The sequence below is a fragment of the Streptomyces sp. Je 1-4 4N24 genome (genome assembly GCF_026239515.1).
In the GTDB taxonomy this organism is placed as follows: domain Bacteria; phylum Actinomycetota; class Actinomycetes; order Streptomycetales; family Streptomycetaceae; genus Streptomyces; species Streptomyces nigrescens.
The window spans coordinates 574,538-632,208 of sequence record NZ_CP110836.1 but is presented as its reverse complement, the minus strand read 5'-3'; the positions used below and the strand labels follow the sequence as shown (position 1 = coordinate 632,208).

General features: G+C 71.5%; 5 protein-coding genes (2 of these 5 running past the window's edge). All 5 read left to right on the top strand.

The window, feature by feature from the left end; translation table 11 throughout:
- Positions 1-8,287, top strand: the 3' portion of a protein-coding gene (locus tag SLV14N_RS02415) for a type I polyketide synthase (RefSeq protein ID WP_263267811.1). It extends 4,355 nt beyond the left edge of the window; the window shows 8,287 of its 12,642 coding nt (coding positions 4,356-12,642); the start codon falls outside the window, past its left edge; its stop codon occupies positions 8,285-8,287.
- A 46-nt stretch (positions 8,288-8,333) separates the two neighbouring features.
- Positions 8,334-23,198, top strand: a complete 14,865-nt coding sequence (locus SLV14N_RS02410; protein WP_263267809.1) for a type I polyketide synthase — start codon at positions 8,334-8,336, stop codon at positions 23,196-23,198.
- Between the two features lie 326 nt (positions 23,199-23,524).
- Complete coding sequence (locus SLV14N_RS02405) at positions 23,525-35,398, top strand: type I polyketide synthase (protein ID WP_263267807.1); 11,874 nt, start codon at positions 23,525-23,527, stop codon at positions 35,396-35,398.
- A 58-nt stretch (positions 35,399-35,456) separates the two neighbouring features.
- The gene (locus SLV14N_RS02400; RefSeq protein ID WP_263267806.1) at positions 35,457-51,224 is read left to right on the top strand and encodes a type I polyketide synthase; all 15,768 of its coding nucleotides are present in this window, start codon (positions 35,457-35,459) and stop codon (positions 51,222-51,224) included.
- 49 nt (positions 51,225-51,273) lie between these two features.
- Positions 51,274-57,671, top strand: the 5' end (the start) of a protein-coding gene (locus tag SLV14N_RS02395) for a type I polyketide synthase (protein WP_265872753.1). 19,039 nt of this gene lie beyond the right edge of the window; the window shows 6,398 of its 25,437 coding nt (coding positions 1-6,398); its start codon is at positions 51,274-51,276; its stop codon lies beyond the right edge, outside the window.

Sequence of the window (57,671 nt, the reverse complement as noted above, 5' to 3'; positions counted from 1 at the left end):
GCCGGGCGGCGACGAGGAGCAGGGCGGCGACGAAGCGGGCGACGGCGTCATCGAGCGTCCGGTCGTGCCATGGGTCGTGCACGGCCGCACCCCGGACGCACTGCGCGCACAGGCAGCCGCGCTCGCCACCCATCTCGATTCCCTCCCCGACGCCGCACCGTACGACGTGGCGCACTCCCTGCTCACGACCCGCGCGGCACTGGAACACCGAGCGGTGCTCATCGGCGACGCCCGTGCTGTGCTGCTCGCGACCCTGCACGCCGTGGCCGAGGGCGACACCGGCCCCCACACCGCCACCGGCTCCGTAGCCGCCGCTCCCGGGCCAGGAGCGGTGTTCGTCTTCCCGGGGCAGGGGTCGCAGTGGGTGGGGATGGCGGTGGAGTTGTTGGATTCTTCGCCGGTGTTTGCGGGCCGGTTGGCGGAGTGTGGGGCGGCGTTGGAGCCGTTCGTCGACTGGTCGTTGAGTGGTGTGTTGCGTGGGGTGGAGGGTGCGCCGGGTCTGGACCGGGTGGATGTGGTGCAGCCGGTGTTGTGGGCGGTGATGGTGTCGTTGGCGGAGGTGTGGCGCGCCCATGGTGTGGAGCCTGCGGCGGTCGTCGGTCACAGTCAGGGGGAGATTGCCGCGGCCTGTGTGGCCGGGGCGTTGAGTTTGGCGGATGGCGCTCGGGTGGTGGCGTTGCGGAGCAAGGCGATCCGTGCGTTGTCGGGGCGTGGCGGGATGGTGTCGGTGGCGCTGTCCTCGTCGGAGACGTCGGAGTTGATCGAGCCGTGGGGTGGTCGGGTTTCGGTTGCGGCGGTCAATGGTCCGTCGTCCGTGGTGGTCTCCGGTGATGCGGACGCGCTGGATGAGTTGATGGCGCAGTGCGGGGAGCGCGAGGTGCGGGCTCGTCGGATTGAGGTGGATTACGCGTCGCATTCGGTTCATGTGGAGTCGATCCGCGCGGAGTTGCCTGAGGCCTTGGCGCCGATCGTGCCCCGGACGTCCGCCGTGCCGCTGTTTTCGACGGTGACGGGGGACTGGCTGGACACGGCGGCGATGGACGCCGGCTATTGGTTCACCAACCTGCGGCAGACCGTGGAGTTCGCGCCCGCCATAGAAGCCCTCATCGCGGCCGGCCACCGCACATTCGTGGAGGTCAGCCCGCACCCCGTGCTCACCGTGCCACTTCAGGAAACCGTCGAGGCCGTGGGCGGGGATGCGGTGGTGACGGGCACGCTGCGTCGTGACGAAGGTGGTCTGTCCCGGCTCTACACCTCACTCGCTGAGCTGTATGTGAACGGTGTCGACGTCGACTGGTCCCCCGTGTTCGCCGACCGGCGCCCGCACCGGGTGGAGCTGCCGACGTATGCATTCCAGCGGCAGCGCTTCTGGCTGGAGCCGGATGCTCCGGCCGTGGCCGCATCCCCTGAGGAAGAGGCGTTCTGGACGGCCGTCGGGGACCAGGACGCAGAAGCGCTGGTGGGCACACTCGGGCTGCCCGGTGTCGAGACCCTGAACGAGGTGCTTCCGGCGCTGTCGTCGTGGCACCGGAGCCGGCGGCAGCGCGACACGGCGGACGGCTGGCGCTATCGCATCGTGTGGCGGCCGCTCACCGAGCCGGCCGCCCGGCAACTTGACGGCAGCTGGCTCGTGGTGGTTCCGGACGGGTACGAGGACGACGCGCTGGTGCAGGGCGCCCGGGAGGCGTTGGAGGAAGCGGGCGCACGCACACACTCACTGACGGTGGACGACGGCGCCGAGCTCGCGGAGCTGCTGCGCGCCGAGTCCGCTCCGTACGCCGGAGTGCTGTCACTACTGGCCCTGGATGAACGGCCGGACCGTACTCACCCCTGTGTTCCCACCGGTCTTTCGCTCACCCTCGCACTGCTCCAGGCACTCGGAGACGCCGGGATCGGCGCCCCGCTGTGGTGCGTTACCCGAGGTGCGGTCGCCACCGGTGGCGCCACCGCCGAGGACGGTGCGCCGGTGAATCCCGACCAGGCCGGGATCTGGGGGCTCGGCCGGGTCGCCGCGCTGGAGCACCCGGAGCGCTGGGGCGGCCTCATCGACATGCCCGGCCGGGCCGGTGGTCAGCGGGCGGCGGACGGCCGGTCAGCGGCGCTGATGGCGCGGATCCTGGCAGCCGGTGACGACGAGGACCAGCTTGCTGTCCGCGGGGCCGCCCTGTTCGGGCGGCGGCTGATTCCCGCACCGGTCGCCGGTGTGACGCCGCGACGCTCCTGGCGGCCGCGCGGCACCGTCCTCGTCACCGGCGGCACCGGAGCGCTGGGCGCCCGTATCGCCCGCTGGCTCGCCGCCCATGGCGCTGAACATCTCGTCCTCACCGGCCGTCGTGGCGCCGATGTCCCCGGTGTGGCCGCACTGTGCTCCGAGCTCCGTGACCTGGGCGTCCAGGTCACCGTGGCGGGCTGCGACATCGGCGATCAGCAGGCGGTGGCGGACCTCGTGCGGCAGATCGAGCAGGACGGGGAACCGGTGCGGGCCGTGGTGCACGCCGCCGGTGTCAGCGCCCTCGGCCCGCTGTCCGGAGCCGGACCGGAAGACCTCGCGGCGGCGCTCGTGGGCAAGGTCGCCGGAGCCGGCCATCTGTCCTCCGTACTCGACCCCGCACAACTCGACGCCGTCATCTACTTCTCTTCCATATCCGGCACCTGGGGAGTGGCCGACCACGGCGCATACGCCGCGGCCAACGCGCTCCTCGACGCCCGTGCCGAACGCGGCCGGGCCGACGGGCTGCCGGTACTGTCGGTCGCCTGGGGCCCCTGGGCCGGTGGCGGCATGATCGCCGACTCGATTCACGAGGTACTGCGGCGCCGCGGAGTGCCCGTCATCGACCCGGACACCGCGCTCATCGCGCTCCAGCAGGCGCTTGACCACGGGGACACCTCGATCGCGGTCGCCGAGGTGGACTGGCAGCGCTTCAGCAGCGTCTTCACCTCGGTACGGCCGAGCCGACTGCTCACGGAGATCCCGCAACTCGCTGCGGAGGAGAACGGAGACGGGGACGGCGACGGGGACGGCGACGGGGACGGGGACGGGGACGGTGGCGGCGACGGCACGGCGCGCGGGTCCGCCCGGTCGCCGCTCGCCGGGCGGCTCGCCGGACTCGATGTCCGGCACCGCACCGCCGCACTGCTGGATCTCGTCCGCGAACAGGTCGCCTCCGTGCTCGGTCACGACAAGACGGCCCCCGTGGACCCCGAACGCCCCTTCAAGGAGCTGGGTTTTGACTCCCTGACCGCCGTCGAACTGCGCAACCGCCTGAGTCGCGCCACCGGGCTGCGGCTGCCACGGACTGTCGTGTTCGACCACCCCAGCCCGGCCGCGCTCGCCGGCTACGTCGGCGCTGAGATGACAGGCGAGGAGGAACCCGCCGCGAAGCCGTCCGTGGCGCCCGCGCCCGTCCCCGCGGACGACGACCCGATCGCGATCGTGTCCATGGCCTGCCGTTACCCCGGGGGCGTCCAGTCACCCGAGGACCTGTGGCGGCTGGTGCGGGAGGGCATCGATGCGATGTCCGCCTTCCCCACCGACCGCGGATGGGACCTGGACGGCCTCTACGACCCCGATGCCGACCAGCCGGGCAGCAGCTACGTCCGGGAATCCGGATTCCTGCGCGACGCCGGTGACTTCGACGCCGGGTTCTTCGGGATCTCGCCGCGTGAGGCGCTGGCGATGGACCCACAGCAGAGGCTTCTCCTGGAGACCTCCTGGGAGGTGTTCGAGCGTGCGGGCATCGACCCCAAGTCCCTGCGGGGCAGCGGGACCGGTGTCTATATGGGCGTCACCGACCAGGAGTACGGGAACCGCCTTCGCGCGGCGGACCCTGGGAAGTTCGAGGGATATCTCGCGACCGGGGCGGCCACCAGCGTCGCATCCGGCCGGGTCGCCTACACACTGGGACTGGAAGGCCCGGCCGTAACGGTCGACACGGCATGCTCGTCGTCACTGGTCGCCCTGCACACGGCAGTGCGAGCACTCCGCTCGGGGGAGTGCTCGCTCGCCGTCGCAGGAGCCGCGATGATCATGGCTGATCCCGGGCCGTTCATCGGTTTCAGCCGACAGCGGGGGCTGGCGAGGGACGGGCGGTGCAAGCCGTTCTCGGCGGCGGCCGACGGCTTTGCACTCTCCGAGGGCGTCGGGGTCCTGCTGGTGGAACGCCTGTCGGACGCCCGCCGCAACGGGCACCCGGTGCTGGCGGTCGTCCGCGGAACGGCGATCAACCAGGACGGTGCGTCGAACGGCTTGACCGCGCCGAACGGGCCTTCGCAGCAGCGGGTGATCCGGGCCGCGCTGGCCGATGCCGGTCTGTCGGCCGGTGAGGTGGATGCGGTGGAGGCGCACGGTACGGGCACGACGCTGGGTGATCCGATCGAGGCGCAGGCGTTGCTGGCCACCTACGGGCAGGAGCGGGAGGCGGACCGGCCGCTGTGGCTCGGCTCGGTCAAGTCGAACATCGGGCACACCCAGACCGCTGCCGGGATGGCCGGTCTCATGAAGACGGTGCTCGCCATGCGGCATGCCGAATTGCCGGCGACCTTGCATGTGGACGAGCCGTCGCCACATGTGGAGTGGTCGTCAGGCGCGGTGGAGCTGCTGACCGGGGCCCGACCGTGGACGGTGGAGGACGACCGTCCGCGCCGCGCCGGAATCTCCGCCTTCGGGATCAGCGGGACCAATGCGCATGTGATCGTCGAGCAGGCGGAGGAGCCTGAGCAGGAAGGGGAGTCGGCTTCGTCTACGTCTACGCCTACGCCTACGTCTTCGCCTTCGGCCTCCGGTGGCGTGCTCGTGCCGTGGGTGGTGTCCGGGCGTTCTGCTGATGCGTTGGTGGCTCAGGCGGAGCGGTTGGCGTTGCGGGTGGCGGGGTCTGGTCTGTCGCCGGTGGAGGTGGGTTGGTCGTTGGTGGCGTCGCGGTCGTCGTTCGAGCACCGGGCGGTGGTCGTGGGCTCGGATACCGATGAACTGGCCGCAAAGTTGAGGGAGTTGGATCCCGCCGCTGTGGTGGGTGATCCGGGCAGGACGGTGTTCGTCTTCCCGGGGCAGGGGTCGCAGTGGGTGGGGATGGCGGTGGAGTTGTTGGACTCTTCGCCGGTGTTTGCGGGCCGGTTGGCGGAGTGTGGGGCGGCGTTGGAGCCGTTCACCGACTGGTCGTTGGCTTCGGTGTTGCGTGGGGTGGAGGGTGCGCCGGGTCTGGACCGGGTGGATGTGGTGCAGCCGGTGTTGTGGGCGGTGATGGTGTCGTTGGCGGAGGTGTGGCGGGTTCATGGTGTGGAGCCGGCCGCGGTGGTGGGGCACAGCCAGGGGGAGATCGCCGCGGCCTGTGTGGCCGGGGCGTTGAGTTTGGCGGATGGCGCTCGGGTGGTGGCGCTGCGGAGCAAGGCGATCCGTGCGCTGTCCGGTCGGGGTGGGATGGTGTCGGTGGCGCTGTCGTCGTCCGAGGCGTCGGAGTTGATAGAGTCGTGGGACGGTCGGGTTTCGATCGCGGCGGTCAACGGCCCGTCGTCCGTCGTGGTCTCCGGTGATGCGGACGCGCTGGATGAGCTGATGGACGGGTGCCGGGAGCGCGGGGTCCGGGCTCGTCGCATCGAGGTGGATTACGCGTCGCATTCGGCGCATGTGGAGTCGATCGAGGAGACGCTGAGGGAGGTCCTGGCGCCAGTCGCGCCCCGGGCGTCCGCCGTGCCGCTGTTTTCGACGGTGACGGGGGAGTGGCTGGACACGGCGGCGATGGACGCCGGCTATTGGTTCACCAACCTGCGGCAGACCGTGGAGTTCGCGTCCGCCATCGAATCTCTCATCGCGGCCGGCCACCGCACGTTCGTGGAGGTCAGCCCGCACCCCGTGCTCACCGTGCCACTTCAGGAAACCGTCGAGGCCGTGGGCGGGGATGCGGTGGTGACGGGGACCCTGCGCCGGGATGACGGTGGTCTGTCGCGCCTCTACACCTCCCTCGGTGAGCTGTATGTGAACGGTGTGGACGTGGACTGGTCCCCGGCGTTCGCCGCGCATCGTCCGCAGCTCGTGGATCTGCCCACGTACGCCTTTCAGCGCCGGCGTTACTGGCTGGAGTCGGGTCAGCCGTCGGTGGCCGGTGTGGTGGATCCGGTGGATGCGCGGTTCTGGGAGACGGTGGAGCGTGCGGATGTGGAGGGGCTGGCGGCGACGTTGGAGTTGGCGGATCCGGGGGCCTTGCGTGAGGTGTTGCTGGCGTTGTCGTCGTGGCGGCAGGGCCGGCAGCGGCGGAGCACGGTCGACGGGTGGCGCTACCGGATCGTCTGGCGACCCCAACCCGAGCCGGAGGAGGCCGAGTTGGCCGGGCGCTGGCTGATCGTGGTTCCCGCCGACCACCTGGACGATGACCTCGTGCAGGTGACCTCTCATGGTCTCGGCGACCGGGCCCGCATCATGCCCGTATCGGCCACTGCCGACCGTGCGGAACTGGTGGCACAGCTGGCGGCGCTGCGTGGTGATGCAGATACCCCGCTGCACGTGCTGTCGCTGCTCGCGCTGGACGACCGGGATGCCGGCGGCCACCGGGGAGTGCCCAGCAGTCTGCTCAGCACCCTGGCCCTCACCCAGGCACTCGCCGACCCGGAGATGAAAGCCCGTCTGTGGGCGGTCACCCAGGGTGCCGTCTCCACCGATGCCTTCACCCGGGTGCCGGAAACCCACCGGGCGCCCGACCCGATACGCAACCCCGGCCAGGCTGCCATCTGGGGTCTGGCCCGGGTCTTCGGCCTCGACCACCGTGATCGCTGGGGTGGCCTGATCGATCTGCCGGGGGCCCTGGACGAGCACGCGCTGCGCCGCTTCCTGGCCCTGCTCGGCGATGACGGCGGCAGCCAGGACGAGTATGCCGTCCGCCCTTCCGGCGTCCACGTCCGGCGTATGGTGCGCGCGCCCCTCGCCCCGTCGGCTGCGGCCGAGCCGTGGCAGCCGCGCGGCACGGTTCTCATCACCGGGGGCACCGGAGCCCTCGGCGCTCATGTGGCGCGGGCGCTCGCGGCCGGCGGTGCGGAGCACCTGGTACTCGCCGGCAGGCGCGGCCCGGACGCCCCCGGTGCATCCGAGTTGTCCGCCGAGCTGACCGCCCTCGGTACCCGCGTCACCGTGGCCGCATGCGATGTGACCGACCGGGCCGCGGTGGCCAAGCTGCTGGACTCGTTCACCGACGAGGCTCCGCTGACCGCCGTTGTGCACACCGCGGGCGTCGTCGGCGAGGCCCGTCCACTGGGCGAGACCTCCCTCGACGACGCCATGGCCGCCGTACACGCCAAGGTTTCCGGTGCCTGTCACCTCGACGAGTTGCTGGCGGATCACCCGCTGGACGCCTTCGTGCTGTTCTCCTCCGGCGCCGGAGTGTGGGGCAACGGCGGCCAGGGACCCTACGCGGCAGCCAACGCCGCTCTTGACGCACTCGCCGAATGGCGCCGGGCACAGGGCCGCCCCGCCACCTCCATCGCCTGGGGTGCCTGGGCCGGAGGCGGCATGGTCGACGAGGCCGTGGCCGAGCAGCTGCGTCGCCGCGGGGTCCCCGCAATGGATCCCGGCCTGGCCGTACATGCGCTGCGGGAAGCCGTCGACCACGGGGAGACCACCCTCGTCGTCGCCGACATCCGATGGGACCGTTTCCTCCCCGCCTACACGGTGAGCGGGCGCCGTCCGCTTCTGGACGAGCTGCCGGACGTACGGCAACTGCTCGCCGGCCAGAAGGAGGAGCAGGCGGACGAGGCCGGCGAGAAGGGTTCGGACCTGCCGGGCAGGCTGGCCGCGCTTCCGGAGGCCAAGCGCAAGCGGATGCTCCTGGACCTCGTCCGCACCCATGCGTCCGCCGTACTGGGGCACTCCTCGACCGACGCGGTCCGGCCCGCGCGGGCCTTCCGTGAGTTGGGCTTCGACTCACTGACCGGAGTGGAGCTGCGCAACCGGCTCAATGCGGTCACCGCGCTCATGCTCCCCGCCACCCTGGTCTTCGACCACCCCACACCGACCGCGCTCGCCGAGTATCTGCGGGACGAACTCCTGCCCCCGGAACCGGAACCGGAGCCGGCACCGGAAGCAGGGAGCGGCACTCCCGTGCTCCGTGAGCTGCAACAGGTCGCGAGCGCACTGCAAGCGGCCACCGACGACGACACCCGGCGGGCGCTCACCGATGGGCTGCGCGGCCTGCTCGCCCAATGGGAAGGCCAGGCGCCGCCGCCGGCGACCGTCGACGAGGAACTCGTGGAAGCGAGCGATGAGGACATGTTCGACCTGATCGACAGGGAACTCGGGACCGGCTGATCCGGAACGTATACCGACCGCCGGTTTCTTGAAGGGCTGACGCTACATGGACAACGAGGACAAGCTCCGCGACTACCTCAAGCGGGTCACCACGGACCTGCGGCAGACCCGCCGCAGGCTGCAGGAGGTGGAGTCGCGGGAGCACGATCCCATCGCGATCGTCGCCATGGCCTGCCGCCTTCCGGGAGGAGTCCGCTCCCCCGAGGAACTGTGGCGGCTGGTGGCCGAAGGCACCGACGCCATCGGGCCCATGCCGACCGATCGCGGCTGGGACGTGGACAAGCTGTACGACCCGGACCCCGACCGTGCGGGCAGCAGCTATGTCCGCCAGGGCGGCTTCCTCTACGACGCCCCGGAGTTCGACGCCGGCTTCTTCGAGATCTCCCCGCGCGAGGCCCTCGCCATGGACCCGCAGCAGCGGCTTCTTCTGGAGACCTCCTGGGAGGTCTTCGAGCGTGCGGGCATCGACCCGACATCGGTACGCGGCAGCGAAGCCGGTGTCTTCGTCGGGTCGAGCAACCAGGGCTATGCCGCTTCCGCCGACGGGAGCACCGCCCCGGAGGGCGTCGAGGGCCATCTGCTGACCGGAGGATCCGCAGCCGTCCTCTCCGGACGGCTCGCCTACAGCTTCGGACTGCAGGGGCCGGCGGTCACCGTCGACACCATGTGCTCGTCCTCGCTGGTCGCCTTGCACCTGGCCGTCCAGGCGCTGCGGCACGGAGAGTGCGAGATGGCGCTCGCGTGCGGAGCAACCGTGATGTCCTCGGCACGGAACTTCGTGGAGTTCAGCCGTCAGCGAGGGCTCGCGCGGGACGGGCGGTGCAAGCCGTTCGCCGCGGCCGCCGACGGCACCGCGTGGGGCGAAGGTGTCGGCGTCCTGCTGCTGGAGCGCCTGTCGGAGGCCCGCCGCGGCGGCCATCCGGTGCTGGCGGTGATTCGCGGCAGTGCCACCAACCAGGACGGTGCGTCGAACGGCCTGACCGCGCCGAACGGGCCTTCGCAGCAGCGGGTGATCCGGGCCGCGCTGGCCGATGCCGGTCTGACGCCCACCGAGGTGGACGCGGTGGAGGCGCACGGTACCGGGACGGCGCTCGGCGACCCGATCGAGGCACAGGCCTTGCTCGCCACGTATGGCAAGGACCGGGACGAGGACCGGCCGCTCTGGCTCGGCGCGTTCAAGTCGAACATCGGGCATACGCAAGCCGCCTCCGGCATCGCCGGAGTGATGAAGATGGTGCAGTCGATACGCCATGGCGTACTGCCGGCGACGCTCCATGTCGACGTGCCGTCACCGCATGTGGACTGGTCGAAGGGGAACGTCCGTCTGCTCACCGACGAGACGGCGTGGCCCGAGACGGACGCGCCCCGGCGGGCCGGTGTGTCGTCATTCGGCGGCAGCGGCACCAACGCCCATGTCCTGCTCGAACAGGCGCCGGCGGAGGAACCCGCCGACGAACAGCCCGCAGCCTCCCCCGCTCGGGACGCGGCGCCCACCACGCTGCCCTGGGTGGTTTCCGGGCGTTCCGCGACGGCCCTGCGGGCGCAGGCAGACCGACTGGCGTCGTGGGCGGAGATCACCGGACAGTCGCCGGCGGACACGGGACATGCGCTGGTGGCTTCGCGTGCGGCCCTGGAGCACCGGGCCGTGGTGGTGGGATCCGACCAGGACACACTGGTCGCCGGACTGCGTGCCGTGGCGGAGGGCGAGACACCCGCCGGTGCGGTGGTGGGCGACGCGGCAGCCTTGGAGGGCGACGCCGATGTGGTGTTCGTCTTTCCGGGGCAGGGGTCGCAGTGGGTGGGGATGGCGGTGGAGTTGTTGGACTCCTCGCCGCTGTTCGCGGCCCGGTTGGCGGAGTGTGAGGCGGCGTTGGAGCCGTTCACCGACTGGTCGCCACGCGAGGTGCTGCGTGCGGCCGAGGGATCCCCGGGCCTGGACCGGGTCGATGTGGTCCAGCCGGTGTTGTGGGCCGTGATGGTCTCGTTGGCGGAGGTGTGGCGGGCTCATGGTGTGGAGCCCGCTGCGGTGGTGGGGCACAGCCAGGGGGAGATCGCCGCGGCCTGTGTCGCCGGGGCGTTGACTCTGGAGGACGGCGCGCGGGTCGTAGCACTGCGCAGCAAGGCGATCCGTGCGCTGTCGGGTGGTGGCGGGATGGTATCCGTGGCCCTGCCCTCGTCCGAGGTCGCGGAGCTGATCGAGCCGTGGGGTGGTCGGGTTTCGGTTGCGGCGGTCAACGGTCCCACGTCCGTGGTGGTCTCCGGTGACGCGGACGCGCTCGATGAGCTGAGGGATGTGTGCCGGGAGCGCGGGGTTCGTGCGCGTCGAATCGATGTGGATTACGCCTCGCATTCGGCTCATGTGGAGTCGATCCGCGAGGAGTTGCTTGAGGTTTTGGCGCCCTTGGCGCCCAGGGCGTCCGAGGTGCCGTTCTTTTCGACGGTGACGGCGGAGTGGCTGGACACGGCGGAGATGGACGCCGGGTACTGGTTCCGTAATCTGCGGCAGACGGTGCGGCTGGAGCCTGCGGTGCGTGAGCTGCTGGCGCTGGATCATCGGGTGTTCGTGGAGGTCAGCCCGCATCCCGTCCTGACGATGCCGGTGCAGGAGACCGCTGAGGCGGCGGGTGCGGATGCCGTGGTGACGGGGACCCTGCGCCGTGATGACGGTGGTCTGTCGCGCCTCTACACCTCCCTCGGTGAGCTGTATGTCAACGGCGTGGAGGTGGACTGGTCCCCGGCGTTCGCCGCTTCCCGGCCCGGGGTCGTCGAGCTGCCCACGTATGCCTTCCAGCGTCGGCGTTACTGGCTGGAGTCGGGTCAGCCGTCGGTGACCGGTGTGGTGGATCCGGTGGATGTGCGGTTCTGGGACACGGTGGAGCGTGCGGATGTGGAGGGTCTGGCGGCGACGTTGGGGTTGGCGGATCCGGGGGCGTTGCGTGAGGTGTTGCCGGCGCTGTCGTCGTGGCGGCAGGGCCGGCAGCGGCGGAGCACGGTCGACAGCTGGCGCTACCGGATCGCCTGGCGGCCCCAACCCGAGCCGCAACAGGCCAAGTTGGAGGGCAGCTGGCTCGTCGTCGTGCCCGCCGACCACCTGGACAACGACCTCGTACGGGCCACTCTCCAGGGCATGGGGGACTGCGGCGCCGAGACCGTGCTCCTCGTCCTGGAGGAGTCGACCACCGACCGCCAAGGTGTGGCCGACCAGCTGCGCAACTCCCTCACGACTGGTGCCCCCAGCGGCGTTGTCTCCTTCCTCGCCCTGGACGAGCGGCCACTGGCCGGGCACCCCGAGGTCACCGTGGGGCTGGTCCAGTCCGTGGCCCTGATGCAGGCACTCCTCGATACCGAAGTCGAGGCTCCGCTGTGGCTGCTCACGACCGAGTCCGCCGCCACCGGTTACTCCGACGACGAGGTCAGGCATCCGCTCCAGGCGGCCGTCTGGGGCCTGGCCCGGGTGTTCGCCCTGGAGCACCCGAAGCAGTGGGGCGGCCTGGTCGACCTTCCTGCGGAGCTGAACGACCGTGGTGCCGCTCTGCTGTCCGGGGTCCTCGCCGCGGGAGGGGAAGAGGATCAGCTTGCCCTCCGCGACTCCGTACTCCTCACCCGCCGGCTGACCCGCGCCCCTCTGGACGGCGGCGAGTCGGCCACCCCCTGGCGTACCAGCGGAACAGCCCTGGTCACCGGCGGTACCGGTGGTCTCGGTGCGCACACCGCCCGGCTGCTCGCCCGTAACGGCGCCGAGCATCTGGTGCTGACCAGCCGGCGTGGCCCGGACGCACCGGGCGCGGACGAACTGCGCGACGAACTCGCCGAGTTGGGGGCGCGAGTCACCATCGCCGCCTGCGATGTGACGGACGCCGACGCGCTGGCCGAGCTGGTCACCCAGGTCGAGGCCGACGGCCCGGCCATCCGTTCCGTCGTGCACACGGCCGGAGTAGGTCTGCTCGTGCCGCTGGCCGACACCACGCTGGAGCAGTTCGCCGAGGGCGCTCGCGCCAAGCTGCTCGGTGCCCGCAACCTCGACGCGCTCTTCGACCGCGACGAACTGGACGCCTTCGTGCTGTACTCGTCCGTCGCCGGCACCTGGGGCAGCGGAGACCACGGGGCCTACGCCGCGTCGAACGCCTATGTCGACGCGCTCGCGGCGCACCGCCGCGCCCGCGGTCTGACGGGTACCTCGATCGCCTGGGGCATCTGGAGCCCGGAAGGCGGCGGGATGGCCGTGGACGTGGTCCAGGAACAGCTGCGCTGGCGCGGTATCCCGTTCATGCCGGCGCACCTGGCCGTGCTGGGGCTCCAGCAGGCGCTCGACCACGATGAGACCTTCCTCGCCGTGGCGGACATCGACTGGGAACGCTTCGTCCCCGTCTTCACCGCCGCGCACCGCCGCCCGCTGCTGCACGAGGTCCCCGAGGTGCTGCGGGCGCTGGAGGCCGGCGAGGCCGACACGGACGCCGCCGAGAGCACCTCCGAGGTGCTCCGCTCCCAGCTTGCCGGGCTGGTACCCGCCGAACGCGAGCGGCAGCTCTCCGACCTCGTACGCAAGCAGGTCGCGGCCGTGCTCGGATACGCGGACACGTCCGAGGTCGAGGTCGGCCGCGCCTTCCGTGAGCTGGGCTTCGATTCCCTCACTGCGGTGGAGCTGCGCAACCGGCTCAACACAGCCACCGGACAGAAACTCCCCGCCACCGTGGTCTTCGACCATCCGAACGTGAAGGCGCTCGCCGGGCATCTGGAGACCACCCTGGTCGGTGCCGGCGGTCCGCTGTCCGTACCGTCCGCCGCCCCGGACACCGCGGCCCCCGTCGCTCCCCCAGACGACGACCCGATCGCGATCGTGTCCATGGCTTGCCGCTATCCGGGAGGCGTACGGTCGCCCGAGGACCTGTGGCAGCTGGTGCGGGACCGGACGGATGCGATCTCGGAGTTCCCTGCCGACCGAGGCTGGGACCTCGATGGGCTCTACGACCCGGACCCGGACCGCACCGGTACCTGCTACGTCCGCGAAGGCGGATTCCTCGACGCAGCCGGTGACTTCGACGCCGAGTTCTTCGGGATCTCGCCGCGCGAGGCCCTCGCCATGGACCCGCAGCAGCGGCTTCTCCTGGAGACGTCCTGGGAGGCGATCGAGCGCGGTGGCATCGACCCCGGATCCCTGCGCGGCACCCCGACCGGCGTCTTCTTCGGGGCCGCCTACCAGGGATACGGCAACGGCGAGGCCCCGGAAGGGTTGGAGGGGCACCTCATCACCGGAACGGTGACAAGCATCGCCTCCGGCCGTATCTCCTACACGCTCGGACTGGAAGGCCCCGCGATAACGCTGGACACGGGCTGTTCGTCCTCGCTGGTGTCGCTGCATCTGGCCGTCCAGGCGCTTCGCTCGGGTGAGTGCTCCCTGGCGATCGCCGGCGCCGCGGCGGTGATGAGCGAACCGATCGGTCTCGTGGGCTTCAGCCGTCAGCGGGGGCTGGCGAGGGACGGGCGGTGCAAGCCGTTCTCGGCGGCGGCCGACGGTATGGGCATGGCCGAGGGCGTCGGCGTGCTGCTGGTGGAACGCCTGTCGGACGCCCGCCGCAACGGCCACCGGGTGCTGGCGGTCGTCCGCGGCACGGCGATCAACCAGGACGGTGCGTCGAACGGCTTGACCGCGCCGAACGGGCCTTCGCAGCAGCGGGTGATCCGGGCCGCGCTGGCCGATGCCGGTCTGTCGGCCGGTGAGGTGGATGCGGTGGAGGCGCACGGTACGGGCACGTCGCTGGGTGATCCGATCGAGGCGCAGGCGTTGCTGGCCACCTACGGGCAGGAGCGGGAGGCGGACCGGCCACTGTGGCTCGGCTCGGTCAAGTCGAACATCGGGCACAGTCAGGCAGCCTCCGGCATGGCCGGGATCATGAAGATGGTGCAGGCGCTACGCCACGGCGAGATGCCGGCGACGCTCCACGCCGATGAGCCGTCGCCACACGTGGAGTGGCTGTCGGGCGCCGTGGAGCTGCTGACCGAGGCCCGGCCATGGACGGTGGAACAGGGCCGTCCGCGCCGCGCCGGTGTCTCGTCCTTCGGCGTGAGTGGGACCAATGCGCATGTGATCGTCGAGCAGGTGGAGGAGCCTGAGCAGGAAGGGGAGTCGGCTTCGTCTACGTCTACGCCTACGTCTTCGCCTTCGGCCTCCGGTGGCGTAGTCGTGCCGTGGGTGGTGTCCGGGCGTTCTGCTGATGCGTTGGTGGCTCAGGCGGAGCGGTTGGTGTCGCGGGTGGCGGGTGCCGGCTGGTCGCCGGTGGAGGTGGGTTGGTCGTTGGTGGCGTCGCGGTCGTCGTTCGAGCACCGGGCGGTTGTCGTCGGATCGGAGACCACTGAACTGGCGTCAAAATTGGGGGAGTTGAGTCCGACTGCTGCGGTGGGTGATCCGGGCAGGACGGTGTTTGTCTTTCCTGGTCAGGGGGCGCAGTGGCTGGGGATGGCGGTGGAGTTGCTGGATTCTTCGCCGGTGTTTGCTGAGCGGTTGGCGGAGTGTGGGGCGGCGTTGGAGCCGTTCACCGACTGGTCGTTGAGTGCTGTGTTGCGTGGGGCTGAAGGCGCGCCGGGTCTGGACCGGGTGGATGTGGTGCAGCCGGTGTTGTGGGCGGTGATGGTGTCGTTGGCGGAGGTGTGGCGGGTTCATGGTGTGGAGCCGGCCGCGGTGGTCGGCCACAGTCAAGGCGAGATTGCCGCGGCTTGCGTCGCCGGAGCGTTGGGTCTGGACGACGGCGCCCGGGTGGTGGCGCTGCGCAGCAAGGCGATCCGTGCGCTGTCCGGTCGGGGCGGGATGGTGTCGGTGGCACTGTCCTCCTCCGAGATATCGGAGTTGATCGAGCCGTGGGGTGGTCGGGTTTCGGTTGCGGCGGTCAATGGTCCGTCGTCGGTGGTGGTCTCCGGTGATGCGGATGCGCTGGATGAGCTGGTGACGCAGTGCGGGGAGCGCGAGGTGCGGGCTCGTCGGATCGAGGTGGATTACGCGTCGCATTCGGTTCATGTGGAGTCGATCCGCGCGGAGTTGCTTGAGCTCTTGGCGCCGATCGTGCCCCGGGCGTCTTCCGTTCCGTTCTTTTCGACGGTGACGGGTGACTGGCTGGACACGGCGGAGATGGACGCCGGGTACTGGTTCCGCAATCTGCGGCAGACGGTGCGGCTGGAGCCTGCGGTGCGTGAGCTGCTGGCGCTGGATCATCGGGTGTTCGTGGAGGTCAGCCCGCATCCCGTCCTGACGATGCCGGTGCAGGAGACCGCCGAGGCTGCCGGTGCGGAGGCGGTGGTGACGGGGACGCTGCGCCGTGATGACGGTGGTCTGTCGCGGCTCTACACCTCGCTCGGTGAGCTGTATGTGAACGGTGTGGACGTGGACTGGTCCCCGGCGTTCGCCGCGCATCGTCCGCAGCTCGTGGACCTGCCCACCTACGCCTTCCAGCACCGCCGCTACTGGCTCGCATCGCACAAGCCCGCAGCAGGGTCGGCCGCTTCGGGACTCGTCGACGCCGGATTCTGGGAGACCATCGAGCGCGAGGACGCGGACGCGCTCGGCGAGACGCTCGGGCTGTCCGACAACGGTGCGCTGCGTGAGGTCCTTCCCGCGCTCTCGCTGTGGCACAAGCAACGGCAGCAGCGGAGCACGGTCGACGGGTGGCGCTACCGGATCGTCTGGCGACCCCGGGCGGAGCCCGAGCGCACCGGCCTGGACGGTACGTGGGTGGTCGTCGTCCCCGCCGGTCATCAGGAAGACCCGCTGGTCGAGGGCGTTGTCCGCGCGCTCCGGTCGGGCGGCGCGGACATCAGGACCCTGACCGTCGGTGCGGAGGACCGTGACCGGGAACGACTGGTGGGCCGACTGCGCGACGAGGCTGGTACGGCGGCCGGCCCGATCGCCGGGGTGCTCTCCCTCGTGGCCCTGGACGAGCAGCCGTGGGCCGCCACGGAGACCCTGCCGGCCGGGCTGGTCCTGATGACGTCGCTACTGCAGGCGCTCGGTGACGCCGGGATCGACGCTCCGCTGTGGTGTGCGACCCGCGGCGCGGTGTCGGTGAACCGTGCCGATGCCCTTGACCACCCGATGCAGGCCATGGCGTGGGGGCTGGGCCGGATCGCCGCCTTCGAATATCCGCAGCGGTGGGGCGGACTCATCGACCTGCCGGGCGAGTGGGACGACCGGGCCGGCCGACGGCTGGTCGCGCTGCTGGCGCAGGGCCCCGGCGAGGACCAGCTGGCATTGCGTGGGTCCGGAGTCTTCACCCGCCGGATGCTGCGGTCGCTCCCGGGGGACCGGCCGGCCGGGGAGGGCTGGCGGCCGCGTGGCACCGTCCTGGTCACCGGTGGGACGGGCGCATTGGGCGGGCGCCTCGCCCGCTGGCTCGCCCGCAACGGCGCGGAGCATCTCGTACTCGTCAGCCGCAGGGGCCCCGAGGCGCCGGGCGCCGCCGACCTCGTCAAGGAGCTGGCCGCGCTCGGAGCGCGGGCAACCGTGCGGGCGTGTGATGTCAGCGACCGGGCGGCGGTGACGGCACTCCTCGCGAGCCTGCCGGAGGAGCAGCCGCTGACCGCGGTGGTGCACACGGCAGGAGTCCTCGACGACGGGGTGATCGACCAGCTCACCCCGGACCGCGCGGAGACCGTGTGGGAGCCGAAGGCGGGGGCCGCACTCGTCCTCCACGAGGCGACCCGGCACCTGGACCTGTCGGCGTTCATCCTGTTCTCCTCCATGGCGGGCACACTCGGCGGGCCCGGCCAGGGCAGCTACGCGGCGGCAAACGCGTGTCTGGACGCGCTCGCCCTGCAGCGCCGCGCCGAGGGACTTCCCGCGACGTCGATCGCCTGGGGAGCGTGGGGCGGCGGCGGTCTGGTGGGAGAGGAACTGGCGCAGCGGCTCCGCCGTGACGGAGTGCCGCCGATGGATCCCGACCTGGCCGTCTCCGCCCTGCAGACGGCCCTGGACCAGGGTGAGACGTTCCTGGTCGTCGCGGACGTCGACTGGCGCAGGGCCACGGCCCGGCGGGTCGCCGCGGTGAGTGAGCTGCCCGAGGTCCAGGCGTCGGTCGGCGACGGCACCGAGGAGGCCGCGGTGCGCGGCGACGCCGCGCCGCTCGTCGTACGGCTGCGGGAACTCGCGCCGGGGGAGCGGCGTGCGGCGCTGCTGGACGGCGTACGGGCCGCGGCCGCCGCCGTCCTCGGCCACGACCGACCCGACGCGATCCCCGCCGACCGGGCGTTCCGTGAGCTGGGCTATGACTCGCTGACCGCTGTCGAGCTGCGCAACCGGCTTGCCGAGGCGACCGGCCTGCGGCTGCCGGTCACCCTGGTGTTCGATCATCCGACGGCGGCCGGGCTCACGGCGTTCCTCCACGACGGGCTCTTCGGCGCGGTGCCGGAGAGCGCGGCCCCGGCCGCGGCTGCCGTTCCGGTGGACGACGATCCGGTCGTCATCGTCGGGATGAGCTGCCGCTACCCGGGCGGGGCCGACTCACCCGAGGAGCTGTGGCGGCTGCTCGAAGAGGGCACCGACGCCGTCTCGGGCTTCCCCACCAACCGCGGCTGGGACATCGAGCGGCTCTACGACCCGGACCCCGACAAGCCGGGCACGTTCTACGCCCGCGACGGCGGGTTCCTCTACGACGCCGACCACTTCGACCCGGCATTCTTCGGGATCTCGCCGCGTGAGGCGGTCGCCATCGACCCCCAGCACCGGCTCCTCCTGGAGACTTCCTGGGAAGCGGTCGAACGGGCGGGCATCGACCCGGAGATGCTCCGTGGCACGGCGGCCGGCGTCTTCGTCGGTTCGAACTACCAGGACTACGGCTCCCGTGCGCGCACCGCCCCTGAGGGCATGGAAGGACATCTGGCGACGGGCAGCGCGAGCAGTGTCGCCTCCGGCCGTATCGCCTACACCTTCGGTCTGGAGGGGCCGGCCGTCACGGTGGATACGGCGTGTTCGTCGTCGCTGGTCGCCCTGCATCTGGCGACCCAGGCCCTGCGGTCCGGGGAATGCACGCTCGCCCTGGCCGCCGGTGTGACGGTGATCTCGACCCCGCAGACCTTCATCGAGTTCAGCAGGCAGCGGGCACTCGCTCCCGACGGCCGCTGCAAGGCGTTCTCGGCGGATGCCGACGGCGCCGGGTGGGCCGAGGGCGTCGGTGTCGTCCTGCTGGAGCGGCTGTCCGAAGCCCGTCGGCGTGGACATCCGGTGCTGGCCGTCGTCAAGGGCACGGCCGTCAACCAGGACGGCGCCTCCAACGGGCTGACCGCACCCAACGGGCCCTCCCAGCAGCGCGTCATCCGGCAGGCGTTGGCCAACGCGGGACTGTCCACGGGCGACATCGACGCCGTCGAGGCCCATGGGACCGGCACCCGGCTCGGCGACCCGATCGAGGCGCAGGCGCTCCTCGCCACCTACGGCCAGGAACGTCCCGCGGAACGCCCGTTGTGGCTCGGCTCGATCAAGTCGAACATCGGCCACACCCAGGCCGCGGCCGGTGTCGCCGGAGTCATCAAGATGGTGCAGGCGATGCGGCACGGAGTGCTGCCGCGCACCCTCCACGCCGAGCGGCCGTCGCCGCACATCGACTGGTCGGCGGGGAACGTGCGGCTGCTGGGCGAGCCGCAGGAGTGGACACCGGGCGCCGGTCCGCGCCGGGCCGGTGTCTCCGCCTTCGGCATCAGCGGGACCAACGCACATGTGATCCTGGAGGAGCCCCAGCCGGTGGTGGTCGTCGAGTCGGGCGTCACCCCACAGGGCCGTCAGCCGGAGACCGCGGGCGCGCCGACGGGCGTTGTCCCCTGGCTGCTGTCCGCCCGGGGCGCCCCGGCCCTGCGGGCCCAGGCCCGGCGGCTGGCGGAACACCTCGCCCGCAACCCCGGGCTCACCCCTGCCGATATCGCGCTGTCCCTGGCCACCTCGCGCACCGGATTCGAGGACCGGGCAGCCTTCCTCGGCCAGGACACCGGTGAACTGACCGCGGCACTCCGGGCGTTCGCCGACGGCCGGGAGCACCCACGGGTCGCTGTGGGCCGCGCCCGCCCCGGAAAGCTGGCCTTCCTCTTCCCGGGGCAGGGATCACAGCGCGCCGGGACCGGACGGAGCCTCTACGCGACCCATGACGCCTTCGCCGACGCCCTGGACGCGGTCTGCGCACACCTGGACGGCCACCTCGACCGGCCCCTGCGCGAGGTGCTGTTCGCCCGGCCCGGCACACCCGAGGCGGACCTCCTCGACCGGACCGTCTACACCCAGGCCGGCCTTTTCGCCCTGGAAGTCGCCCTGTTCCGGCTGCTCGAAAGCTACGGGGTGCATCCGGACCTGCTGCTCGGCCACTCGATCGGTGAACTGGCCGCCGCACATGTCGCCGGGGTGTTCTCCCTGGCGGACGCCTGCCGTCTGGTCGCCGCACGCGGCCGGCTGATGCAGGCCCTGCCCGCCGGCGGAGCCATGGTGTCCGTCCATGCGGCCGAGGAGGACGTACTGCCGCTGCTCGCACCGTACGAGGGCAGGGTCGCGGTCGCCGCGGTCAACGGACCGGCCGCCACCGTCCTGAGCGGCGACGAGCACGCCGTCACCGAGGTCGCCGGACACCTGGCCGCCGCGGGACACCGGACCAAGCGGCTGCGGGTCAGCCATGCCTTCCACTCGGCCCGCATGGACGCGATGCTCGACGAATTCGCTTCCGTGGCGGCGGAGTTGAGCTATCAGCCGCCGGCCGTGCCCGTCGTGTCGAACGTCACGGGCCGTCCGGCCACGGCCGAGGAGCTGTGCAGCCCCGACTACTGGGTGCGCCACGTCCGGCAGGCGGTCCGCTTCCACGACGGGACCCGCACCCTGGAAGAGCTGGGCGCGCGCACCCTTCTCGACCTCGGGTCCGGGGTGCTGACCGCCATGGCGGACGAGTGCCTGACCACGACGGACGGCATCTTCCTTGGTGCGCTGCTGCGCCGGGACACCGAGGAACCGGAGTCGCTCACCACCGCCCTGGCCCAGCTGCATCTGCGGGGCCACGGCCCGGACTGGGAGCGCTGCCTCGCGTCCTCGGGCGCCCGGCGGGTGCCGCTGCCGACCTACCCGTTCCAGCGGCAGCGGTACTGGCTGGAGGCTGCCACGGACCCGACCGACGTCTTTGACGTGGGGCTGGAGGCGGCCGGGCATCCGCTGCTCGGTGCGGCGGTGCCGCTCGCCGGTTCCGGCGGTGCCCTGTACACCGGGCTGCTCTCGGCGGGGCGTCAGCCGTGGCTGGCCGACCACGCCCTGGACGGCACGCTGCTGTTCCCCGGCACCGGAATCCTGGAACTGGCACTCCAGGCCTGCGAACGCACCGGCGCCGGCCACGTGGAGGAACTCACCCTGCAGGCCCCGCTGGTGGTCCCGGAGGACGGCACGGTGCAGCTTCAGGTCACCGTGGGGGAGGCGGACGAGTCGGGCCGTCGCCCGCTGTCCGTGCACGCGCGCCCGGCGACCCGCACGGACGGCGAGGAGCAGCCCTGGACCCGGCACGCCGAGGGCACCCTCGCCGACGGCCCGCCCGAGACCGGGACGCCCGCCGACCTCACCGCCTGGCCCCCGCCGGGTGCCGACCCGGTCGATGTCTCCGACCTGTACGAGCGCACCGCCGCGAACGGCTTCGCCTACGGACCGGCCTTCCGCGGTCTGCACACCGCCTGGCGCCGGGGCGACGAAGTGTTCGCCGAGGTCACCCTGCCCGAGCAGTACCGCGACACCGGCTTCGTCCTGCATCCGGCGCTGCTGGACGCCGCGCTGCACACGGTCGCCCTGGCCGCACCCGACACCGAACGGGCCGTGCTGCCCTTCAGCTTCCGGGCGGTCACCGCGGCAGACGCGGCCTGCCCGGACACCGTGCGGGTCCGTCTCGTCCGACAGTCCGACGACACCTATGGAGTGCAGCTGGCGGACGCATCGGGCACCCCGCTCGCCGCGATACCGGCCTGCGTTCTGCGGCCGGTCGACCCCGCACGGCTGGCCGCCGCCGGACCGAAGCCGGCCGATCTGTACCGGATGGACTGGGCGGACCTGGCGTTGAGCGAATCTCCGGCCGAGCCGTATGCGGTCATCGGCACGGAGGTACCCCAGGTCCCCGGTGACCACAACGCCCGGTACCCGGATCTGTCCGCGCTGACCGCGGCCGTCGACGCCGGGGCCGAGGTACCCGCCACGGTCCTCATCGGCTGCCTGCCGGCCGAGGGCGATCCGGCCGAGGCCACCCGCCGGGCCGTGCACCACGCACTGGACCTGGCACAGGCCTGGCTCCGCGACGAGAGGTTCAGCGCCTCGCGGCTGGTCCTGTGCACCCGTAACGCCGTGGCGGACCGGGCCGGCGCGGCGGTTCCCGGACTGGCGCAGTCCGCCGTCTGGGGCCTCGTCCGCACCGCCAAGGCCGAGAACCCGGGACGCTTCGCCCTGCTCGACCACGACGGCACGGCACGGTCAGCAGCAGCGCTGCCCGCTGCCCTGGCGACCGGCGAACCCGAGATCGCCCTGCGCGAGGGCGGTGCCCGGGTGCCGCGACTGGTGCGGGCCCGGGCGGCCGAGCCGTTCCGGGGCCTCGGCGGCGACGGCACGGTGCTGATCACCGGGGGCGGCGGCATGCTCGGCCGGCTCGTCGCCCGTCATCTGGTGGCGGCTCATGGCGTACGCAGTCTGCTGCTCGCCGGCCGTCGTGGGCGGACGGCGGAAGGGATGCCCGAACTGGAGAAGGAGCTGCGCGAGTTGGGAGCCGAGGTCGAGATCGCTGCCTGCGATCTCACCGACCGGGCCGACACCGCCCGGCTGCTGGCCTCCGTATCCGCCGAACGTCCGCTCAGCGCGGTGATCCACACCGCGGGCGTCCTCGACGACGGGGTGCTCGGTTCCCTGACCGCGGACCGTATGGACACCGTGCTGCGGGCCAAGACTGATGCCGTACTCCACCTCGACGAGCTGACCCGCGACCTCGACCTGACGGCGTTCGTGCTGTTCTCCTCGCTCGCCGGGACCTTCGGCGGGGTCGGACAGGGCAACTATGCGGCGGCCAACGCGTTCCTCGATGCCTTCGCCCACGCCCGGCGGGCCGCGGGCCGTCCCGCCGTCTCCCTCGCCTGGGGCCTGTGGGCCGAACGCAGCGGGATGACCACCAAGCTGGACGAGACCGACCTCCACCGGATGGCCAGGGGCGGGGTGCGCCCCATGCCGTCGGACCAGGCACTGGCGCTGCTCGATGCCGCACTCGCCACGGGCGAGCCGTTCCTCGTCCCGGCCCGGCTCGATATGGCGGCGCTGCAGACCGCGGCCGGCGAAGTTCCCCCGCTGCTGCGGTCGTTGGCCGGTCCGCGGCCCCGGCCTTCGGCCGGCCGGCCGGGCCCCGCGCCGTCCGCCGAAGCCGATCAGCTCGGCACCCGCCTCGCCGCGCTGCCGGAGACGGACCGGCGTCAGGCGGTGCTCGATGCCGTCCTGGGCCAGGCCGCGCTGGTGCTGGGCCATACCTCGGCCGACGCGATCGACCCCGAACGCGGCTTCCTGGAGCTGGGCTTCGACTCGCTGACCGCCGTCGAGCTGCGCAACCGTCTGACCACCGTGACCGGGACCAGGCTGCCCGCGACCCTGCTGTTCGACTACCCGGAACCGGGCGGCCTCGCCGACCATCTGCTCGGCAGGCTGGGCCCCGCGGTGGAGCAGCGGTCGGCCCACGGGGACTCCGCATCCGGCCCGCTCGACGCCTGGGAGGCACAGACCGAGCGGCTCATGGACGACACTGCCGCCAGGCCCTCGCTGCGCGGTCGGCTGCAGGGACTCATGGACCGGCTCGACAACCTCTCCGAGGATCCGGACGCCATGCTGGAGAACCGGCTGGACCAGGCATCGGACGACGAACTGTTCGACTTCATCGAGCAGGAACTCGGCGGGTCATGACGGGCTGACCGCCCGCACACCGGCTCCGGCTGCCCGCTGAGGTGCTGCCGGAGCCGGTGCGGTCCGGCAGCACCTCAGCGGGCGGCCTCAAGCCGGGCCACCCCTTCCCACAGGACACCCTGAGCCGGTGCCGGCGGGCTCCCGGGCCTGCCGTCGAGGCCGCCGGAGCACGTCCTAGGGGTTCTCTTAGAGTCACCGGCCGACGCGCTGATCGGCCGATCCACGCCCACAGAATGTGATCAGCGAGAAGAGGATTCCAGCGTGGCGGTCGCCGGTGTGCGGCAGGCCGCCGGTCCGCCGAGCGGTCCGGGGAAGGGAGCTGAACTGTGAGCGAGGGAAAGCTCCGCGACTATCTGAAACGGGTGACAGCGGATCTCCACCGCACCGGCAAGCGTCTGCGGGAAATGGAGACCCGCGAACGCGAGCCCATCGCGATCGTGGCCATGAGCTGCCGCTACCCCGGCGGAGTGCGCTCGCCGGAAGACCTCTGGCAGCTGGTCGCCGACGGCACCGACGGCATCACGCCGTTCCCGGAGGACCGCGGCTGGCACGTGGACTCCCTCTACCACCCGGACCCCGCCCACCCCGGCACCTGCTACACCCGGGAAGGCGGCTTCCTCCACGACGCCGCCGACTTCGACCCGGACTTCTTCGCCATGTCGCCCCGCGAGGCGCTGGCGACCGACCCGCAGCAGCGCCTGCTCCTCGAAACGTCCTGGGAGGCGTTCGAACGGGCCGGTCTGCGGCGGCAGACGCTCAAGGGCAGCCCCACCGGGGTCTTCGTCGGCGTCATGTACAACGACTACGGCTCGCGGTTCACCGAACCGCCCGCCGGGCTCGAAGGACACCTGGGCAACGGCAGCGCCGCCAGCATCGCCTCCGGCCGGATCGCCTACACCTTCGGCCTCGAAGGCCCGGCGGTGACCGTCGACACCGCCTGCTCCTCCTCACTGGTCGCCCTGCATCTGGCCTGCAACGCGCTGCGCCAGGGAGAGTGCTCCCTCGCCCTCGCCGGCGGCGTGACGGTGATGTCCACCCCCGTCACCTTCCTGGAGTTCAGCCGCCAGCGCGGGCTGTCCGCCGACGGCCGCTGCAAGGCCTTCTCCGACGACTCCGACGGCACGGGCTGGGGCGAGGGCACCGGACTGCTCCTGCTCGAACGGCTCTCCGACGCCCGCCGCAACGGCCGTCGCATCCTCGGACTCGTACGGGGCACCGCCGTGAACCAGGACGGGGCGAGCAGCGGACTGACCGCCCCCAACGGACCGTCCCAGCAGCGGGTCATCCGCGCCGCGCTCACCGCCGCCGGGCTGACCGCTTCCGACGTGGACGCCGTGGAGGCGCACGGCACCGGCACCACCCTCGGCGACCCCATAGAGGCGCAGGCGCTGCTGGCCACCTACGGCCAGGAACGGGAAGCGGGCCACCCGCTGTGGCTCGGCACGGTCAAATCCAACATCGGCCACACCCAGGCCGCGGCCGGTGTCGCCGGAGTCATCAAGATGGTGCAGGCGATGCGGCACGGTGTGCTGCCCCGCACCCTGCACGCCGAGCGGCCCTCCTCCCACGTCGAATGGAGCGACGGCGACGTCCGGCTGCTCACCGGCGCCGTGGACTGGCCGGACACCGGCCGGCCGCGGCGCGCCGGGGTCTCGGCCTTCGGGGTCAGCGGGACCAACGCCCACGCCGTGCTCGAACAGGCCCCGCCCGCCGGAACGGAGCCGCAGGCACCCGGCACCGACGCGGCGGAGCCCGAACGGCCCGGGGAGCATCCCGGCCGGGCGCCGTGGCCCGCTGCGCCGCTTCCGGTGGTGCCCTGGGTGCTCTCCGCCCGCAGTGAACCGGCACTCAGGGCCCAGGCGGAACAACTGCTCGCCCACGCGGGCGAGTTGCCCGAGACCGTCGGCACCGTGGAGATCGGTGCTTCGCTGGCCACCACCCGTACCGCCTTCGAGGAACGCGCGGTGGTGCTGGGCGGGAACCGCGAGGAACTGCTGCGGCGACTCGCCCGGTTCGCGCAGGGCGACGACACCGCGGCCGTCCGGGGAACGGCCGGTCGCGGCAGGACGGCTTTCCTCTTCGCGGGCCAGGGAGCCCAGCGACTCGGGATGGGCCGTGACCTTCACGCGGCGTTCCCCGTCTTCGCGGAGGCCTTCGACGAGATCTGTGCCCATCTCGACCCGGAGTTGCCGCATCCGCTCGGGGACATCGTCTTCGGCCGGGACGCAGCGGCGCTGGACCGGACCGGCGTCACCCAGCCCGCTCTGTTCGCCTTCGAGGTGGCACTCTTCCGGCTCATCGAATCCTGGGGCCTTGCGCCCGATTTCCTGCTCGGCCACTCCATCGGGGAGCTGGCCGCCGCGCACGTCGCCGGAGTTCTCTCGCTGCCGGACGCCTGCCGGCTCGTGGCCGCCCGCGGCCGCCTGATGCAGGAACTGCCGCCCGGGGGTGCGATGTTCTCCCTCCGGGCCGCCGAGGCCGAGGTGCTGCCGCTGCTGGCCGACGCCGGCGAACGGCTGAGCATCGCCGCCGTCAACGGGCCCCGGACGACCGTCGTGGCCGGCGACGAGAACGCGCTCGCCCGGCTCGTCCGGCACTTCGAGCAGCAGGGCGGCAAGGCGAAACGACTCCGGGTCAGCCATGCCTTCCACTCCCCGCTGATGGACCCCATGCTCGCTGAATTCCGTGTGGTGGCAGCGGATGTGACGTTCCGTCAGCCAACTCTCCCGATCATCTCCAATGTGACCGGGGAGCCGGCCACCGACCTGGGGACCGCCGACTACTGGGTACGGCACGTACGAGAGGCCGTACGGTTCGCGGACGGCATCCGGGCACTGGAGCGGCGCGGCGTCACCCGCTTCCTCGAAATCGGTCCCGACGCCACCCTCACCGCCCTGGCCCAGGGCTGTCTCGACGCGGACAGCGGCCACCTTCTCGTACCCGCCCTGCGCAAGGAGCGGGCCGAAACCCACAGCGTCCTCACTGCCCTGAGCGCACTGCACACCCGCGGCGCGAGCCCCGACTGGGACCGGCTCTTCCCCGCCGCTGACCGTGTCGACCTGCCCACCTATGCCTTCCAGCGCGAGCGCTACTGGCTGGCCCCTGAGGCGGCCACCGCGCACCGCAAGGGCGAACACCCACTGCTCCCGACGGCCATCACGCTGGCGGACCGCGGCGCCGTCGTCTCCACCGGACGCCTCACACCCTCCGCACACCCCTGGCTCGCCGACCGGGCGGCCGACGGCCGTGTCCAGCTCCCCACGAGCGCCTACCTCGACCTCGCCCTGCACCTCGGCGCGGTCGCCGGCTGCGAGCACCTCGCCGAACTCAGGGTGGACACCCCCCTCGTCCTGCCCGAGCAGTCCGCCGTCGACATCCAGGTGGTACTCGGCGCCGCCGGCGAACCGGACGGACAGCGGACCCTCACGGTGCACTCCCGGCCCGCCGACCGGCAGGACGAAGAGACACCGTGGACCCGGCACGCCCACGGTGTGCTCACCCCACAGCCGCCGCGGCGGCCCGGCCCTGACCTCCGGGCCTGGCCCCCCGCCGACGCCCGGACCGTGGACCCGGACACAGGGCACCCGGCGCGGGAAGACGACGCCTCCCCGCACGGTCAGCCGTCCGACGGGCTGCGCGGCGTATGGCGGCACGGTGACACGGTGTTCGCCGAGGCCGCGCTGCCCGAGGCGTACCTCGGCGACGCGGCCCGGTTCGCCCTGCACCCGGCGCTGCTCGACGCGGTGCTGCGGGCGCTACCTGCCGCGGGGCACCCCGAAGCCGTCGCCGTGTCCTGGCGCGACTGTGTGCTGCACGCGGTGGCCGCGGAGTCGGTGCGGGCCCGCCTCACCCCCGCCGACGGCGGCGGCGTGGACATCCACCTCACCGACGAACTCGGCGAGCCCGTTGCCTCGTTCGGCTCCGTCACCCCGGTGCCCTCCGCCGAGGTCGCACTGCCGCAGACGCCCTCCGGCCGCGACGATCTCTTCACCGTCGAATGGACCGAACTGCGGCCGCCCACCCCCCAGCAGCCGCCCTACCGGGTCGCCGTCCTCGGCGCGGACAGCCCCGGGACCGACGCGGAAGCACCCCGGCTCCCCAGCGAACTGGACGCGCTCGCCACGGCCGTGGAACAGGGCGTCGACGCCCCCGACCTCGTCGTCGTCCCCTGGCGGACCGCCGAAGTGGCCCCGGTCGCCGAGTCCGGTGAACCGGCTGACGCCGCCCACACCTCGGTCGTGCACGCCCTGACGCTGCTCCAGACCTGGCTCGCCCGGCCGTGCCTCGCCGACGCACGCCTGGTCTTCCTCACCCGGGGCGCCATCGCCACCTCCCCGGACGAGACCGTCACGGACCTGCCCGCCGCCGCGGTATGGGGCCTGGTGCGCTCGGCGCAGTCGGAGAACCCCGACCGCTTCCTGCTCGTGGACGCCGACGGCGACACCGAGGGTGATGCCGACACCGACACCGACACCGACGGCGATGCCCTGCCCACCGCAGCGGTCAGCGCGGCCGTGGGGTCCGGGGAGACACAGCTCGCCGTCCGCGCCGCGTGCCTCCTGGCACCTCGTCTGACCCGGCTTCCCCAGCCCTCCCGGACCACTGAGCACCCCACAGCCGCAGCCCGTTTCGATGCGTTCCGCACCGTTCTGGTGACCGGAGCCACCGGGACCGTGGGCGCCGCCGTGACCCGACACCTGGTGACCGGACACGGTGTACGGCATCTGCTGCTCGTCGGACGGCGCGGCGCGGCCGCACCCGGCGCCGAACAACTGGCCGCGGAGCTTCGCGAGCTCGGCGCCCGGGTGACCCTCGCCGCCTGCGATGTCGCCGATCGCGCGGCCCTGGCCGACCTGCTGGCCACCCTCCCCGAAGCACACCCCCTGGGGGCGGTCGTGCACGCCGCCGGTGTGCTCGACGACGGGGTGATCTCCTCCCTCACCCCCGAGCGGATGGCCACCGTCCTGCGTCCCAAGGCCGATGCCGCGGTCAACCTCGACCGGCTCACCCGGGACCTCGATCTGTCGGCCTTCGTCCTGTTCTCCTCGGCGGCCGCCACCTTCGGCGGTCCCGGCCAGGGCAACTACGCCGCCGGCAATGCCTTCCTGGAAGCGCTCGCCCACCGCCGCCGCGCCGAGGGCCGCCCGGCCCTCGCCCTCGGCTGGGGAATGTGGGCGGAGCGCAGCGAGATGAGCGCCCGCCTGGACGAGACGGACCGGCGGCGGATGGACCGGGGCGGCGTCGGTGCGCTGTCCACCGAGGCGGCACTCGCCCTCTTCGACCGCTGTCTGTCCCAGGATCGGACGGTACCCATCCCGGTGCCGCTCGATGTCGCCGCGATCCGCAGGAGCGGCCCTACGGTTGCCCCCCTGCTCCGGGAACTCGCCGGCCGTCCCGCCAAGCGGACCGCGGCCCCGGCGCGCGGACCGGGCGCGGGCGCCGGAGCCTCGGCGGCGCAGGCACTGGCCGCCCTGGCACCGGAAGAGCGCCACGCCCAGGTTCTCGACCTCGTACGCACCGAGATCGCCGCCGTCCTCGGCCACAGCTCGGCGGGCCGGGTCGACGCCGACCGGGCCTTCGAGGACCTCGGTCTGGACTCCCTGACCGCCCTCGAACTGCGCAATGCGCTCGGCCACAGGACCGGACTCCGGTTGCCGGCCACCCTGGTCTTCGACCACCCCACGCCCTCGGCCGTCGCCACCTACCTAATAGCCGAACTGCTCGGCAGTGACCAGGAGTTGACCGCAGTCGGGGCCGACGCCACGAGCGCCGGTGAGCCCGTCGCCATCGTGGCGATGAGCTGCCGCTTCCCGGGCGGCATCCGGACACCGGACGCATTCTGGGAGTTCCTGGCCGCCGACGGCGACGCCATCGGGGAGTTCCCCGATGACCGTGGCTGGGACACCGCGGCACTGTATGACCCCGATCCGGAGCACGAGGGAACGACCTACACCCGCCGGGGCGGCTTTCTCACCGAAGTCGACCGCTTCGACGCCGGATTCTTCGGCGTCTCGCCCCGCGAGGCCCTCGCCATGGACCCGCAGCAGCGGATCCTGCTGGAGGTCTGCTGGGAGGCGTTCGAGCGGGCCGGCATCGACCCGCTGTCCCTGCGCGGCAGCCGTACGGGCGTCTACGCCGGCACCAACGGGCAGGACTACACCACCGTCCTGGGCAACGCCGCCGAAGCCGTGGGCGGATACCTGGGAACGGGCAACGCGGCGAGCGTGGTCTCCGGCCGGATCGCCTACTCCTTCGGCCTCGAAGGCCCGGCCGTCACCGTCGACACGGCATGCTCCTCCTCTCTCGTCGCCCTGCACTGGGCCGTACGCGCCCTCCAGTCGGGGGAGTGCTCGCTCGCCCTGGCGGGCGGGGTCACGGTGATGTCGACCCCTGCCGCGTTCCTGGAGTTCAGCCGCCAGCGCGGGCTGTCCGCCGACGGCCGCTGCAAGGCCTTCGCCGACGGTGCCGATGGCACCGGCTGGGGCGAGGGCGCCGGCATGCTGCTGGTCGAGCGGCTGTCCGACGCCCGGCGCAACGGGCACCCGGTACTGGCCGTCGTCCGTGGCAGCGCCATCAACTCCGACGGCGCGAGCAACGGCCTCACGGCGCCCAACGGCCCTTCCCAGCAACGGGTGATCAGGGCGGCGCTCGCCGACGCCCGGCTCACGGCCGGTGAGGTCGACGCCGTCGAAGCACATGGCACCGGCACCACCCTCGGCGACCCGATCGAGGCCCAGGCGCTCCTCGCCACCTACGGTCAGGAGCGCCCCGCGGACCGGCCGCTCCGGCTCGGGTCGGTGAAGTCCAACATCGGGCACACCCAGGCCGCGTCCGGCGTGGCCGGAGTGATCAAAATGGTGCAGGCCATGCGCCATGGCCTGCTGCCGCGGACGCTGCACCTCGATGCGCCCTCGTCCCACGTGGACTGGGCCGAAGGCGCCGTGGAACTGCTGGCCGCTCCCCTCACGTGGCCCGATCACGGGCGCCCCCGCAGAGCCGGGGTCTCCTCCTTCGGCTTCAGCGGCACCAACGCGCACCTCATCCTCGAACAGGCCACCCCGGAACCGTCCGAGCCCGCCGAACCTGCGGACGGCGCGCAGCCCGACACACAGGACGCCGCCGACGCCACCCCGCTGCCGGTCGTATGGCCGCTGTCCGCCCGCAGCCCCGAGGCGCTCCGCGCCCTGGCCACGGCCCTGCACACACACGCCGAACGCCACCAGGACCTGTCCGTCGCAGCCGTCGGCCACGCCCTGGCCACCACCCGCGCGTCCTTCGAGCACCGCGCGGTCGCCCACGGCACCGACCGTGCCACCCTGCTGTCCGCCCTGGGCGGACTGGCCTCCGGCGAGGAACCGGCAACCGGAGCCGCCCACGGCATGGTCCGTCCCGGCGCATGCACCGCCTTCCTGTTTCCCGGGCAGGGCGCACAACGGGCCGGAATGGGACGGGAGTTGTACGAGGGCTTCCCGGTGTTCGCCCAGGCCCTCGACGAGGTCTGCGAGCACTTCGCCGACGCTCTCGACCGTCCGCTGCGCGACGTCATGTTCCACGACCCCGAGGGTCTGCTCCACCGGACGGAGTACACCCAGCCCGCACTGTTCGCCATGGAGACCGCCCTCCACCGCCTCGTCGAAAGCACCGGTCTGCGCGCCGACTACCTGCTGGGCCATTCCATCGGCGAGGTGACCGCCGCGCATAGCGCCGGGGTGTTCTCCCTGCCCGACGCCTGTGCCCTGGTCGCCGCCCGCGGCCGGCTCATGCAGGAGCTCCCGGAGACCGGCGCCATGGTCGCGCTCCAGGCGACGGAGGCCGAGGTGCTGCCGCTGCTCGACGGACTCGGCCGGCAGGTGTGCACCGCCGCCGTCAACGGCCCCGACTCCGTCGTGATCTCCGGCGACCGCCCCACGGTGACCCGGATCGCCGAACGGCTGGCCGCCGATGGCCGCCGGACCAAGCAGCTCCGGGTCAGCCATGCATTCCACTCACCGCACATGGACCCGATGCTCGCCGCGTTCCGCACGGTCGCCGAGGCGCTCACCTACCACGAGCCGCGCATCCCCGTGGTGTCCAACCTGACCGGCGAGGTCGCCACCGAACTGCACTGCCCCGACTACTGGGTGCGTCAGGTCCGGCAAGCCGTCCGGTTCCACGACGGCGTCCGCGGACTCGCCGAGCAGGGCGTCCGGCGCTATGTCGAACTCGGCCCCGACGGCACGCTCTCCGCCATGGCAGCCGGCTGTCTGCCCGCCGACTCCACCGGCACGGCAGTCATCCCGCTGCTCCGCGACCGGACCTCCGAGTCCCGCTCGCTGCTGGACGGCCTCGCCCGCGCCCATGTCCACGGCGCGGACCTCGACTGGTCCGCCGTCGCCAACGCCCGCCCCGGACGCACGGCCGTCACCGACCTGCCCACCTACCCCTTCCAGCGGCAGCGCTACTGGCCGACCCCGCGCGCCCTCGCCACCGCGGGAATCAGCCCGGCCGGGCACCCGCTGCTGAGCGCGGCCGTCGAACTCGCCGACGGCAGCCGCCTGTTCACCAGCCGGCTCTCGGTACGCGACCAGCCGTGGCTCGCCGACCACGCCCTCGCGGGCACCGCCGTCGTCCCCGGCACGGCCTTCCTCGAACTCGCGCTCCTGGCGGGCGACCGGGCCGACTGCCCCCACGTCGAGGACCTGACCCTGGTCAGCCCCCTCATCCTCCCCGAGCGGGACACGGTGGACCTGCAGGCGGTCCTCGGCGCCGACGACGGCCAGGGCCGCCGGCCGTTCACCGTCCACGCCCGCCACGTCGACCCGGCTCCCGGAGAGCCCTGGACGCTGCACGCCACCGGTACCCTCTCCGCCGCCCGCCCGCAGCCCATGGCACCGGCCCCGTCGGCATGGCCGCCCGTCGGCTCCGAGCCACTCCCGGTCGAGGACCTCTATGAGCAACTGAGCGCGGGCGGGTTCGACTACGGACCGCTCTTCCAAGGACTGCGTGCCGCCTGGCGCCACGGCGACCAGGTACTCGCCGAGGTGGCCCTGCCCCAGCCCGCACACCAGGACGCGGACCGCTTCGCGCTCCACCCGGCGCTGCTCGACGCCGCTCTGCATGCGTCCGCATTCCTGCCGACGGAGGACACCGAGAGGGGACGGCTGCCCTTCTCCTGGCGCGGAGTGCAGCTCCACGCCACCGGGGCGAGGCACCTGCGGGTCCGCTGCGACCTGTCCGCACCCGGCACCGTGGCCCTCACCCTCGCCGACGCCGAAGGCCGGCCCGTCGCCGACATCGAGGCACTGACGCTGCGCGAGATGTCCACCGCCCGGATCGCGCCCTCCGCCCGGCCCTCCGGTCCCCTCTACCACCTCGACTGGCCCGTGGCCCCTCTGCCCACGACGCCGTCCGAGGAGCCGGCCCGCCTCCTCGTCCTGGACAGCGAGGCCCTCGCCGCCGGCCTGGACGGCGCGGGCCTGACCGTGACCCGGCTGACGAGTACGGCCGATCTCCACGAGACCGCCGGCACCGTCCTCGTGGAGCTCCCCGCCGCCGACCCGCACGAGGCGGCGACCGGCGCCCTGGCACTCGTCCAGCGCTGGCTGGCGGACCCACCCGCCGCGGCCCGGCTCGTCTTCGTCACCCGGGCAGCCGTCGACGCACCCGGCACCACCCATCACGATGCCGCCGCCGCCCCCGTCTGGGGGCTGGTGCGCTCGGCGCAGTCCGAGCACCCCGGCCGGTTCGTCCTCGCCGACCTCGACGGCCAGGACACCTCGTACGCCGCGCTGCCCGCCGCGCTGGCCACCCACGAGCCCCAATTCGCCGTCCGCGGCGGCACCGTGCATCTGCCGAGGGTCGCCCCGGTCCACGCCGGTACCGCATTGCGCGAGCCCGCCGACGGCACCCGCTGGCGCCTCGGCATGACCGGCAAGGGAACTCTCGATCACCTCACCCTCATGCCCCACGACGACGCCGCACGACCACTGGGACGGGGCGAAGTGCGCATCGCGGTGCGGGCGGCCGGGGTGAATTTCCGCGATGTGCTGAACGTCCTCGGGATGTACCCGGGCGACGCGGGAGCCTTCGGCCTGGAGGGCGCGGGCGTGGTGACCGAGGCCGGCCCCGGTGTCCTCGGACTGGCGCCGGGTGACCGGGTGATGGGGTTGTTCCCGTCCGCGTTCGGTCCGGTGGCGGTGGCTGATGAGCGGGTGGTGGTCCGGGTTCCGGAGGGCTGGTCGTTCGCGCAGGCGGCGTCGGTTCCGGTGGTGTTCCTGACGGCGTATTACGCGCTGGTGGAGCTGGGCGGTCTCCAGGCGGGTGAATCCGTGCTGGTGCACGCTGGTGCGGGTGGTGTGGGGATGGCTGCGGTGCAGTTGGCGCGGCATCTGGGTGCGGAGGTGTTCGCCACTGCGAGTCCGGGGAAGTGGGGGACGCTTCGGGCTCTGGGTCTGGACGAGGCGCATATCGCGTCGTCGCGTGATCTGGACTTCGAGGGGTCGTTCCTGGCGGCGAGTGGTGGCCGGGGTGTGGATGTGGTGCTGGATTCTCTGGCGCGGGAGTTCGTGGATGCGTCGTTGCGGCTGTTGCCGCGGGGTGGGCGCTTCCTGGAGATGGGAAAGACCGACGTCCGTGAGCCGGGGGAGGTGGCGGCGGAGCATGAGGGGGTGCGCTACCAGGCGTTCGATCTGATCGAGGCCGGGCCGGACCGGATCGGGGAGATGTTCGCGCAGGTGCGGGAGTTGTTCGAGGAGGGTGTGCTGGAGCCGTTGCCGGTGACGGCGTGGGATGTGCGCAGGGCTCCTGAGGCGTTCCGGTTCCTGAGTCAGGCCCGGCATGTGGGCAAGGTCGTGCTGACCATGCCCGTGCCCCTCGATCCGGAGGGGACGGTTCTGGTGACGGGCGGGACGGGTGGTCTGGGTGCGTTGGTGGCCCGGCATCTGGTCGTAGAGCACGGCATACGCCATCTCCTGTTGGCGAGTCGTCGTGGCTCGCAGGCTCCGGGTGTGGATGCCCTGGTGGATGAACTGGCGGGTCTGGGTGCTGAGGTCGAGGTGGTGGCGTGCGATGTGTCCGATCGTGAGGCGCTGAGCGGTCTGCTGGATGCGGTACCGAAGCAGCACCCCCTCACCGCCGTCGTGCACACCGCAGGCGTACTCGACGACACCGTCGTCACCTCGCTCACCCCGCAGCGGCTGTCCGCGGTCCTGCGCCCCAAGGCCGATGCGACGGTCCATCTGCACGAGCTCACCCGTGACGAGGACCTGGCGGCGTTCCTCGTCTTCTCCTCGACCGCCGGTGTGTTCGGCGCTCCCGGCCAGGCCAACTACGCCGCCGCCAACGCCTTCTGTGACACTTTCGCCGCCGAGCGCCGGGCCGCCGGGCTGCCCGCCACCTCGCTCGCCTGGGGGCCGTGGTCCCGGACGACGGGCATGACCAGCGGACTCACCGAAGCCGATCTGCAACGCATGGCACGCGCGGGCCTGCCCGCCCTGTCCCCCGACCGCGGGCTCGCCCTCCACGACGCGGCGCTCGGCCGGCCCGAGGCGGCCCTGCTGCCGATGCTGGTCGACCGCCGCGCCCTGGGCTCGGGCGGGCCCGTACCACCGCTGCTGAGCGGCCTCCTGCCGACCGCACCTCGCCGGACGGCGGCCGCGGAACCGGCGGCACCGCCCGGAGCGGGCTCCGCCGGGACACTGACCCGCACGCTCGCCACCCTGAACCGTGACGAGGCGCACCACGCCGTGCTCGACGTGGTGTGCACCCAGGTCGCTGCCGTACTCGGTCATGCCTCCGCGGCCGAGGTCGGTGACCAGCAGTCGTTCAAGGACCTCGGCTTCGACTCGCTGACCGCGGTGGAGCTGCGCAACCGGCTCGGTACCGCGACCGGAGCCCTGCTGCCCGCCACGCTCGTCTTCGACCACCCCACGCCACTGGCCCTCGCCGACCACCTGTGCGCGGAGCTCGCCCCTGGTCATCCCACGGGGCAAGCAGCCGCCGCACCGGAGGACGATGCAGCGGTACGTGAGGCCCTGGCCGCCATCCCCGTCGAACGCCTGCGGGCGGCCGGACTGCTCGACGACCTGCTGGCGCTGGCACAGCCGACGACGTCCGGCACGGGCCGCGAGGACGGCGTCGACTCCGCCCCCGCACCGGACGCCATCGAGAGCATGGAAGTCGACGACCTTGTGCGCCTCGCGTTCGGCGCAGCGGACGGCTGAGCACCGCCGTCCCGACGCACCCACACCTGACGAAGCCGGAATGATGGAGAGCTGACCAATGGCCACGTCCGCGGATCAGATCGTCGAAGCCCTCCGGGCCTCGCTGCGGGAGAACGACCGGCTGCGCAAACAGAATCAGCAGCTGGTCGACGCCGCCGGTGAACCCCTCGCCATCGTCGCCATGAGCTGCCGATTCCCGGGCGGTGTGCAGACGCCCGAGGAGTACTGGCAGCTGGTCGCCGGAGGCGTTGACGCGCTGTCGGAATTCCCCGCCGACCGCGGATGGGACCTGGGTGCACTCGATGTGGCCACCACCCGCGGAGGCTTCGTCCACACCGCCGGCGCATTCGATCCACAGTTCTTCGGTATGAGCCCGCGCGAGGCACTGGCCACCGACCCGCAGCAGCGGCTCCTCCTGGAGGTTTCCTGGGAGGTATTGGAGCGGGCGGGCATCGACCCGATGACGCTGCGCGGCAGCAGGACAGCCGTCTTCGCGGGCTGCAGCAATCAGGAGTACGGCGCCGGGCTGCGTGACAACGTCCCCGAGGGTGTCGCAGGGCACCTCCTCACCGGCACCACGGGAAGCGTCGTCTCCGGCCGGGTCGCCTACGCCCTCGGCCTCGAAGGTCCCGCCGTCACCGTCGACACCGCCTGCTCCTCCTCGCTGGTCACTCTGCACCTCGCCGCACAGTCCCTCCGGGCGGGCGAATGCGACCTCGCCCTTGCGGGCGGGGTCGCGATCATGTCCACCCCCGCCGCCTTCGTCGAGTTCGACCGGCAGGGCGGACTCGCTGGTGACGGCCGGTGCAAACCGTTCTCCGACGACGCCGACGGCACCGGCTGGGGCGAGGGCGCCGGGATGCTGCTGGTCGAACGGCTCTCCGACGCCCGCCGCAACGGCCACCCCGTGCTGGCTCTGCTCCGCGGCAGCGCCCTCAACCAGGACGGTGCCTCCAACGGCCTCACCGCCCCCAACGGCCCCGCCCAGCAACGGGTGATCCGCTCCGCGCTCACCGGTGCCGGGCTGACCGCCGCCGACGTGGACGCCGTCGAGGCACATGGCACCGGTACGACGCTGGGCGACCCGATCGAGGCACAGGCGCTGCTCGCCACCTACGGCAAGGACCGGCCGGCCGACCGGCCGTTGTGGCTGGGGTCGGTGAAGTCCAACATCGGGCACACCCAGGCGGCCGCGGGTGTGGCCGGTGTGATCAAGATGGTGCTCGCCCTCAGGCACGGTGTCCTGCCGCGGAGCCTGCACACCGCCCGGCCCTCCACCCACGTGGACTGGTCGGCGGGCCATGTCCGGCTGCTGACCGAGCCCGTGGCCTGGCCGGACGGTGACCGGCCGCGCCGCGCCGCCGTCTCGTCCTTCAGCATCAGCGGCACCAACGCGCACACCATCCTGGAACAGGCTCCGCAGGACCGGGCTCCCTCCCCGGACGACCGGGAACCGGCCGCGGACGGCCGGGAACAGGCCGTCGAAGCAGCCCCACACCACACCGCGGCCCGCCTTCCGTACCTCCCGTGGGTGCTCTCCGCCCGCAGCGCGGAGGCCCTGCGCGCACAAGCCGGCCGTCTGCTGACGCACCTGGAAGCCCACCCCGACACGGACCCGCAGGATCTGGCCTACTCGCTCGCCACCTCCCGGTCCGCCTTCGAACACCGTGCGGTGCTGCTCGGGACCGACCCGGCCGAACTGCACAGCAGGCTGACCGCACTCGCCGAGGAGGGCCCCGACGCGGCAGGCGCGGTCACCGGCTCCCCCCGCCGCGGCAAGACCGCGTTCCTGTTCACCGGGCAGGGCGCACAGCGCCTCGGCATGGGCCGCGAGCTGTCCGAGACGTTTCCCGCCTTCGCCGAGGCCTTCGACGCCGCCTGTGAACACCTCGACCCGGAGCTCGAACGTCCGCTGCGCGCCATCGCCTTCGGCGACGACGCGGCCCTGCTGGACCGGACCGGGCACACCCAGCCCGCGCTCTTCGCCTTCGAAGTGGCCCTCTTCCGGCTGCTGACCTCGTGGGGCATCGAGCCCGACGTCGTGATGGGCCACTCGATCGGCGAACTCGCCGCCGCGCACTGCGCCGGTGTGCTGTCCCTTCCGGACGCCTGCCGGCTGGTGGCGGCCCGCGGCCGGCTGATGCAGGCACTCCCACCCGGCGGAGCCATGGCCTCCCTCCAGGCAACCGAAGCCGAGGTGCTGCCGCTGCTGACGGACACCGCGGACCGAGTGAGCATCGCCGCGGTCAACGGCCCCGAGGCCACCGTCATCTCCGGCGACGAAGCTACCGTGGACACCCTCGCCGGCCACTTCAGGGACCTGGGACGCAAGGTCTCCCGACTGCGGGTCAGCCACGCCTTCCACTCGCCGCTCATGGACCCGATGCTGGAGGACCTGCGCGCCACCGCCCGCGATCTGACCTACCGGCAGCCGCAGATTCCCGTCGTCTCCAACGTCACCGGCCGCCTCGCCACCCCCGACGAACTCTGCCGCCCTGACTACTGGGTGGGCCACGCCCGCCAGAGCGTCCGCTTCGCTGACGGCGTACGCGCCCTCGCCGAGCGCAACGTCACCCGGCTCGTCGAGCTCGGCCCCGACGGCACCCTGACCGCGCTGGCCGCGGCCTGCCTGCCCGACGGCGACAGACTGCTGACCCCCCTCCTCCGCAAGGACACCCCCGAGGCCGTAAGCCTGCTCACCGCGATCGGCAGACTCCACCTCTCCGGCGCCCCCCTCGACTGGGCCGCCCTGCTGCCCGGCGCCCGCCGCGTCGATCTCCCCACGTACCCGTTCCAGCGCACCCGCTACTGGCTCAGCGCCACACCCCCCGACGACGCCCCCGTCGGCCGGCCGGCCGACTCCGCGTTCTGGACCGCCGTCGAGCAGCAGAACGTGCCGGAACTCGCCGACAGCCTCAGCCTCGACCGCTCCCTCCTCGAACCGGTCGTCCCCGCCCTCGCGGCCTTCCACCACGACCAGCAGCAGCACTCCACCGCCCGGACCTGGCGGTACGCGGAGCACTGGGAGCCGGTCGAGCCCCAGGCCACCACGACCGCACCGGCCCACTGGCTGCTCGTCGTCCCCGCCGAGGGGCCGGAGGAGCACCAGCCCGTCGTCGACGCCCTCACGACCGCACTCGCCGGGCACGGCGCGACCGTCACCACCCTGAGCCTGCCGCCGGACGCCGACCAGATCGCGCAACGGATCGAGGAGTCCCGCGACCAGGCCCGCAACCGGGACCGGGACCGCGACCAGGCCCGCGACCCGGACGAGATCAACGTCCTCTCCCTCCTCGGCCTGGGCACCGCACGCGACCCCCATCACCCCGGGGCCCCCGCCGCCCTCGTCCTGACCGGTGCGCTGATCCAGGCACTGCTCCGCGCCGACGCCCCCGTGCGACTGTGGAGCGCGACCCGCGGCGCTGTCAGCATCGGCCGCTCCGACCGGCTCAGCGCCCCTGGTCAGGCCACTCTCTGGGGCCTCGGCCGCAGTGCGGCCATCGAACACCCCGACCACTGGACCGGCCTGGTCGACCTGCCGGAACAGCTCGACGCACGTGCCCTGGACCGACTGTGTGCGGTGCTCCACAGCGCCGGCCACGACACCGGGAACGGCAAGGAGTTCGCCCTCCGAGCCTCCGGCCTCTTCGCCCGCAGACTGATCCGGGCCCCCCGCCCCGAGCAGCCCAGCGGATCGACCGCCTGGGCCCCGGCCGGCACCACGCTGATCACCGGAGGCACCGGCACCATCGGCTCCGCCCTCGCCCGCCGACTGGCCCGCCAAGGCGCCGAGCATCTGCTGCTCATCAGCAGGCGGGGCCCCGACGCCCCGGGCGCCCAGGACCTCGTCGCCGAACTCGCCACATACGGCACCCGGTCCACCCTCGCCGCCTGCGATCCCGCGGACCGCGACGCCTTGGCCCAGCTCCTTGCCTCTCTCCCCGAAGACCAGCCGCTGACCAGCGTCTTCCACACCGCGGGCGTCCTCGACGACGGCACCCTCGCCACCATGGACGCCGAGCGGTTCGCCACCGCCCTGCGCCCCAAGACCGAGGCCGCGGCCAACCTCCACGAACTGACCCGCGCACACGACCTGACCGCGTTCGTGCTGTTCTCCTCCCTCGCGGGCACCCTCGGCGCGGCCGGACAGGCCAACTACGCGGCGGCCAACGCCGGCCTGGACGCCCTCGCTCAGCACCGGCGCGCCCACGGCCTGCCCGCGACCAGCATCGCCTGGGGCCCCTGGGCACACGAAGGCATGGCCGCCGACCCCGCTCTGCGCGCGAAGCTCAGCCGCGCGGGCCTGCCGCCCATGGAGCCGGAAACCGCACTGGTCGCGCTGCACCAGGCACTCGACCACGGCGAGACACACCTCGTCATTGCCGACATCGACTGGGACACCTTCCCCGCAGGCCGCAACGCGCTCTTCGCCAAACTGCCCGAAGCCGCCGCCCAAAACCCCGGCCAGGACACCGGGGCCGAAGGCGTCCGCAGCCTCCTCGCCACCCTGCGCACCCCCGCCGAACAGGAACAACACCTGCTCCGCCTGGTACGCCTGACCACCGCCACCGTGCTGGGATACCCGGGCTCCGAATCCGTCGGGACGACCCGCACCTTCCAGGAACTCGGCACCGATTCCCTCACCGCGGTCGAACTCCGCAACACCCTCTCCGCGGCCGTCTCACTGCCCCTGTCCCCGACGCTCGTCTTCGACCATCCGACGCCGCCGGCACTGGCACGCCATCTGCGCACCGAACTCCTGGGAGACCTCGGGGAGCAGCACACCGCCGCACTCGCGCACCCCGTACAGGCGGACGGGGAACCGATCGCCATCGTGGGCATGGCCTGCCGCTACCCGGGGGACGTACGGTCACCGGAGGACCTCTGGCAGCTGATCGCCGACGGCGGCGACGCCATCACGCCCTTCCCCGAGGACCGCGGCTGGAACCTCGACGCTGTCTACGACCCCGACTCCGGCTGTCCGGGCACCAGTTATGTGCGCGAGGGCGGATTCGTCCGCAGCGCCGGCGATTTCGACCCCGGCTTCTTCGGGATTTCGCCACGCGAGGCACTGGCCATGGACCCCCAGCAGCGGATGCTGCTGGAGACCTCCTGGGAAGCCGTGGAACGGGCCGGCATCGCCCCACTGTCGCTACGGGGCAGCCGCAGCGGACTCTTCGTGGGCTGCGGTTACCAGGGCTACGGGTCGGGTGCCGGCGATATGCCCGACGACCTCCAGGGCCATCTGCTCACCGGAAGCTCCGGCGCGGTGGTGTCGGGCCGGGTGGCGTATGCGCTGGGCCTGGAGGGGCCCGCCGTGACCGTGGACACGGCATGTTCGTCGTCGCTGGTCGCCTTGCATCTGGCGGTGCAGTCCCTGCGCTCGGGCGACTGTGACCTCGCCCTCGCCGGCGGAGTGACCGTGATGTCCACACCGGGTGCGTTCATCGAGTTCAGCAGGCAGCGTGGCCTTGCCGCGGACGCCCGCTGCAAGGCGTTCGCGGAGGCCGCGGACGGCACCGTCTGGGGCGAGGGCGCCGGCATCGTGCTGGTGGAGCGCCTCTCGGATGCCCGGCGCAACGGCCACCGGGTGCTGGCCGTCGTCCGCGGCAGCGCCATGAACCAGGACGGTGCGTCGAACGGCCTGACGGCACCGAACGGCCCCTCCCAGCAGCGGGTGATCCGGCAGGCACTGGCCGGCGCGGGGCTGTCGGCGTCGGACGTGGATGCGGTCGAGGGCCATGGGACGGGCACCACGCTGGGCGATCCGATCGAGGCACAGGCACTCCTGGCCACCTACGGCCAGGACCGCGACGCGGACCGCCCGTTGTGGCTGGGTTCGGTGAAGTCGAACATCGGGCACACCCAGGTGGCAGCGGGTGTCGCGGGCGTCATCAAAATGGTGGAGGCGTTCCGGCACGGAGTCCTGCCACGGACGTTGTACGCGGACCAGCCGTCCTCACACGTGGACTGGTCGGCAGGTCACGTCCGGCTGCTGACCGATGACGTGCAGTGGCCGGAGGGAGCCCGGCCCCGTCGGGCAGGTGTGTCGTCATTCGGCCTGAGCGGCACCAACGCACATGTCATCCTCGAACAGCCCCCTGCGGACGAACCGCAGGCCGCGATATCCCGGACACCCGCACCGTCCCTCGTGCCCTGGGTAATCTCAGGACGCAGCGAGGCGGCCCTGAGGGCGCAGGCCGCACGCCTGTCGGCGCATCTGAAGGACCGGCCCGAACTGGACCCGCGGGACGTGGGACGGTCGCTCGCCACCACCCGGTCGCCGTTCGAACACCGGGCCGTCGTGCTCGGTGAGGACAGGGAAACGCTGCTCGACCGCTTGGACGCGCTCGGCCGCGGCGAGCCGCAGGGGAAGATCGTCGCAGGCCTGGCCACCTCCGAAGGCAGCCTTGCCTTTCTGTTCACCGGACAGGGGGCGCAACGGGTGCAAATGGGCCGGGAGTTGTACGAGGACTTCCCGGTGTTCGCGGAGGCGTTCGATGCGGTGTGCGCGCACTTCGACGGTGAGTTGACCTCGCCCCTGCGGAGTGTGGTGTTCGCCGCCGACGGAGACGCGGAGGCAGATGCGGAGTCAGACGCGGAGGCGCTGCATCGGACGGAGTTCACTCAACCGGCGTTGTTCGCCGTTGAGGTGGCGTTGTTCCGGCTGGTCGAGTCCTTCGGTGTCCGGCCGGACTACCTGGTGGGCCACTCCATCGGCGAGTTGGCGGCTGCCCATGTGGCGGGCGTCCTGTCGCTGGAGGACGCCTGCCGCCTGGTGGCGGCGCGCGGTCGGTTGATGCAGGCGTTGCCGGCGGGTGGGGCGATGGTGGCGCTTCAGGCCACCGAGGCCGAGGTGGCGCCGCTGCTGGCGGGCCGTGAGCGGCGGGTGAGTATTGCCGCGGTGAACGGCCCGCAGGCAGTGGTGGTCTCCGGCGAGGAGTCCGTGGTCGCGGACATCGCCGGGCGTTTCGAGTCCGAGGGGCGGAAGGTGAAGCGGCTCCAGGCCAGCCATGCCTTCCACTCCCCGCTGATGGAGCCGATGCTCGACGCATTCCGTTCCGTCGCCGAAAGCCTGGCATTCGCAGAGCCCCGTATCCCGGTGGTCTCGAACGTGACCGGCACTCTCGCCACGGCAGAGGAACTGACCTCCCCCGATTACTGGGTGCGGCATGTCCGCGGCGCCGTCCGCTTCGCCGACGGCATCCGGTGGCTGGAGAAGCACGAGGTCACCCGGTTCCTGGAGATCGGCCCGGACGGCACGCTGACCGCCATGGCGCAGGGATGCCTCGACGGCCACGCGGACCACCTCCTCGTGCCCGCCCTCCGCAAGGACCGTTCGGAGGTGACGGGGCTCCTCACCGCCCTCGGCCACGCCCATGCCCGCGGAGTTACCGTCGACTGGGCCACCTTCTTCGCCGGCGCCCGCCACACGGATCTGCCCACCTACGCCTTCCAACACCAGCGCTACTGGCTCGGGCTGGCCCACACCAACGCCACAAACCTCGGTGCGGCGGGCTTGCAGGCAGCCGAACACCCCCTGCTCGCGGCCACCATGACGCTCGCCGACTCCCACTCCGTCGTCTTCACCGGACGGCTCTGCGCGCAGGACCACCCGTGGCTGGCGGATCATGTCGTCGACGGCTCCCTCCTCGTGCCCGGAACGGCCTTCCTGGAACTCGCACTCCGCGCCGCCGACCAGGCCGGCTGCGACCACGTCGAGTCATTGACCGTCGAAGCCCCCCTGGTGCTCCCGGCACACGAAGCCGTCCAGCTGCAAATGCGCATCCAGGAGCCGGACCTCCACGGCGCCCGCACACTCACCCTCCACTCCTGCCGCATCGGGAGCACCGGTGTCGCGGAGGAACCATGGGTCCGGCATGCCACCGGCGTGCTCGGAGCAGGCGATCACCGCGAGACCTTCGACTTCGCGGTGTGGCCCCCGGAAGGAGCCCGGCCCGTCCCGACGGACGGTCTCTACGAGGCCTTCGCCGACGCCGGGATCGACTATGGTCCCGCCTTCCGCGGGTTGCGCGCCGTATGGCGGCGTGACGGTGACCTCTTCGCCACAGTGGAGATCCCCGAAGCGGCGGAGGCCTCGTCATTCGGGCTGCACCCCGCACTGCTGGACACCGTCCTCCATGCGCTGGCGCTCGAAGGGGACGAGACCGCCGTACTCGGACAGCAGCCGCTCTCCTGGCAGAACGTGAAGCTCTATGCCTTGGGAGCCACTGTGCTCCGGGCACATATGTCGACGAGCGCGGACGGCGGGGTGTCGCTCCAGCTGGCGGATGCCGTAGGACAACCGGTGGCGGAGATTGCTTCCCTCACCCGGCAGCCGATGACGGCGGAGCTGTTCAGTCGCGCCCGGCAGGGCGGCACCCACTCCGACGCGCTGTACCGGGTCGACTGGACCCCGGTACCCGAGACCGCCGCGGAAGCCGTCGACCTCGTCGATCTCCACGACCTCGACTCTGCACCGGGCGATGATCTGCCGTCATTCGTCGCGCTGCGACTCGACACCCCCACCGGTGAATCCGTCGCAACGCCGGCGGCCGCGCGGGCCGCGACGTACCGCGCCCTGGCCTGCATACAGCAGTGGACGGAATCCGAGCGCTGCTCCACTGCCCGCCTCGTGGTGGTGACCCGGAACGCCGTCCCGGCGGAACTCCAGCACCCCGACCCCGCACAGGCCGCGGTCTGGGGCCTCGTCCGCGCCGCACGCGTCGAGCACCCCGACCGCTTCGTGCTGGTGGATGTGGACGGCACGGAAGCCTCGCTGGCAGCGCTGCCGACCGCCCTTGCCACGGGGGAGCCCGAACTCGCCCTGAGGGAGGGCACGGCCTATCTGCCGAGGCTGAGCATGAACATCCGGCGGGACGAGCTGCCGATGCCGTGCCTGCCGCAGGACGGATGGTGCCTCGAAAACGCTGCCGAGGGCACGCTGGAGAGCCTGCGCCTGGTGCAGCGACCCGAGGCAGTGGATGAGCTGGCGAACGGCCAGGTACGCATCGCGGTGCGGACGGCCGGGGTGAATTACCGCGATGTGCTGAACGTCCTCGGGATGTACCCGGGCGATGCCGTGGCCCTGGGCATCGAGGGCGCCGGGGTGGTCACCGAGGTCGGCCCGGGAGTGACCGGTTTCGCTCCGGGCGACCGGGTGATGGGACTGTTCACCCAGTCCTTCGGCCCCCTCGCGGTGGCTGATGGACGTACTCTCGCCCGCATCCCCGAGGGCTGGTCGTTCGCGCAGGCGGCGTCGGTTCCGGTGGTGTTCCTGACGGCGTATTACGCGCTGGTGGAGCTGGGCGGTCTCCAGGCGGGGGAATCCGTGCTGGTGCATGCCGGTGCGGGTGGTGTGGGGATGGCTGCGGTGCAGTTGGCGCGGCATCTGGGTGCGGAGGTGTTCGCCACCGCGAGTCCGGGGAAGTGGGGGACGCTTCGGGCTCTGGGTCTGGACGAGGCGCATATCGCGTCGTCGCGTGATCTGGACTTCGAGGAAGCCTTCCTGGCGGCGAGTGGTGGCCGGGGTGTGGATGTGGTGCTGGATTCCCTGGCGCGGGAGTTCGTGGATGCGTCGTTGCGGCTGTTGCCGCGGGGTGGGCGCTTCCTGGAGATGGGCAAGACCGACGTCCGTGAGCCGGGGGAGGTGGCGGCGGAGCATGAGGGGGTGCGCTACCAGGCGTTCGATCTGTTGGACGCCGGTCCCGAGCGGATCGGGGAGATGCTGACCGCACTTGTCGGCCTCTTCGAGGAGGGTGCGCTGGAGCCGTTGCCGGTGACGGCGTGGGATGTGCGCAGGGCTCCTGAGGCGTTCCGGTTCCTGAGTCAGGCGCGGCATGTGGGCAAGGTCGTGCTGACCATGCCCGTGCCCCTCGATCCGGAGGGGACGGTTCTGGTGACGGGCGGGACGGGTGGTCTGGGTGCGTTGGTGGCCCGGCATCTGGTCGTCGAGCACGGCATACGCCATCTCCTGTTGGCGAGTCGTCGGGGTCCGCAGGCTTTGGGTGTGGATGCCCTGGTGGATGAACTGGCGGGTCTGGGTGCTGAGGTCGAGGTGGTGGCGCGCGATGTGTCCGATCGTGAGGCGCTGAGCGGTCTGCTGGATGCGGTACCGAAGCAGCACCCCCTCACCGCCGTCGTGCACACCGCAGGCGTACTCGACGACGGCACGCTGTCCTCGCTGACGCCCGCTCGCATGGACGCGGTGCTGGCGCCGAAGGCGGATGCGCTGCTGCTCCTGGACGAGTTGACGCGTGAAGAGGACCTGGCGGAGTTCGTGGTGTTCTCGTCGGTGGCGGGAACATTCGGCAGCGCGGGCCAGGGCAACTATGCGGCGGCAAACGCCTGTGTGGATGCCCTGGTACACCGGCGTAGTGGTTCGGGCCTCCCCGCGAGGTCGCTGGCGTGGGGTGCCTGGGCTCCGGGCGCGGGAATGACCGGCGAGCTCGGCGAAGCCGATCTGCAACGCATGGCACGCGGCGGCATCACCCCCTTCACCGAGGAGCGGGGTGTGGAGGCTTTCGATGCCGCCCGCCACACCGCAGTGCCCGTGGTCGTCCCGGTCCAGCTGAATCACACGATGTTGCGAGAGCAGCATGCCGCCGGAGTCCTTCCTCCGCTCATGCGAGGTCTCCTGGGGAGGAGCACGCGTCGTACGGCTGTCTCCTCGTCGGATGAGACGACGCCGGCGGACGCCCTGCGGTCGCGGCTCTCCCCTCTGTCCCAGGACGAACGGCGAGCAGCGGTCCTGGAACTCGTACGGACTCAGGCGGCACTGGTCCTGGGACACTCCGGCCCCGAAGCGATCGAGCCCACCCGCGACTTCCGGGGACTCGGTGTCGACTCGCTCACCGCCGTGGAGCTGCGCAACCATCTTCAGGCGGCCACCGGACTGGCGATGCCCGCCACCTTGGTCTTCGACCACCCCTCTCCGCTGAGGGTGGCTCGCCACCTGGAAGGCGAGTTGTCCGGTGGGGGCGAAACGGTTGACGCGGGTGTCATGGCTCCCACGAACGCAGACGCCGATCCGGATGAGCCGGTGGCGATTGTGGCGATGAGCTGTCGGTTCGCTGGTGGTGTGGGGTCGCCGGAGGAGTTGTGGGGGTTGTTGGCTGGGGGTGGGGACGGTGTGGGGCCGTTCCCGGTGGATCGTGGTTGGGATGTTGAGGGGTTGTATGACCCGGTGCCGGGTCGTCCGGGGAAGGTTTCCACGCGTGAGGGTGGGTTCTTGCCGGGGGTGGATGAGTTCGATCCGGGGTTCTTCGGGATTTCGCCGCGTGAGGCGGTGGCGATGGATCCGCAGCAGCGGTTGTTGCTGGAGGTGTCGTGGGAGGCGTTTGAGCGGGCGGGGATTGTTCCGGGTTCGCTTCGGGGGTCGCGTACGGGGGTGTTTGCGGGGACGAATGGCCAGGATTACACGGGGTTGTTGGTGGCGTCGGGTGAGGAGGATTTGGGGGGTTATATCGGTACGGGTAATGCGGCGAGTGTGGTGTCGGGGCGGTTGTCGTATGTGTTTGGTCTTGAGGGGCCTGCGGTGACGGTGGATACGGCGTGTTCGGCGTCGTTGGTGGCGTTGCATTTGGCGGTGCAGTCGTTGCGTGCGGGTGAGTGTGATCTGGCGTTGGCGGGTGGTGTGACGGTGATGTCGACGCCGGGGTTGTTTGTGGATTTCAGTCGGCAGCGGGGGTTGGCTGCTGATGGTCGGTGCAAGGCGTTTTCGGATGCTGCGGATGGTGCGGGGTTTTCCGAGGGTGTGGGTGTGCTGGTGGTGGAGCGCCTTTCGGATGCGCGGCGGAATGGTCATCGGGTGTTGGCGGTGGTGCGTGGCAGTGCGGTGAATCAGGATGGTGCGTCAAATGGTTTGACGGCGCCGAATGGTCCCTCCCAGCAGCGGGTGATCCGTCAGGCGCTCGGGGCGGCGGGACTGTCGCCCTCCGACGTGGATGTGGTCGAGGCGCACGGTACGGGGACGTCGTTGGGTGATCCGATCGAGGCACAGGCGCTGCTGGCGACGTACGGTCAGGATCGCGAGTCGGGCCGGCCGTTGTGGTTGGGGTCGGTGAAGTCGAACCTCGGGCATACGCAGGCGGCTGCGGGTGTGGCGGGTGTCATCAAGATGGTGCTGGCGTTGCAGCACGGCGTCCTTCCGCGGACTCTGCACGTCGATGAGCCGTCGTCGCATGTGGAGTGGTCGGCGGGGGAGGTGCGGCTGCTGACGGAGGCGGTCAAGTGGCCGGAGTCGGATCGGCCGCGGCGGGCCGGTGTGTCCTCGTTCGGCATCAGCGGCACCAACGCCCACACGATCATTGAAGAGGCGCCGGCATCCGAAGCATTGCCCGACAGTGAGGAGCCCCTCAAACTGCCCGCAGTCCCTTGGGTCATCTCAGGACGCGACGAAGCGGGCTTGCAGGCCCAGGCGCAACGGCTCCTGGCGCACCTGGACGAATTCCTGCTCGATCCTTCTGACGTGGGCTTCTCATTGGCAACGTCAAGGGAGATATTCGACCACCGCGCTGTGCTGCTCGTCGACGGTCACGAGACGGCCGTACAGGGGCTGACCGCACTCGCTGAAGGCCGAAAAGCCGCCGATGTGGTGCGCGGTACCAAGCAACAGGGGCGGTCCGCATTCCTGTTCACCGGGCAGGGGGCGCAGCGTTTGGGAATGGGCTGGGAACTGTATGACACGTTCCCAGTTTTCGCGGACGCGTTTGATGAGGTATGCGCTTGCTTTGACGCCGAGTTGGGGTCCTCCCTCCGGGGAGTCGTGTTCGGTGATGATGCGGAGGCGCTGAACCGGACCGGTTTCACTCAGCCGGCGTTGTTCGCGGTGGAGGTGGCGCTGTTCCGGCTGGTGGAGTCGTTCGGTGTGCGGCCGGATTTCCTGGTGGGCCATTCCGTTGGTGAGTTGGTGGCTGCGTATGTGGCGGGGGTGTGGTCGCTGGAGGATGCGTGTCGTTTGGTGGCGGCGCGTGGGCGGTTGATGCAGGCTCTCCCGGCCGGCGGCGCCATGGTCTCCCTCCAGGCCACCGAGGCCGAGGTGCTGCCGCTGTTGGAGGGCCAGGAGCAGCGGGTGAGTATCGCCGCGGTGAACGGTCCGCAGGCGGTCGTGGTCTCCGGTGAGGAATCCGCCGTGGCGGAGATCGCGGGGCATTTCGAGCCCGAGGGCCGGAAGGTGAAGCGGCTGCGGGTGAGTCATGCCTTCCACTCGCCGTTGATGGGCCCGATGCTTGCGGAGTTCCGGGCCGTCGCGGAGAGCGTGGCATACGCGAAGCCGCGTCTTGCGGTGGTCTCGAATGTGACCGGTGAACTCGCCACGGCGGAGGAACTCACGTCCCCTGACTACTGGGTGCGTCATGTCCGTGAGGCCGTCCGTTTCGCCGATGGAGTCCGTTGGCTCGCAGAACATGGCGTGACCCGGTTCCTGGAGATCGGGCCGGACGGCACTCTGACCGCCATGGCACAGGCGTGCACAGACAGTGCGGACCTGCTGCTGTTGCCCGCGTTGCGCAAGGACCGGCTGGAGTCGGAAGCCCTTGTGGCGGCGGTCAGTGGCATGTTCGTCAACGGTGCGGATGTGCAGTGGCATGCGCTCTTCCCGGGGGCACGGTGGGTCGATCTGCCCACGTACGCGTTCCAGCGCGAGCGCTTCTGGCCGAGCAATTCGGAGACCGTGGCCAGGGACGTCGCGGCTCAGCCGGCGGACGACGGGGCCGCGTGGTTCTGGGAGGCCGTAGAGCGCGAAGATCCAGACGCCCTGGCCGGGGAACTGGCGATCCCCGGGGACGCCTCGTGGGATGAGGCCCTGAGCGCGTTGTCCTCGTGGCGGCGGCAGCAGCGTGAGCGGTCGGCGGTGGACGGCTGGCGCTATCGGGTGCAGTGGAAGCCGGTCGGTGTGGGAGCCGGGGAGAAGCTGTCCGGGCGCTGGTTGCTGGTAGTGCCCGAGGGCATGGCGGGCTCGGGCTGGGCCTCTGCGGCGGTGGAGGGGCTGGCGGCGTGTGGTGTGCGGGTTGAGCGGGTGGATTGCGGCCCGGATGCGGATCGGGTTGCGCTGGCCGAGCGGTTTGCGGGGTTCGAGGGTGACGCCGTCGCGGGCGTGATGGTGCTGCCGGGCGGCATGGAGGGCGAATCCTCTGATGGGGTGCCAGCAGGTGTGTGGTGGACGGCTGTGGTGCTGCAGGCGTTGGGTGATGCGGGTGTGGGCGGACGTGTGTGGGTGGTGACGCGGGGGGCTGTTGCCACCGGCCAGTTCGATGGTGGTCCGGACCCGGCGGGGGCGGCGGTGTGGGGTCTGGGTCGGGTGGCGGCTTTGGAGTTGCCGGATCGTTGGGGTGGTCTGGTGGATCTGCCGGAGGCTGTGGACCGTGGGGTGCTCGACCGCCTGGTCGGGGTTCTCGCTGATGGTGGTGAGGATCAGGTGGCGGTGCGGGCGTCCGGTGTCTTCGGGCGGAGGCTGGCGCACGCCCCGGCTCCTGCTGGGGATGCGGCTGATGGTTGGCGGCCGCGGGGGACGGTGTTGATTACGGGTGGTACGGGTGCGTTGGGTGCGCGTGTGGCGCGCTGGGTGGCCGAACGCGGTGCCGAGCATGTGATCCTCACCAGCCGTCGGGGCCTGGAGGCCCCTGGCGCGTCGGAGTTGGAGTTGGAGCTGTCTGCCCTTGGGGTTCGGGTGACGGTGGCGGCCTGCGATATCGCGGATCGGGATGCGGTTGAGGAGTTGCTGTCCGGGTGTGTGGTGGATGCCGTGGTTCATGCGGCGGGTGTGGTGGATTCCGTGCCGTTGGGTGAGGCGGATACGGAGCATTTTGGTGAGGTGATGGGGGCGAAGGTTAACGGTGCTGTGGTGCTGGACGAGGCCCTGCGCGATCGTGTGCTGGATGCGTTTGTGGTGTTCTCGTCGGTTGCTGGTGTGTGGGGGAGTGGTGGTCAGGGGGCGTATGCGGCGGGGAACGCCTTTGTGGAGGGGTTGGTTGAGGCGCGTCGTGCGCGGGGTGTGGTGGGTTGTGCGGTGGCGTGGGGTCCGTGGGCCGGTGGCGGTATGGCTGGTGTGGAGGGTGCGGAGGAGCATCTGCTGCGGCGTGGGTTGAGGGCGTTGGATCCGGCTCTTGCGGTGTCGGCGTTGGAGGCGGCGGTTGGTGCTGGTGAGGGTTCGGTGGTGGTGGCGGATGTGGAGTGGGAGCGGTTCGCTCCGGCGTTCACCAGTGCCCGTCCGAGTCCGCTGCTGGAGGGCCTGCTGGAAGACTTGCCGAAGGCCGCTGACGTAGTAGGTGGCACGTCCCAAGAGGACGCCCAGGACGCGGGGCAGCCCTTCCTCGGCAGGGTTGCGGGCCTTTCCGCGGTGGAGTGCGCGCAAGCCGTACTCGACCTCGTACGCAGCCACACGGCTGCTGTTCTCGGATTCCGCGATATGAGGGCCGTGGAGCCTGTCAGGGCATTCCGGGACCTGGGCTTCGACTCGCTCACCGCGGTCGAGCTGCGGAACGGGCTGAACGCCGACACCGGAATGCAGCTCCCCGCCACCCTGGTCTTCGACTACCCCACACCACAGCTTCTCGCGGAGCATGTGCACGACGCCTTGTTCGGTTCCGCAGACTTCGAGCCGGAGGCCGCCGTACTCGCTGACCTGGACCGTCTCGCCGGCGCGATTTCAGGATTTTCCCCAGAGAACGCCGCCAGGGGGCTCGTCGAGGCCCGTCTTCGAAGCATCCTGGCTGAGCTGGGCGGGGTGGCCGAGGACGAGGCGAAGTCCGCCGTGTCCCAGCAGCTGGATGCGGCATCGGACGACGAGATCTTCGATTTCATCAATCAGGAGCTCGGACGTTCCTGAACGCCGCAGGTGAACCGTTCCGGTCTACAACGTATGGGGCAAGTTCCACATGGCGAATGAAGAACGGCTTCGGGACTACCTCAAGTGGGTCACCGCGGACCTGCATGAGACCCGTCGGCGCCTGCAGGAGCTGGAATCGCAGCGGCAGGAGCCGGTCGCAATCGTCGGGATGAGCTGCCGCCTTCCTGGGGGTGTGCGGTCGCCGGAGGAATTCTGGCGTCTGCTGCACAGCGGGGAAGACGCCATCTCCGAGTGGCCGCAGGACCGTGGCTGGGATGCCGATGCGTTGTACGACCCGGAGGCAGGTGGATCGGGCACGAGCTACTCGTGCAAGGGCGGTTTCATCTACGAGGCCACCGAATTCGACCCCGGCTTCTTCGGGATTTCGCCGCGTGAAGCGCTCGCGATGGACCCGCAGCAGCGACTGCTGCTCGAAGCGTCCTGGGAGGCATGCGAAGGCGCCGGAATCGATCCCCTGGGGCTGCGGGGAAGCCGCAGCGGTGTTTTCGTCGGGGCCAGCGGCCAGGAGTACGGCGCCGGCCTTCGCGATATTCCCGACGATGTCCGTGGTCATCTCCTGACGGGCAACTCGACCTCGGTCGTGTCGGGTCGTGTCGCGTACACACTGGGCCTTGAGGGCCCTGCCGTGACCGTGGACACGGCCTGCTCCTCCTCCCTGGTCGCGCTGCACCTGGCTTCACAAGCCCTCCGGTCCGGCGAGTGCACGCTCGCCCTGGCGGGCGGGGTGACGGTGATGGCCACACCCGGGGCGTTCATCGAGTTCAGCAGGCAGCGCGGCCTTGCGGCCGATGGCCGTTGCAAGGCGTTCGCGGAGGCCGCGGACGGCACGGGGTGGGCCGAGGGCGTCGGCATGCTGGTGCTGGAGCGCCTCTCGGATGCCCGGCGCAACGGCCACCGGGTGCTGGCGGTCGTACGCGGCACCGCCGTGAACCAGGACGGCGCCTCCAACGGTCTGACGGCGCCGAATGGTCCTTCGCAGCAGCGGGTGATCCGTCAGGCGCTCGGGGCGGCCGGGCTGTCGCCCTCCGACGTGGACGCCGTCGAGGCACATGGCACGGGGACGTCCCTGGGCGATCCGATCGAGGCGCAGGCGCTGATCGCGACGTACGGTCAGGACCGGGACGAGGACCGGCCGTTGTGGCTGGGGTCGGTCAAGTCGAACATCGGTCATACGCAGGCGGCCGCGGGTGCGGCCGGTGTCATCAAGATGGTGCTGGCGCTACAGCACGGCATCCTCCCGCAGACCCTGCACGTCGATGAGCCGTCGTCGCATGTGGACTGGTCGGCCGGCAACGTACGACTGCTCACCGAGGCCGTCGGATGGCCGGAGAACGGGCGACCGGGACGGGCGGCGGTCTCCGCCTTCGGCGTCAGTGGCACCAACGCGCACGCGGTGATCGAGCAGGCACCCGAGGCGGAGCCCGCACCCGAAGAAGAACCGCAGGACGGCACGGCCGCGTCCGCGCGGCTGCCGATGGTGCCCTGGGTCCTCTCGGCGCGCGGTGACTCCGCCCTCCGCGAGCAGGCCAGAAGGCTGCTGTCGCACGTCGATGCCCACCCCGGGTACGACATACGGGACCTCGCCCGCTCGCTCGCCTCGACGCGCGCCGCGCTGGAGAACCGTGCCGTCGTCCTCGGCAGCAGCCGCGCGGAACTGGTCGCGGCACTGGACGCCCTCGCCCGTGACGAGTACACCGAAGGCATCGTGCGGGGGACGGACCTGCCCGGCGCGAAGACGGCCTTTCTGTTCGCGGGGCAGGGTTCCCAACGTCCGGGAATGGGACGTGAGGTGTATGACACGTTCCCGGGGTTCGCGGACGCTTTTGATGCGGTGTGTGCGTGCTTCGAGGGCGAGTTGGGGGCTCGGCTGCGGGAGGTCGTGTTCGGCGACGATGCCGAGGCGCTGAACCGGACGGAGTTCACTCAGCCGGCGTTGTTCGCGGTGGAGGTGGCGCTGTTCCGGCTGGTGGAGTCGTTCGGTGTGCGGCCGGATTTCCTGGTGGGCCATTCCGTTGGTGAGTTGGTGGCTGCGTATGTGGCGGGCGTCCTGTCCCTGGAGGACGCGTGCCGTTTGGTGGCGGCGCGTGGGCGGTTGATGCAGGCGTTGCCGGCGGGTGGCGCCATGGTCTCCCTCCAAGCCGCCGAGGATGAGGTGTTGCCGCTGCTGGAGGGCCAGGAGCAGCGGGTGAGTATCGCCGCGGTGAACGGTCCGCAGGCGGTCGTGGTCTCCGGTGAGGAATCCGCCGTGGCGGAGATCGCGGGGCATTTCGAGTCCGAGGGTCGGAAGGTGAAGCGGCTCCAGGTCAGCCATGCCTTCCACTCGCCGCTGATGGAGCCGATGCTCGACGCGTTCCGAACGGTCGCCGAAAGCGTGGCATTCGAAGAGCCCCGTATCCCGGTGGTCTCGAACGTGACCGGCGAACTCGCCACACCGCAGGATTTGACGTCCCCCGACTACTGGGTGCGTCACGCCCGTGAGGCCGTCCGCTTCGCCGACGGCATCCGCTGGCTGGAGGAGCACAGCGTCGCCCGCTCTCTCGAAATCGGTCCCGACGGGACGCTCACCGCGATGGCTCAGATGTGTGTGGAGGGCCCCGCGCACGTGGCGGTTCCCGCGCTGCGAAGGGACGGGTCCGAGGCACAGCACGTGGTGACGGCTCTTGCGCAGCTGCACGCGCACGGCGCCGTACTCGACTGGGCCGCGCTGCTGCCCGGGACACGGCCCGTCGATCTGCCGACCTATCCCTTTCAGCGTCAGCGCTATTGGCTGGCGGCGACGGGGACAGAGGCCGAGGGCGCCGCGGCCCACGCGCTGGAGGGTGCCGACGCGCAACTCTGGGACGCGATCGAGCGTGGTGATGCGGCAGCGCTGGCCGGGGAACTGGCGATTGCCGGCGACGCCTCGTGGGAGGAGGCGCGCACTGCGCTGACGTTGTGGCGGCGGCAGCGGCGTGAGCGGTCGGTGGTGGACGGCTGGCGCTATCGGGTGGAGTGGAAGCCGCTCGCTGCGCAGTCCGGTGGGGTGCCGGACGGTCGCTGGCTTGCGGTGGTGGAAGCAGGGGACACGTACGCCGAGGCCGTGGTGGAGGGGCTGGCGGCGTGTGGTGTGACGGTTGAGCGGGTGGAGTGTGCCGCGGGGGACTGGGACCGGGGTCTGCTCGCCGCGCAGGTGCGTGAGGTGGCCGGTGCGGAGCCGGTCGCCGGCGTGTTGGCAGTGGGCGCCGCGGATGCAGTGCGTACCGCGGTGTTGGTGCAGGCGCTGGGCGACGCCGGTGTGGGTGGGCGTGTGTGGGTGGTGACGCGGGGGGCTGTCGCGATCGGTCGGTCGGATGCCGGTCCGGATCCGGTGCAGGCGGCGGTGTGGGGCGTGGGCCGGGTGGCGGCGCTGGAGTATCCGGACCGTTGGGGTGGTCTGGTGGATCTGCCGGAGGCTGTGGACCGCAGGGCGCTCGACCGCCTGGCCGGGGTTCTCGCTGATGGTAGGGAGGACCAGGTGGCGGTGCGGGCGTCCGGGGTCTTCGGGCGCCGGCTGGCACACGCTCCCGCTGAGGACTCGGCGGACGGTTGGCGGCCGCGCGGGACGGTGCTGATTACGGGTGGTACGGGCGCGCTGGGTGCCCGTGTGGCGCGCTGGGTGGCCGAACGCGGTGCCGGCCATGTGGTCCTCACCAGCCGCCGGGGCCCGGATGCTCCCGGTGCGTCGGAGGTGGAGTCGGAGCTGTCTGCCCTCGGCGTACGAGTGACCGTGGCGGCCTGCGATGTCGCAGATCCGGACGCGGTCGAGGCACTGCTCTGCGAACATCCCGTGGACGCCGTCTTCCACGCCGCCGCCGTACTCGATGACGGCGTACTCGACTCCCTCACCCCCGAGCGGTTCGCCGCCGTCATGCAGGCCAAGGCCGCCTCGGCCCTGAACCTGCACGAGGCGACCCGCGGCCGTGACCTCTCGGCCTTCGTCCTGTTCTCATCCTTCGCGGGCACCATCGGCGCCGCCGGCCAGGCCAACTACGCGGCCGCCAATGCCTACTTGGACGCCCTTGCCGAGCGGCGAGCGGCCGAAGGACTAGCCGCGACCTCCCTCGCCTGGGGCCCATGGGGCGAGACCGGTATGGCGAGCGACGAGTCGATGGCCCAGCGCATGCGCCGGGGCGGAGTGTCCCCGCTGCGGCCGGACCTCGCCGTCGAGGCCATGGGGAACGCGATCCGCTCCGGTACGCCCGGTCTGGTGATCGCCGACATCGTCTGGGCGGACTTCCGTTCTGCCTTCGCCACGGTCCGCCCGAGCCCGCTGATCGGCGATCTTCCGGAGATCCGTACCGCGGTCGAGCAGGCCGCAGACACGGGAGGCGATGACCGCCGGTCCGAGCTGTACCGGCAGCTTGCGGGACTGGAGCCGGCCGAACAGGAACGCGTACTCACCGATCTCGTCCGGTCGTACGCCGCCGGGGTGCTGCATTACGCGGGTACCGCCGAGGTATCGCCGAACCGGCCCTTCCGGGACCTCGGTGTCGACTCGCTGACCGCCGTGGAGCTGCGTAACGCACTGAGCCTGGCCTGCGGGATCACCCTGAGCGCAACGGTGGTGTTCGACTATCCGACGCCCACGGCATTGGCTGCATTTCTGCGCACCCGCATCGCGCCGGCTCAGGATGACGTCGAGCAGTCGGCGGCCCTCTCCGCAAGTGACGGCGGCGACCCCCTCGCCATCGTGGGGATGAGCTGCCGGTTCCCGGGCGGCGTTGACTCCCCGGAATCCTTCTGGAAGCTGCTGTCGGACGGTACGGACACCGTCGGGGCGTTCCCGGCCGACCGCGGCTGGGACCTGAACGCGGTCTACGATCCCGACCCGGAACACCCGGGAACCACGTACGTCAATGTCGGTGGCTTCCTGAAGAACGTGGACCAGTTCGAACCTGCTTTCTTCGGCATGAGCCCCCGGGAAGCGGTAGCAACCGATCCGCAGCAGCGTCTGCTGCTCGAAGTGTCCTGGGAAGCCCTGGAGCGCGCCGGCATCGATCCGCAGTCCGTACGGGGCAGCCGGGCGGGCGTCTTCGTCGGCACGAATGGTCAGGACTACCCGGCGCTGCTGGCCCATTCCCCGGACGACTTCGACGGCTATATCGGTACCGGAAACGCCGCGAGCGTGGTGTCCGGGCGAGTGGCCTACACGCTCGGCCTGGAGGGCCCTGCGGTGACCGTGGACACGGCGTGCTCGTCGTCGCTGGTGGCCCTGCACTGGGCGGCGCAGTCCCTCCGCTCCGGCGAGTGCGACATGGCGCTGGTGGGCGGTGTGACGGTGATGTCGACGCCCGGAGCGTTCGTGGAGTTCAGCCGGCAGCGCGGGCTCGCCCCGGACGGACGGTGCAAGCCATTCGCTGCGGACGCCGACGGCACCGGCTGGGGTGAGGGCGTCGGAATGCTGCTCGTGGAGCGGCTGTCGGATGCCCGCCGGAACGGTCACCGCGTACTGGCCGTCGTGGCCGGATCCGCGGTGAATCAGGACGGCGCATCGAACGGTCTGACGGCACCCAACGGCCCCTCCCAGCAGCGGGTGATCCGACAGGCACTGGCGAGCGCCGGCCTGACGGCCTCGGACGTGGACGCGGTCGAAGCGCATGGCACAGGAACGGCACTCGGCGACCCCATCGAGGCACAGGCACTCCTTGCCACCTACGGCCAGGACCGCGCCGAGGACCGGCCGTTGTGGCTGGGCTCGGTGAAGTCGAACATCGGGCACACCCAGGCAGCGGCCGGCGTCGCCGGTGTCATCAAGATGGTGCTGGCGCTCCAGCACGGTGTGCTGCCGCGGACCCTGCACGTGGATGCTCCCTCACCCCATGTGGACTGGTCGGAGGGCAACGTACGGCTGCTCACGGAGCCGGTCGCCTGGCCGCACCACGACGAAGCAGCGGCCCATGTCTGCCGGGCAGGTGTGTCCTCGTTCGGTATCAGCGGCACCAACGCACATGTGGTCCTGGAACGCGCCCCGGAACCGCAGCCCACCGCCGAGGCAGCCCCCCAGGCATCACCCGCGCGCCCGTCCGTCATACCGATGGTCCTCTCCGCACGTACCGAGGCCACCCTCCGCGCGCAGGCGGCTCGTTTGCGCGCGGCCTACGAGGCCGACCCGGAACTGGCCCTGGCGGACCTGGGCTTCTCGCTCGCCACGACCCGCTCCCTGCACTTCGACCACCGCGCGGTGGTACTGGCGGATGACCCGGCATCGGCAGTCCACCGACTGGCCGCGCTCGCCGACGGCCACCGCACACCCGGTGTCATCGGTGGTTCCCGGACCGAGGGCCGGCTGGCGCTGCTGTTCGCGGGCCAGGGCGCTCAGCGGTTGGGCATGGGCCGTGAACTGTATGACGTGTTCCCGGTTTTCGCGGATGCGTTTGATGCGGTGTGTGCGCACTTCGACGGTGAGTT

What these genes read in the sequence shown, in the direction of transcription:
- SLV14N_RS02400 (WP_263267806.1), top strand. Translation starts at nt 35,457, where the DNA reads ATGGCCACGTCCGCGGATCAGATCGTCGAAGCCCTCCGGGCCTCGCTG.
- SLV14N_RS02410 (WP_263267809.1), top strand. Translation starts at nt 8,334, where the DNA reads ATGGACAACGAGGACAAGCTCCGCGACTACCTCAAGCGGGTCACCACG.